The sequence below is a fragment of the Streptomyces sp. NPDC002446 genome (genome assembly GCF_053595675.1).
Genome location: NZ_JBSFYC010000046.1, coordinates 1 through 56,738, shown reverse-complemented (window position 1 = coordinate 56,738; position 56,738 = coordinate 1). Strand labels below are relative to the sequence as shown.

Here is a 56,738-nt window from a genome sequence, read left to right as displayed (position 1 = left end):
AGCAGATGGCGACGGAGGGCTGGACGGCGGTCCGCGGCAGAATGGCGGCGTTCCTCGCCCGGCGCCGGGGCACCGCGGGCGAGGAGGCGGTCGAGGGCGAGCTGGAGGGCTCCCGCGCCGATCTAGCGGCGGCCCGGGAGCTGGGCGACCAGGCCGGAATGGACGGGGTGACCGCGGTGTGGCGGCTGCGGCTGCACCGGCTGCTGAGCGAGGACCCGGCCGCGGCGGCCGAACTGCGCGCCCTGCTTGATGAGGTGGCGCCCCAGGGAGACCACGCGACGGTGCGTGTGCACAACACCATCAACGGCGGTGTCCACCACGGCCCGGTGATCCAGGCCGGCCTCATCTCCGGCAACCACACCTTCCCCGCACCGCCGGGCCGGCCGGGCTCCGGCTGACGCGCCGCGCCGTGCACCGAACGGCCGGGCAGAATGGCGGTGTGCGGCTCGAAGCGATCACCTGGGAACGGCTCACGGACGCGCTCGCCGAGCGCATCGCGGCGACGACGGCGAAGGACGGGAGCCCCTGGCTGAGAGTGGCCGTCGACGGGGCTCCGGCGGCCGCGCCCGGCGACCTCGCGGCCCGGCTCGCAGAGGCGCTGCGGATCCGGGGGCGGGCGGTGCACAAGGCCGGCACCTTCGGCTTTCTGCGGCCCGCCTCCCTGCGGCTCGAATACGGCCGGGAGGATCCCGACGCCTACCACGACGAGTGGTTCGACCGGCAGGCGCTGTGGCGCGAGGTGTTCCAGCCACTGGATCCGGGCGGCACCGGGAGAGTGCTCCCGGACCTGTGGGATCCGCTGACGGACCGGGCGACGCGCAGCGCGTACGTGACACTGCCGCCCGGCGGCGTCCTGTTGCTGCACGGTCCTCTGCTGCTGGGCCACTGGTTCCCCTTCGATCTCTCCGTCCATCTGATGCTGTCGCCGGCCGCGCTCGCCCGTCGCACCCCGCCGGGCGAGCGCTGGACGCTGCCCGCCTTCGCGCGCTACGAGGCCGAGACACGGCCCGAGGAGGCGGCGGATGTCGTCGTACGGGCCGACGATCCCCGTCGGCCGGCCTGGAGCGGGCTCGCCTGAGCGGCCGGACTCCAGGCCTCAGACGATCTGCCGGATCTCGCCCCGGACGCGGTAGAAGCCGCCCGAGGCCGCCGACACACCATCGACGACATACCGCGCGCCCACCTGGCGTATATGGCGCGGGAACTGGACGTTCCAGGACGGCTCATAGCCGTCGGAGACCACATGGACCCGCAGCCGGCCGGCTTCCTGCACGCACTCCACCACGATCCCCGAGGCGGCGGCGGACGCCACCGTCTGCACCGAGGCCGAGGGGGTGTACGTGGGCAGCGCGGCGGCCGACTTCACATCCCGGGCCACCGGCACCGTGCCCGACCGGGCGGCGGCGATGGCCGCGTCGCTCGCGTCGACGCACACCAGGGAGCCGTCGGTGGTGACCATGTACAGCTTCTCGTCCAGATACTGCATGGACAGCGCCGATCCGCCGCCCGTGCCCAGCTTCCACAGACGGGTGCCGTCGGCCGCGAAGCAGTACACCGAGGAGGCCGAGTCGCCGGCGAAGACATAGCGGCCGCCGGGGGCCGTGGCGCAGGAGTAGACGACCGTGTCGCACTGGTAGGTGGCTTCCAGCGCCCCGCTGTCCTTCGTCAGCCGCTGGACGACCCGGCGGTCCGTGCCGGCGTACACCGCTCGGTCCTCCTGCCAGCCGAACAGGACCGCGCCCTTGGTCGGGGTGTGCCACAACTCGCCGCTGCCGTCGGCGGCGTAGGCGGTCACGCCGCGGTGATGGCCGTGGTAGACGGCGTGTTCGTCCCGCCGCACCATCCAGGCGTGCTCGCCCGGGCTGCGCCGCGACCACTGGTGTTCGTCCTCGTGGTCGATGACGGTCAGACCGCCCTTGCGGTCGGCGACATGGAGGATGCCCTCGCGGATGTCCAGCCAGAAGATGTCGACATCGGGGGCGATGTCGTAGGCCGCGAAGGGGAGTTTGGAGGAGAGGTCGTAGACCGTGCCGTTGTCGCAGCCGGCGTAGATCCAGAAGTCGTCCGCCACCAGGCACTTGACGCCGTCGGGGAGCTGGTAACGCGCCAGCACCTCGCCGTCGTGGCCGAGCGTGTAGACATCGCCGTTCTGATTGCCGACCCAGCAGCGGTCCTCGGCGATGTGGATGCCGAACGCCGAAGCTCCCGTACGGAACCGCCACAGCACCGGTGCGACCGCGCGGGCCGTCGACGGCGCGGAAGAGACCTGACGCCGCGTCACCGAGCGTGCGGCGCGCTGTCCCCGCACTGCCGGGGCATAGCCCTTGCGGACCTTCTCCCCGATCTTCTTGGCGGCCGCGGCCTGCGCCTTCTCCCGCGTCGGGAACGTCGAGGTCTGCTGCTGGCCGGCCGCGCCGATCCGCCCGTAGCGCACCGAGACGACCGTGTTCTGCACCGTCACCTCGTAGAACTTGTGGGCACCGCCGCCCTCTTGCGACAGCTCCAGATACGTCGTGGTCTCGGACATGGCTCTCCCCTCCCGGGCGGCCCCGACGGCCGTCCCCCGCTGCTGAAAAAACCGTACGGCCGACCACTGACAATCGACCGTCGAGCGCCGGCCGTGGACCGCTGACGTGCCGGTTCTCGCGGGCGGTTAGCGTGAGGGCGTGACCACTTCATCCCACGCAACCGACCCCTCCGATGCGGCCGCAGCGCTGCCCGGCAGGCAGGGTCCCACCGCGACCGTGGAGGCCCGTACGCGCTCCGTCGGCGCCGTGCAGATGTCCTACGCGCCGGACCCGGACGGCGATCCGGACCCCGGCGAGATCGTCTGGACCTGGGTGCCCTACGAGGAGAACGACGGGCGGGGCAAGGACCGGCCGGTGCTGGTCGTCGCCCGGGAGCCCCGCGGGACGCTGCTGGCGGTCCAGCTCTCCAGCAAGCGGCACAACAACGACCGGGAGTGGGTCCCCATCGGGGCGGGCCCCTGGGACCGCGCGGGGCGCGACTCCTGGGTGGCCGTGGACCGCGTGCTGCGGGTGCACCCGGCGGGGATGCGGCGCGAGGCCTGCGCCCTGGACCGCGGCCGCTTCAACCTCGTCGTCAACCGGCTGCGCGAGCGCTACGGCTGGCGCTGACGGCCCCAGGGGCCGCGGCGGGCACAGGGAGGCGTCAGGCGTCCGCCAGGGCCAGCAGCTTGGTGACGGTGTTCCAGTTGCGGGCCGTCGCCGTCACCCCGAGGGGCGCGCGGCTCACTGCCGCGGCGAGCTTGGAGCGGCCGATGCCGCCCGGGCACCACAGGTACAGTTCGCGCCCGGTCAGCCGGAACCGGTCGGGCGCGAACGCGGTCTGGTCGAGCGCGTCCAGGCGTGAGGTGTCGGCCGGCGCCGCCGACAGGAACGTCACATGCAGGCTCTTGGGCTCCGGCACGGCCTGCGGGAACGGATTCGCGGCGACGGCGGCGGCCAGCTCGTCGCGGGTCCGGACGACGACCGGGACCGTCAGGCCGAGCTCGGCGGCGATCCGGTCGTGGATCATCCGGGCGGTCTCCTCCGGCGGCGTACCGGGGTCGGCGAAGACGATATTGCCGGTCTGCAGCAGAACGGAGACGTCCTGGAACCCCAGCGACCGGGCCAGCTCCAGCTGCCCGGCCTTGGGGAAGGAGTTGTGGCCTCCGACGTTGATGCCGCGGAGCAGGGCGATCTGACGGGACATGGCGCTGCCATTCGTAGGAGTCCGGCCTCGGCGAGGACGGACGACGGCCGGGGGTCAGAAGAGCGGAGCGGGCAGCACACCTTCGAGGGCCAGCAGCAGCCGCTTGGTCTCCAGGCCGCCGCCGAAACCGCCGATCCCGCCGTCGCTCGCCACGACGCGGTGGCAGGGGACGACGACCGGCAGCGGATTGGAGCCCATCGCGGACCCGACCGCGCGGGCCGCGCCCGGCTCCCCGACGCGGTCGGCGAGGTCCTGATAGCCGACCACCGTGCCATAGGGCACATCGGCGGCCAGGGCGTGCAGCACCCGGGCGTTGAAGCCGGAGGACAGCGACCAGTCCAAGGGGACGGTGAAGGCGCGCAGTCGCCCGGAGAAGTAGGCGGTGAGCTCGTCGGCGGCCGTCGCCAGATGAGGTATCTCCGGCAGCGGCGGCCCGCCGAAGAGCTGCTCCAGACGGGTCAGCGCGCGGCGGGCCGTCCGCTCGTCGGCATGGAAGGCGACCTGGACCAGGCCCTGCCGGGTCGCGGCGAGCAGCAGCGGACCGATCGGGGTCTCCAGAAGCGTCCAGGCCCACTCGCGCCGGGCCCCGGGGCCCGCCTGCGGCCCAGGAACCTGCTCGGAAACCTGCTCGGAATGCGTCACCTGATCAGGGTAGGACGCACCACTGACAACGCGACGGCGAACGGCCCGGCGGTGGTCGCCGGGCCGCCCGCCGTGGCACCGTGCTCAGCCGTCGCGGTCCTTCCGGCCCTCCAGCGCGTCCCGCACCACGTCGGGCTTGTTAGTGATGATGCCGTCGACGCCCATGTCGGCGACCTTGACCGCTACGGCCGGGTCGTCGACGGTCCAGGTGTACAGGTCCAGCTGCCTGCGGTGCGGACCCTTCAGGCCGTGCACGGCGGCGACGTACTCCGGGGTGACCGCGGTGTGGACGGGATTGATCTGGTCGCAGTACTTCGCGTACTTCGGGAGGTCGGCGACGGACGGGTTGCCGAGGAAGCCCGTCTTGATGTCCGACCGGAGCGTGTGCACCGTCTTGATCGTGTCGGCGTTGAAGCTCTGGATGATCAGACGGTGCTTGACGTGGTCCCTGTCCAGCCAGCCCGCGTTGCGCAGCTCCCGGAGGGTCTGCCGCTCGATGCCCGGGTAGAGCTCCGGGGACTTGAGCTCCATCAGCAGGCTCTGGTCGTTGTGCTCGACCTGGTCCATGTAGTCCTCGAGGGTCGGCACGCGCTCGCCCTCGAACTTCTGCCCGAACCAGCTGCCCGCGTCCAGCTTCTCGATCTCCTTGAGGGTGAAGTCCGAGACGCTCCAGGGGGAGCGGTCGGGGAAGACCTCCTCGACGTCGGTGGTCCGGGCGAGCGAGTTGTCGTGGAGGATGACCAGCTCACCGTCCTTGGTGCGCTGGACGTCGTTCTCGACCCATTCGATGCCGAGCTCGGCGGCGGCATCGATGGCGGCGAGGGTGTTCTCGGGCGCGTACGACGAGGCGCCGCGGTGGGCGACCGGCAGCGGAGTGAGTCCGTGCGGCGAGGCCTGGGCGGCGGTTGTGGAGAGGACGAGCGCGGACAGACCCATGAGCGCACCGGCGACAACGGTGGCGACGGGGCGGATACGCATACGGACTCCTCGTGACGTCGTGGGCGTGAGCGGACGTGAAGTGACGTGAACGGGTCGGACGGGCAGAGGCTCGCAGCCGGGCCAGAGCAGGAGGCGGTCGTACGGTGGCCGAGGGCTGAACGAGAGGTGGCCGGTCTTCCGTGTGGAGCGTCGCGCAATTGCAGGATGCCCGGATAAGCCGTGCAACAGACGTCCGCTCCGATGTCGTCCAACTTGCCGGAGCCGCGGCATCCGCGCATCTTGGCCGATGATGCGTCACCCGTCGCGCTTCTGACCGGTTTTGGTCATATGCGGTGAAAGAAGGGCCGGCGTGACCTCCCCGCGCGCGGGCGCGTCGCTCTCATGGCCCTGCGTCCGGCCCGGAAGCTCCGGCACCTCCCGGGCCGTGACGATCGCGGCCGACCGCTGCCCCGCCGGCGCCGCCGCACGGCGTCCCGGGCTCGCCCGGCCCCGCCACAGCCTGCCGATTCCGTCGCAGATCCGCAGGTCGGAGCGGTTCCCACGCCGGTTGTCAGTGCTGGGTCGTACGGTGGATCCCATGCGGCCCGTATCAAAGATCGAACGCACGGTGGCGCCTTTCGAGGTCGTCAGCCCCTACCAGCCCAATGGCGACCAGCCGGCGGCCATCGCCGAGCTGGAGCGGCGCATCCGCGGGGGTGAAAAGGACGTCGTCCTGCTGGGCGCAACCGGCACCGGCAAGTCGGCGACCACCGCATGGATGATCGAGAAGCTGCAGCGGCCGACCCTCGTCATGGCGCCCAACAAGACCCTCGCGGCCCAGCTCGCCAACGAATTCCGCGAGCTGCTGCCGAACAACGCCGTCGAGTACTTCGTCTCCTACTACGACTACTACCAGCCCGAGGCGTATGTCCCGCAGTCCGATACGTACATCGAGAAGGACTCCTCCATCAACGAGGAGGTCGAACGGCTGCGCCACTCCGCGACGAATTCGCTGCTCACCCGGCGTGACGTGGTCGTGGTCGCCTCGGTGTCCTGCATCTACGGCCTGGGTACGCCGCAGGAGTACGTCGACCGGATGGTCCCGCTGAAGGTCGGCGACGAGTTCGACCGCGACCAGCTGCTGCGCCGCTTCGTCGACATCCAGTACACCCGCAACGACGTGGCCTTCACCCGGGGCACGTTCCGGGTCCGCGGCGACACCATCGAGATCTTCCCGGTCTACGAGGAGCTGGCCGTGCGGATCGAGATGTTCGGTGACGAGATCGAGGCGCTGTCCACCCTCCATCCGCTCACCGGCGAGGTCATCAGCGACGACCAAGAGCTGTACATCTTCCCGGCCAGCCACTACATCGCCGGTCCGGAGCGCATGGAGCGGGCCATCGCCGGGATCGAGGCCGAGCTGGCGGACCGTCTCGCCGCGCTGGAGAAGCAGGGCAAGCAGCTGGAGGCCCAGCGGCTGCGCATGCGCACCACGTACGACATCGAGATGATGCGGCAGATCGGCTCCTGCTCGGGCATCGAGAACTACTCGATGCACATGGACGGCCGCGAGCCCGGTTCCGCGCCCAACACCCTCATCGACTACTTCCCGGACGACTTCCTCCTGGTCATCGACGAGTCGCACGTCACCGTGCCGCAGATCGGCGCCATGTACGAGGGCGACGCCTCGCGCAAGCGCACCCTCGTCGACCACGGCTTCCGGCTGCCGTCCGCGCTGGACAACCGGCCGCTGAAGTGGGAGGAGTTCCTCGACCGCATCGGCCAGACCGTCTATCTGTCCGCGACCCCCGGCCCGTACGAGCTCGCCCGGAGCGACGGCTTCGTGGAGCAGATCATCCGCCCGACCGGCCTGGTGGACCCGGAGGTGGTGGTCAAGCCCACCGACGGGCAGATCGACGACCTGGTGCACGAGATCCGGGCGCGTACGGAGAAGGACGAGCGCGTCCTGGTCACCACCCTCACCAAGAAGATGGCCGAGGACCTCACCGACTACTTCCTCGAGCTCGGCATTCAGGTGCGCTATCTGCACAGCGACGTGGACACCCTGCGGCGGGTGGAGCTGCTGCGCGAGCTGCGATCGGGTGAGTACGACGTCCTGGTGGGCATCAACCTGCTGCGTGAGGGCCTCGACCTCCCCGAGGTGTCCCTGGTGGCCATCCTGGACGCCGACAAGGAGGGCTTCCTGCGGTCCGGTTCCGCGCTGATCCAGACGATCGGGCGCGCGGCGCGCAATGTCTCCGGACAGGTGCACATGTACGCCGACAAGGTCACCCGGGCGATGGAGAAGGCCATCGACGAAACCAACCGGCGGCGTGAGAAGCAGCTGGCGTACAACAAGGAGCACGGCATCGACCCGCAGCCGCTCCGCAAGAAGATCGGCGACATCGTCGCCACGATCGCCCGCGAGGAGATCGACACCCAGGAGCTGCTGGGCTCGGGCTACCGCAAGTCGGGCGAGGCCAAGGAGGCCAAGGGCAAGGCCCCGGTCCCGGCGCTCGGCGGGCGGGCGGGGAAGGGCAAGGCCAAGGCGGGTGCCGCGCTGACGGACCGTCCCGCCGCCGAACTGGCCGAGCTCATCGAGGAGATGACGGAGCGGATGCGGGCCGCCGCGGCGGAGCTGCAGTTCGAGGTCGCCGCCCGGCTGCGCGACGAGGTGGGCGAACTGAAGAAGGAGCTGCGGCAAATGAGGGAGGCCGGCGTGAAGTGACGGGGGAGGGGCGGGCGGCCCCCGTGGCCGCCCCGGTGTTGCAGAAACGCCACAAACGCGGGCCTGGTGCGCCCCGGGCCCGCCGTCGTGCGTAGGGTCGAAGGGGCCCGCCGGAAAGCTGGGCGGGGACAGTACGGAGAAGGGACGGCGCGTGTCGGTCAATTTGTCCAAGGGGCAGGGCATCAGCCTGCAGAAGTCCGACGGCGGAACGCTGACCGCGGTGCGGATGGGACTGGGGTGGCGTTCGGCGCCGCGCCGCGGCCTGTTCGGGAGGCGCACCAACGAGATCGACCTCGACGCCTCCGCGGTGCTGTTCGCCGACAAGAAGCCGATAGATGTGGTGTTCTTCCAGCATCTGATCAGCGATGACGGCGCGGTCCGGCACACCGGCGACAACCTGGTCGGCGGCGCGGGTCAGGGCGGCGACGACGAGGCGATCCTGGTCGACCTGGCGCGGCTGCCGGTGCACATCGACCAGATCGTGTTCACCGTCAACTCCTTCACCGGCCAGACCTTCACCGAGGTGCAGGACGCCTTCTGCCGTCTGGTGGACGAGTCCACCGGCGAGGAGCTGGCCCGCTACACCCTTACGGGCGGCGGCAACTACACCGCCCAGGTGATGGCCAAGGTGCACCGCGTCGGCAGCGGCTGGCAGATGACCGCCATCGGTGAGCCCTCTGTCGGCCGTACGTTCCAGGACCTGGTGCCCGCGATCGTGCCGCACCTGTAACCACCGCACGCCGCGGCGGCGCGCACCCGGGCCGCGCCGCCGCCGTCCCGGGCCGGTGCCCGGGCCCGGCCCGGGACGTATCACAACCAGGGGGAACAACGATGACGGCCGAGCTGGTCCGGGGGCAGAACCACGCACTGGACCGCACACGGGTGGAGATCCGGATCGCGGCGGGCGGCCCCGTCGTGGCCGGGGTGACGCTCGGCGACGAGCAGGGCAGGCTCTCCGGCGCCGAGGCGGTGGCCCATCCGGGTGCGCCGCGGCGCACCGGCATCGAGGTTCCCCGTCAGGCCGCCGCCGAGCACCGCATCGCGGTCGACCTCGACGCGCTGCCCGACGCCGTCCACCGGGTGAGCGTGCTGCTGGCGCTGCCCACCGGGATCGGCGCGCTGACCACCTTCGGTGCCGCCGCCGCGCCGTCCGTCGTGGTCACCGGCCTCGACGGCACGCCCCTCGCCGGCTACACCATCACCGGTCTGGGCGCCGAGTCCGCCGTCGTCGCCGTGGAGCTGTACCGCAGACAGGGCGCCTGGAAGGTCCGCGCGGTGGGCCAGGGCTATGCCGGCGGCCTCACCGCGATGCTGCGCGACCAGGGGCTGGCGCAGGCGGCGGAGCTCGCCGCGGAGATCGAGCAGGCCGTCAGCCTGGGGCACGCCCGCGCGGTCCCGGCGCCGGTCGCGGCGAGCGGGACCGAGAAGCGCCCGGAGCGCTCCGGGGCGGGCCCGGCCGCCGCGCCCGCTGCGGAGCGGCCCGGCCCCGCGCACACACCGGCTGACGACCCGGCAGCATCCGGGACAGGCACCGCGGCCCGCATGAAGGGGACCGGACCGGCCGCCGGGGCCGTGGCCAAGGCCGGATCCGTCCCGGCATCCGGCGGCCCCGTCGACTACCGCCACCCCAAGCGCCGCAGCGCCCCCGCACCGGCCGGCCCGGCCCCGGCCGCCCCCGCCGCCTCCGGCACACCCGACGGCCCCCCGGCCCCCGTCGCCGGCGACGCGGCCGGATGGAGCATGGAGGAGCGGCTCTACAACCAGGTCTGGGGGATGTTCGAGGACCTGGCCCGCTCGGTCGCGGCGTACCGCAGCGCGTCCGACTTCGCCGAGTCCCGCCTGGAGCAGGAGCTCGACCGGGCCCTCGCCGACCCGCGCAACCGCCTCGGCACCGCCGCCGACGTCGCCCGCGCCACCGCCCGCGACAAGCACGCCACCCTGGTCACCCAGGCCCGCGCCGCGCTCGACCGCGACCTCGGGCAGCTGGCCGCCGAGTCGGAGGTCGTGGAGCCCGCGCTGCCGCCCGCCTTCGCCCGCTGGGACAACCCCGTGTGGCAGGGCTATCAGGTCCCGCAGGAGCGCCCGATGGCGCTGCGCCTGGGCGATCTGCACCTCCCGGAGGTGCTGGACCTGCGCATCCCCATGCTCGTACGGCTCCCCCTGGAGCGCGGTCTGTGGATCGACAGCGGGCCCGACGCCTACGCCCTGGCCGGTCCCGGCCCCGAGCGCGAGTACGGCCGGCGGGAGCTGGGCAGCGCGCTGACGGACGGGCCGCCGGACGAGGCCGCGCTGCGCCGGCTCGCCATGGAGACCGCCGTCGCCATCGCCGCCCGGATGCTCGCCGTCCACCCCGCCGGTGAGTTCGCCATCCAGGTCATCGACCCCGGGGGCACGGCGGCGCCGGCGCTCGCCCCGCTCGTGGAGACCGGTGCGCTGCCCGCCGCCCCGGTGCCCGGCGCCAAGGGCGTGGCCGCGGTGCTGGAGGGGCTGACCCGGCGGGTGGACCTCGTCCAGATGGCCGTGCGCAGTCGTGCCGCGGATGCGCTGCCGCCGGATCTGGACACCGCCGAGCAGTTGCTGATCGTGCATGACTTCCCGCACGGCTTCGACGACCGCGCCCTCACCCAGCTCCGCTATCTGGCCGACGAGGGCCCCGCCGTCGGGGTGCATCTGATGATGGTGGCCGACCGCGCCCAGGCCCGGGAGTACGGCCCGGTCCTGGATCCGCTGTGGCGCTCCCTGCTGCGGATCACGCCGGTGCCCGACGCGCACCTCGCCGACCCCTGGGTGGGCCACGCCTGGACGTATGAGCCGCCGCTGGCCCCGAAGGGCAGCCAGGTGGTGCGCCAGGTGCTGAGCCAGGTCGCCGGAGCCCGCCGGGCGGAAGGCCACTGACCAGCCACCTGACCAGCAGCTTTACCTAATTCTTTACTATTACTTGGCGTTCCTTTACCCTTCTTGGTGCGGAGGGGAGTATTCCCGCTACGACGTACCCGTCATCACGGATTCGAGTGTGACGAGATCCCGGGGCGTCGGCCCCGTTCCCCACAGGCGGAACGGGGCGGAAGAGACCTCCGGCAGCGACGACGCTGTAAGTGCCGTACGACTCTGCCGGAGGAGCAGTGGACGTTTCCCTGACCCTGTGGACGCTGACCATCCTTGGTCTGTGTGCCCTGATAGCCGCCGACTTCTTTATCGGCGGCCGCAAACCGCACGAGGTCTCCATCAAGGAGGCCGGAATCTGGACCGCCGTCTGGATCGCGCTCGCCGCGCTGTTCGGCCTCGGGCTGCTGTTCTTCGGCGGCGCCGCGCCGGCCGGTGAGTTCTTCGCGGGCTTCATCACCGAGAAGTCCCTGAGCGTCGACAACCTCTTCGTCTTCGTACTGATCATGGCGAAGTTCGCGGTCCCGACGATCTACCAGCAGCGGGTCCTGATGGTCGGCGTACTGATCGCGCTGGTGCTGCGGGCCGGCTTCATCGGCGCCGGCGCCGCGATCATCGCCAACTTCTCCTGGATCTTCTACCTCTTCGGTGCCTTCCTCATCTGGACCGCGTGGAAGCTCATCAAGGAGGCCCGCGCCGAGGAGCAGGACGAGGAGTTCGAGGAGAACCGCTTCCTGAAGCTGGTCGAGAAGCGCTTCCCGTCGACCGACAAGTACCACGGCACCAAGCTGTTCATCGTCGAGAACGGCAAGCGGCTGATGACGCCGATGCTGATCGTCATGCTGGCGATCGGCACCACCGACGTCCTGTTCGCGCTGGACTCCATCCCGGCGATCTTCGGCCTCACCCAGGACCCGTACATCGTCTTCACCGCCAACGCCTTCGCCCTGATGGGTCTGCGGCAGCTGTACTTCCTGATCGGCGGGCTGCTGAAGAAGCTGGTCCACCTCTCCTACGGCCTGTCGATCATCCTGGGCTTCATCGGCGTGAAGCTCGTACTGCACGCGCTGCACGAGTCCGGGGTGGCCGTCCCGGAGATCAGCATCCCGGTCTCGCTGGGCGTCATCTGCGCCGTGCTCGTCGTCACGACCATCACCAGCCTGCGCGCCTCGAAGAAGCAGGCGGCGGCCGAGGCGGCGACCGCCGGCAAGGAGCGCGTCGACGCCTGAGGTCCGACGCCCCTGGCGCACCGCTGACGGCGCCCGGCCCTCGCTCCCGTACGGAGCGGGGCCGGGCGCCCGGCGTTCTCTACCAGCCGCGCCGGCGCCACTCCGCCAGATGCGGCCGCTCCGCACCGAGCGTGGTGTCGTTGCCGTGGCCCGGATAGACCCAGGTCTCGTCGGGGAGTTCGCCGAAGAGCTTGCTCTCCACACCGTCGATCAGGCTGGCGAAGTGATCCGGATTGCCCCAGGTGTTGCCGACGCCGCCGGGGAAGAGGCAGTCCCCGGTGAACAGATGCGGGGCGCCGTGCGGGTCGTCGTAGACCAGCGCGATGCTGCCGGGAGTGTGGCCGACCAGATGACGCGCCGTCAGCTTGACGCGTCCGACGGTGATCGTGTCGCCGTCGTCGACCAGCACGTCCGTGGGCACCGGGATGCCCTCGGCGTCATGCCGGCCCGCGTAGGTGCGGGCGCCGGTCGCGTCGACCACCTCGCGCAGGGCGCCCCAGTGGTCGCCGTGCCGGTGCGTGGTGACGACGGACGCGATGCCGCTGTCGCCGATCAGCGCGAGGAGGGTGTGCGGATCGGCGGCCGCGTCGATCAGCAGCTGCTCGTCGGTCGCACGGCACCGCAGCACATAGGCGTTGTTGTCCATCCGGCCGACCGCGACCTTCGAGATCATCACGTCGGTCAGTTCGTGCACGTCGGCCGCTCCGCCGACCTTCACTGCTCCGCTATAGCCCATGTGTCCACTCTAAAGCGGGGGTACGACAGGCAGGGCGGAGCCGTGGCTGTCCAGCGCGGAGCCGTCGCCCCGCCCGGTGAGCCAGCCGACCAGGGCCGTCGCGGAGCCCGAGACCACCACGGGCGCGGCCTCGGTGCCCGCTACGGCCGCGGTGCCGCCGGTGCGCCAGCTACGGCCGTCGTCGGCACGCAGCTCCAGGGCGGGCAGGTCCGGGTGGCCGGCGAACTTGATCGTGGCGAGGAAGGCCAGCTCGCTGCCGACGAAGTCGGGCGACAGCTGGTCGAGGGTGTGGCCGACGCCGAGGTCCAGATGGTGCAACTCCACCTCGGCGAGGCGGCGCAGCGGCAGCCGGTCGGCCCGTTCGACGACGCCGTTGCGCATCTCGACCTCGAACGCGCGGCGCGCCTCCGGGAGCGCGTCCGCTGCCGCATCGAACCGTGCGGCGCTCTCCTTGAGGTCCTCCAGGTGCGCCGCCAACGGGCGGGCGGCGTCCCGTTCGATGTCCGCGTCACGGGCGGCGGCGCTCGCGTACATGGGCGTACGGACATCCGTACGCGCCCAGGTGAGGAGGTTGACCAGCGCATCCGCGTTGCGCGCCAGATGGGCGAGGACATGGCCGCGGGTCCAGCGGGGGAGCAGCGACGGCTCGCCCATGGCCGCGTCGTCGAGCTTGCTCACCGAGACCAGCAGCCGTTCGGTGGCCTCGCGGACGGCGGCCACATCGTGCGGGAAGTCAGGCGGGGTGACGGTCATGGTCCGACGCTAGCGCCACGAGGGCGAGTTCGGGAGTCGGCCGACGCCGATCGGGGGCGTACGCGGGCGGGGCGGGCGGCGTGTGCAAGGGCCCGGGGGACGGCCGGACGCCGCCCGCGGTGTCTGCGCGCGGTCAGACCGCCGGGTCGGCCGGCGTCCCGAACCACCGGTGGAGCGCGTCACCCAGTTCGTCCTGCGCGGCGGCCGGGGCGGGGGTGTCCGCCGCCCAGGCGGTGCAGCCGTCCGGCCGTACCAGGAGGCCGGCCAGGCCGGGCCGCCCGGGGCAGGCGGCGGTCAGCACCCGCACCCGGGTGCCGTACCCGGCGGCGCGGGCGCGCAGAGCGGCGTCATCGGTGAGATCGAGCAACAGACCCTGCCCGCCGCGCAGATGGTCCGCGAGCCGGCTGCCGTCGGAGAGCTCCAGGTCCGGGGCGCTGCGACCGGTGAGCGGATGGTCGCCCGGCAGGTCGTAGCGCTGCCAGACGCCGGAGATCTTCTTGGCGAAGAAGGTGGTGGCGTCGACGGTTCCGGTCAGCTCGGCGAGCACCGTGCGCAGCGCCCGGGTGTGCGACTCCGGTCGCATCAGCGCCACTTGGGCCCGGGTCCACTCCAGCACCCAGGCGCCTATCGGGTGCCGCTCCGCGGTGTAGGTGTCGAGCAGCCCCTCCGGTGCCCAGCCGTGCACCGTTGCGGCCAGCTTCCAGCCCAGGTTCATCGCGTCCCCGATACCGAGGTTCAGTCCCTGGCCGCCGAACGGTGAGTGCACATGCGCCGCGTCACCGGCCAGCAGCACCCGCCCCGCCCGGTAGTCGGGCACCTGACGGGCGTTGTCCGTGAACCGGGTCGCCGAGAGCACCTTGTGCACCTTGACGCCCTCGACGCCGGAGACGTTGCGCAGGGACGTCTCCAACTCCTCGGCGGTAACGGGCGCTTCGCGGTCCGCGGGCGGCCCGTCGAACTCCACGGTGAGGATCCGGCCGGGTACCGGGCCGTGCGAGTACGTCCCGGTCGCGGTCCAGTTCCAGCCGGCTCCCAGCTTCTCGGCGCCGGTCATCTCCACGATGGCCTGATGGCCGGTGATCTCGGGGTCCGTCCCCGGGAACGGGAAGCCGGCGAGCCGGCGGACCGTACTGCGCCCGCCGTCGCACCCCACCAGCCAGCCGGTCCGCAGCGACCCGTCGGACGTGCCGACGCGGACCCCGTCGTCGTCGGCGTCGAAGCCGGTCAGCGTCACCCCGCGGCGCAGGTCGACGCCCAGCTCGGCGGCGCGGGCGGCGAGCAGCCGTTCCAGCGCCTCCTGGGGTACGAGGCCGACCTCGGCGGCCGGGCCGGGGCCCTCGAAGTCCGGGTCGGACTCGTCCAGCAGATCACCGCGCAGCATGATCCCGGCGAAGTGCCCGGCGAACTTCGGCGGCCGCTGCACCCCGGACGCGCCCGCGGTCTGCCGCTGCCGCAGGAACGAGCTGAACCTCTCCAGCGTGGCGCGCTGCGCCTCGGCCAGGCCGGGCAGCATCCCGCGCCGGTAGAAGGCCTCCGCGCTGGGGGAGTTGATCGCCCCCGCCTTGATCGTCGTGTCCACCTCGGTCAGCCGCTCCAGGACGACGACCCGGACGTCCGCCAGTGCCAGTTCGCAGGCGAGCAACAGCCCCACCGGGCCGCCCCCTGCCACTACTACGTCTGCGTCATGCCTCATGCGGCGAGAGTGTAGTCACTAAAAAGTTTTTGTGACTACAAAATTTGTGAAGGGGCGGCCTAGGATTCCGGGCATGGTGGATGAGCGTGAGGAGCGGCGGCACGGCGCCGCGGGGGCGTCCGGTGGCGAGCGGATCGCCGGCCGGGAGGCGGAGACCGGCTTCGGCGAGGAAGACGGGCGGCTGACGCTGCGCGAGCGCAAGAAGCTGCGCACCCGGCAGCGGATCTCCGGCGAGGCGACCCTGCTGTTCATCCGGCGCGGCTTCGACAACGTCACCGTCGCCGAGGTGGCCCGTGCCGCCGAGGTGTCCACGATGACCGTCTTCAATTACTTCCCGCGCAAGGAGGACCTCTTCCTCGACCGGATCCCCGAGGCGCGGGAGCTGCTCACCCGTGCCGTCCGGGACCGCGGCGCGGACGAGACGCCGCTGGCCGCGCTGCGCCGCCTCGCCTTCGAGCTGCTGGAGCAGCGGCATCCGCTCGGCGGGGTGGGGGAGGGGTACGAGCACTTCTGGCGCACGGTGCTGGACTCGCCCGCGCTGCGGGCGCGGGGCCGTGAGGCGGTCGAGGAGATGGAGGACACGCTCGCCGGGCTGCTGGCCGAGGCCGCGGGAGGCGAGGCCGGGCGGCCGGACTCCGACTCCCGGCTGGCCGCGGCGCTGATCATCGCCGGGATCCGGGCGGCGTACGCCGGGGCCGCGGGCCGGCAGCTCGGCGGTGACCCGGCGGACGAGGTGGCCGTGGGGCAGGCGGAGGTGCTGCGGCGGACGTTCGATGCGCTGGAGCGGGCCCTGCCGGGAAACGGCTGAGTTGCCGGGGGCGGCGGATTTCCGCAGCGTACGGGCGTGTGGCCGGGCGGGAAGGTTGTGGGGCCGCCACACGTTTGGGTGAAGAGGGCTTGCGGGCCCCGTAAATCGAATGCGCGTGCTATAGGCTCGTGTATGGCATCCCAAAGACAGTGCCGCGGCGGGCCCCATACCCTGGGGCGGGGGCTCCGCTCCGCTCCGCCGCCTCTGCTCACTCACCGAGCGGCGGACGCAGAGCCGCGGCTCCCGCCCCTCTCCAAGAAAGGTGCCGACCGGCGTGGCCGACCGTCTCATCGTCCGTGGCGCTCGCGAGCACAACCTCAAGAACGTCTCGCTCGACCTCCCCCGCGACTCCCTCATCGTCTTCACGGGGCTCTCCGGTTCGGGCAAGTCCTCGCTCGCCTTCGACACGATCTTCGCCGAGGGGCAGCGGCGCTATGTCGAGTCGCTCTCCTCCTACGCCCGGCAGTTCCTCGGGCAGATGGACAAGCCCGATGTGGACTTCATCGAGGGCCTGTCCCCCGCGGTGTCGATCGACCAGAAGTCGACCTCGCGCAACCCGCGCTCGACGGTCGGCACGATCACCGAGGTCTACGACTACCTCCGCCTGCTCTTCGCCCGTATCGGCAAGCCGCACTGCCCCGAGTGCGGGCGCCCGATCGCCCGGCAGTCGCCGCAGGCCATCGTCGACAAGGTGCTGGAGCTGCCCGAGGGCAGCCGCTTCCAGGTGCTCTCCCCCCTGGTGCGCGAGCGCAAGGGCGAGTTCGTCGATCTCTTCTCCGACCTCCAGACCAAGGGCTACAGCCGGGCGCGGGTCGACGGGGAGACGATCCAGCTCTCCGAGCCGCCGAAGCTGAAGAAGCAGGAGAAGCACACCATCGAGGTGGTCGTCGACCGCCTCACGGTCAAGGAGAGCGCCAAGCGGCGGCTGACCGACTCCGTCGAGACCGCCCTCGGGCTCTCCGGCGGCATGGTCATCCTCGACTTCGTCGATCTGGAGCCGGACGACCCGCAGCGCGAGCGGATGTATTCGGAGCATCTGTACTGCGCCTATGACGATCTGTCCTTCGAGGAGCTGGAGCCCCGCTCCTTCTCCTTCAACTCGCCCTTCGGCGCCTGCCCGGACTGCACCGGTATCGGTACGCGCATGGAGGTCGACCCGGAGCTGATCGTCCCCGACGAGGACCGCTCCCTCGACGAGGGCGCCATCCACCCCTGGTCCGGCGGGCACACCAAGGAGTACTTCGGCCGCCTGGTCGGTGCGCTGGCCGATGCCCTGGGATTCCGTACGGACATCCCCTGGGCCGGGCTTCCCGCCCGCGCCAAGAAGGCCCTGCTGCACGGCCACAAGACCCAGATCGAGGTGCGCTACCGCAATCGGTACGGCCGCCAGCGGGCCTACACGACCCCCTTCGAGGGCGCCGTGCCGTTCGTCAAGCGGCGGCACTCCGAGGCGGAGAGCGACACCAGCCGCGAGCGCTTCGAGGGCTATATGCGCGAGGTGCCCTGCCCGACCTGTGAGGGGACGCGGCTCAAGCCGATCGTGCTCGCCGTCACGGTCCAGGAGAAGTCGATCGCCGAGGTCGCGGCCATGTCGATCAGCGACTGCGCCGACTTCCTGCGGGACATGAAGCTCGACGCCCGCCAGAAGAAGATCGCCGAGCGGGTCCTCAAGGAGGTCAACGAACGGCTGAAGTTCCTGGTGGACGTCGGCCTGGACTACCTCTCGCTGAACCGCGCGGCCGGCACCCTCTCCGGCGGTGAGGCCCAGCGCATCCGCCTCGCCACCCAGATCGGCTCCGGTCTGGTGGGCGTGCTCTACGTCCTGGACGAGCCGTCGATCGGTCTGCACCAGCGGGACAACCACCGGCTGATCGAAACCCTGGTGCGGCTGCGCGACATGGGCAACACCCTGATCGTCGTCGAGCACGACGAGGACACCATCAAGGTCGCCGACTGGGTCGTGGACATCGGCCCGGGCGCCGGTGAGCACGGCGGCAAGGTCGTGCACAGCGGCCCGATGAAGCAGCTGCTGGCCAACAAGGAGTCGATCACCGGTCAGTATCTGTCCGGCAAGAAGGCCATCGCGACACCGGACGTCCGCCGTCCCGCCGACCCCTCGCGGCAGCTGACGGTCCACGGCGCGAAGGAGAACAACCTCCGCGACATCGACGTCTCGTTCCCGCTCGGGGTGTTCTCCGCCGTCACCGGTGTGTCCGGCTCCGGCAAGTCGACGCTGGTCAACGACATCCTCTACACCCACCTCGCGCGCGAGCTGAACGGCGCGCGGTCGGTCCCGGGACGGCACACCCGGGTCGCCGGCGACGACCTGGTGGACAAGGTCGTCCATGTCGACCAGTCGCCGATCGGCCGCACCCCGCGCTCGAACCCGGCCACCTACACCGGTGTCTTCGATCATGTCCGCAAGCTCTTCGCGGAGACGATGGAGGCCAAGGTCCGCGGCTATCTGCCGGGACGCTTCTCCTTCAACGTCAAGGGCGGCCGCTGCGAGAACTGCTCCGGCGACGGCACGATCAAGATCGAGATGAACTTCCTGCCGGATGTGTATGTGCCGTGCGAGGTCTGCCACGGCGCCCGCTACAACCGCGAGACGCTGGAGGTCCACTACAAGGGCAAGTCCATCGCCGAGGTGCTGGACATGCCCATCGAGGAGGCGCTGAGCTTCTTCGAGGCGGTGCCGACCATCGCCCGGCATCTCAAGACGCTCAACGAGGTCGGCCTCGGCTACGTACGGCTCGGTCAGTCCGCGCCGACGCTCTCCGGTGGAGAGGCCCAGCGCGTCAAGCTGGCCAGCGAGCTCCAGAAGCGCTCGACGGGCAGCACGGTCTACGTCCTCGACGAGCCGACCACCGGTCTGCACTTCGATGACATCAGCAAGCTGATCAATGTGCTGGCCGGGCTGGTCGACAAGGGCAACACGGTGATCGTCATCGAGCACAACCTCGATGTGATCAAGACGGCGGACTGGGTCATCGACATGGGCCCCGAGGGCGGCAACGGCGGCGGACTGGTCGTCGCCGAAGGCACCCCGGAGGAGATCGCGTCGATCCCGGCCAGCCACACCGGCAAGTTCCTCCGGGAGATCCTCGGCGACCGTGTGAGCGATGCCGCGACGACGGTGGCGGGCTCGGCGAAGAACCCCGGCCCGGCGAAGAACTCCGCGTCGGCGAAGAAGCCGGCCGCCAAGAAGGCCGCGGCGAAGAAGACCGCGGCCAAGAAGACGACGACGCGGGCCCGGCGGGCGACTTCCTGACCCCGTCAGGGCGTAGGGGAGGGGCGCAGCCCGGCTGTGCCCCTCCTCGTCCGCTCCGGGCCCCGCGGCGTCCTACGCCACCAGCTCCGCCGCGAACGGGGGTTCCGCCCCCGCCCGGGAGCAGGTGATCGCGGCCGCCCTGGCGGCGAAGCGGAGAATGTCCCGCCAGGCGTCGTCGCTCAGGGCGGCGACTGCGGCGTACGACAGGGCGCCATGGACGTCGAGGCGGTGCAGCAGGGCGGCGTTGACCGTATCGCCGGCGCCGATGGTGTCGACGACGGCGACCCGCTCGCCGGGGACGGTGACTTCCTCGCCGCCCCGGACCAGCGCCGTCAGCCCGTCCCCGCCCCGGGTGAGCACGATCGCGGCGGGTCCTGCGGCCAGCCATTCACGGGCCGCCGCCGTGACCGCCGCCCAGCTCCCGTCCGTACCGCCGCCCAGGCCGTCCGTGGTGCCGGGGCCGCCCGCCGCCCCGTGCCCCGCCAGCCACAGCGCGTCCTCCACCGACAGCTTCAGCAGCGCGAGATCCGGGAGCCAGGAGCGGAAGCGGGCCCGGTAGGCGTCCGGGTCGGGGATCAGCCCGGGCCGGATGTTGGGGTCGAGCGCGGTGAAGACCCCCCGCCGCGCCTCCCGGCGCAGCAGCGACTCATATGCGCTCGCGCCCGGTTCCAGGACCAGCGAGCAGGTGCCCAGCGAGAGCGCGCGGACCGCGCCGGGCAGCGCCGGCGGCAGGGTGAAGAGCCGGTCGGCGGTGCCGTCGGCGTAGAACCCGTAGCCCGCCGAGCCGTCCGGGCTGATGTCCGCCACGGCGAGGGTGGTCGGCTCCGTGCCGCGCTGCACCAGCGAGGTGTCCGCCCCGGCGCTGCGCAGCCCGTGCAGCAGCGCCTCGCCGAAGGTGTCGGTGGAGACCCGGGAGCAGAACGCGGTGGGCGAGCCCAGCCGCCCCAGCGCGACCGCGGTGTTGTACGGCCCGCCGCCGCGCCGCGGCAGCAGCGTCGGCAACTGGCCGTCCAGGGAGGGCTCCTGCTGGCTGGGGACGAGGTCGATCAGGGCCTCTCCGGCGACGACGATCACGGGGTGTGGTTCCTTTCCTGGGCGACCGGGGGTGCGGCCGGGGGAGCGGCCGTGGCGGGTTCGGCGCAGCCGCACGAGGTGCGGTGCACAAAGGCGCAGGGGAGGCGGAGCGTGCGCGGCGGGCGGTCCGGCTGCTCCAGGCGCTCCAGCAGCAGCCGGACCGCCGCGGCCCCGATCTCCTTGCTGGGCTGGGCGATCGCGGTCAGCCGGGGCGTGAAGAGGTCCGCCCAGGAGAAGTCGTCGAAGCAGGCCAGCGCGATGTCCCGGGGGACCTCCAGGCCCAGCTCGCCGAGCGCCCGCAGCGCGCCGATGGTCATCGCGTTGTTGGCGGTGACGATCGCGGTGGGCGGTTGCGGAGCGGCGAGCAGCCGGCGGGTGGCGTCGTGGGCGCCCTCCGCCTCGGAACTGCCGCCGGCGAGCAGCTCGGGCGCGAAGGGCAGGCCGCGGGCGCGCAGCCCCTCGCGGTAGCCCTGGACCCGCTCGGTCGTCGTACTCAGCCCGGGCAGCCCGGCCACCAGACCGATACGGGTGTGCCCCAAGTCAGCCAGGTGCTCGACCAGTTGGCGCACCGGACCGGTGCTCTCCGCGCACACCTGGTCGTGCTCGTCGCCGACCAGCCGGTCCAGGAAGACGGTGGGTACCTCGCGACGCGCCAGATAGCCGACCATCTCCGCGGGCTCGGCGGACGGCGCGACGATCATGCCGTCCACCCGCCGCTCGTGCAGCAGCTGGACGACCTTGCGCTCATGGAGCGGATCGTCGTGCGGATCGGCGATCAGCAGGCTGTAGCCGGCCTCCAGCGCGCCGGCCTCCACGCCCTGGAGGATCTCGGTGAAGTACGGGTTGCTGATCGCGGAGACCGCGAGGCCGATCGAGCGGGTGCGGGAGGTCACCAGCGAGCGGGCCAGGGTGTTGTGGGTGTAGCCGAGCTCCTCGATGGCGCCGAGCACCGCGGCCCGGGTATCCGGGCGCACCGGCCGGGTCTCGTTCAGCACATGCGAGACCGTGGCGACGGAGACCCCCGCCCGCCGCGCCACATCCACCATCGTCGTCATCCGGCTCTTCCTCCCCGCGCGGGCACCACGGTGGCGCCCCAGGGCCGCGCCCGGCACGGCCCGACCCCGCGAAGCCACATTACGAGCTTCGACCCGCAAGCGTAAACGCTTACGCAAGCGTTTACCCGCAGCCTGCCTCCCGGGCGCCGCGGACGCGGCCGGCCGGTCGCCCGCTCGCCGTCCCGGCCCGCCGCTCCGGGCGGGCGCCGGCCGCGGGTCCACCTCGCCCCGCACCGGTGGACCGCCGCCCCGGCGGGCGCACCGCCCCGGTATCGTCGGGGCCGAACGCCCACTGACCAGGAGCTGCGAGATGAGTGCCACCCCCGACCGCCGGACCGTGCTGCGTGGGGCCGCGCTCGCGGGTGCCGCGTGCTTCGGCGCCGCCGCCTGCTCCTCCGGAGGGCAGGAGCGCAGCACCCGGCCGGCTTCGGACGCGCCCGTCGAGCTGGGCCCGGCCTCGGAGATCCCGGTCGGCGGCGCCAAGCTCTACGAGAAGCAGCGACTGCTGGTCGCGCAGCCCACCAAGGGCGAGTTCACGTGCTTCAGCACGGTGTGCACACACATGGGCGCGGTCCTGAACAAGATCGAGAAGGGGCAGGGCGTCTGCCCGCTGCACGGCAGCCGCTTCATGGCGGCCACCGGCCAGGTGGCCCAGGGGCCGGCGACCCGCCCCCTGGAGGAGGTCCCGGTCAAGGTGAAGGGCGGCAAGCTGATCGCGGGCTGACCCGCGCACGCAGCCCGCCGCCCCGCCCCCCGGGTCCGCCCGATGCCGCCCTTATCCCCAATCCCAGCCGATGCCCAGTATTCCGGGCCGTACCCCCTGCTCCACGAGGTGTACGGCGTGGTGCCGGCCGCTGAGCGTCAGCTCCTGCTGGGCGCTGCGCGGGGCGCTCGCCGTGGCCTGGCTGAAGCGGCGGCAGCGCACCGGCAGCGCCGCCTCGTCGAAGCGCACCTGAAGGACGTACTGCCCGCCGGCGAAGCTGAAGCCGCGCACGTACTCGGCGCTCGGGCCGCCGCTGCCGTCCTCGAAGGCGTAGGCGAAGACATGGGTGTCGCCGGCCCGCAGCCGGGTGTCGAAGAGCAGCTCGGCGACGACCACCCCGGCCTCGGCGTCCCCCCGCACCCGGCCCAGCCGGCAGTTCTCCCCGGCTTGCACCCGCACCCGGGACGGGTCGCAGCCCGACTCGCCCCGATGAATGGCGATATAGCGGTCCACACCGTCCCGGTGCGCGCGGACCACCTGCAGCGACTCCCGCTCGATGAGCTGGCGTTCGGGCCCGATGCGGACCCGTTCGTGGTGGCCGACGGTGTGCAGCCCGCCGTCCGCGGGGGTCTCCAGCTCGGCGAACAGCCGCTGCAGTGCGTCGGCGGGCACCACCAGGGAGCGGTACGAGCGGGCGGCCGGCCGCTCGGCCTCCGGGCGGGCGCCGCCGGCGGGGACCAGCAGCCGGTGCAGCGACTGCGCGGGCAGGTCCAGGACCTCCTCCAGGGCGCGCACCGCCCGCAGCGATTCGGGGCGCTGCGGCCGCCGGGCGCCCTGCTGCCAGTAGCTCAGGCTGGTCACCCCGATGGTGATGCCGCGCTGGGCGAGCTTGTGCTGGACGCGGGTCAGGGCGAGACCCCGGGCGGTGAGCGCGGAGCGCAGAGCGAGGTGGAACGGGCCGGTCCGCAGCAGCTGTGCCAGCTCGGCGGACTGGGGGGTGCTCGGAGTCACCTGGGGAGCGTTCTGTGCCATTGCCTCAATCCTCCGGCGCGCGGGTGAACGTTCACAACCGGATCGCACGCCTCGTGCTCTGCATGCCTGTTCACTGCAGTACGCCGGGCACCGGTCGTTCACATCCGGGCCCGTCCGTCCACACCCCCATGTCATCTCGCATTGAAGCGTGTTGACCTGCCTGCGACAACACCTGATGCTCCTTCGCAAGCATCCGGATGCGCTCCTCTCCCCCTCACCCCCCAGTCGGGAGGAACGCCATGACCCGTGCACCTCGTGCACGCCGTGCACACCGCAGATGGCTGTCGGCAGCGGTGGTCACGGCCGCCGTACTGACCGTGCTCCCCGGGACGGCCGCCTCCGCGGCCGCGCCCCCCACGCCCCGGGCGCACGCCGTCACCGCGGCGGACAGCGCCGGCTCGGCGCGGGCCGTCGCGCCACGCGCCGCCAACCGCCTCAACATCTCCATGCAGGCCCAGGAGCAGTCCAACTGGTGCTGGGCCGCATCCGGCAACACCATCGCGGCCTGGTTCGGCAGGAACTACAGTCAGAACCAGTTCTGCAACGCCGCGTTCAACCGCCAGCAGGGCACCAGCTGCCCCAACAACCAGGCGACCCTCGGCCATGTGCAGAACGCGTTTGACTGGATGGGCATCAACTCCGGCTCCTATGTGTCCGGTTGGCTCCGCTACAGCACCGTCCAGAGCGAGATCAACGCCAACCGGCCGATAGAGACCCGCATCCAGTGGTCCTCCGGTGGCGGCCATATGCACGTCGTCTACGGCTACGACACCGACCGCAACTGGGTCTACTGGGGCGACCCCTGGCGCACCAACGACCGCTACAACTGGGGCGACTTCGACTACTACGTGGACGGCAACTCCTTCTCCTGGACGCACTCCCTCTACCGGATAGGAGCCTGAGGCCATGACGAAGCGCACCGTCGTCCGCGCCGTCGCCACCGGCGCCCTCGCCCTCGCCGCGACCGGCCTCGCCCCGCACACCGCGCTTGCCGCGTCCGTGCCCGAACCCCAGGCGCCGGGCCGGGCGAGCGTCGCCGCCGCCCGCCAGGAGGCCACCGCCCCCGCGACCCTTAAGACCCTCGCCCGCTTCTTCGCCGCCGACGGGAAGCGCGGCGGCCGGGCGGCCGCCCCCGGTGGCGCGCAGAGTGCCCCGCACATCGAGGGCGGCACCGTGCCGGTCTACGTCCTGTCACCGGACTTCGTCCGCGGCAAGGCCAAGGCCCCCGTTGCGCGCCTGGAGTTCCTCGCCAGCAAGGCCGTCGCCGGCGACGGCCGCACGGCCTCCGTATGGACCGTGCGCCGGGACGGCGCCTGGAAGGTCGTCAACATCGCCAGCGGCGACGACGAGACCCGCTACACCGCGGCCGGGGCCGCCAGGGACGCCGCCGGCACCGTCTTCCACGAGCCGCAGATCGACGCCTGGTACCTGCAGCGCGGCGACCGCATCGAGCCGCTGGACGCGGACGCCCGCAAGGCCGTCGGCGCGTCCGGCACCACCGTCGCGGCCTACCGGGAGCGGGTGGCGAAGGCGTACGGGGACAAGCTCCCGGGCTCCGCGTACGACAAGCGGGGCGAGGCCGGGGGCTACGGCGAGGCCGCCCCGGCCGCCGGGGAGCCCGCGGCCCGCAGGCCCGTGGCCGAGGAGGCCGCTGCCCAGCGGCCCGCCGAGGCGGCCGCGCTCGCGGACGACGGTCTGCCGGTGACCGCCGCGACGACCGTGGCGGCCGTCGCCGCCGCGCTCGCCCTGGGACTGTCCGCCACGGCGGCGGTGCGCAGGCGGCGCAGCGACTGACCTTCCCCGGAGGCCCGGCGCCGCCTCCCACGTCGGTCTCCGCCCCCTCCCCTCGCCGGGGAGGGGGCGGAGAAGCGATGTGGGAGCGGTCCGGAAACCGTGATTGTCGGTGGCGGTCAGTAGGGTGGTGTGCATGGCAGACCCCAGCAGCTACCGACCCAAGCCGGGACAGATCCCCGACTCGCCGGGGGTCTATAAGTTCCGCGACGAACACGGCCGCGTCATCTACGTGGGCAAGGCCAAGAGCCTGCGCCAGCGCCTGGCCAGCTACTTCCAGGACCTGGCCGGCCTCCATCCGCGTACGCGCACGATGGTCACCACCGCCGCCTCCGTGGAGTGGACCGTCGTCACCACCGAGGTCGAGGCGCTCCAGCTCGAATACAGCTGGATCAAGGAGTTCGACCCCCGCTTCAACGTCAAGTACCGCGACGACAAGAGCTATCCGTATCTCGCGGTGACCCTCAACGAGGAGTTCCCCCGCGTCCAGGTCATGCGCGGCGCCAAGAAGAAGGGCGTGCGCTACTTCGGCCCGTACGGCCATGCCTGGGCCATCCGCGAGACCGTCGACCTGATGCTGCGCGTCTTCCCGGTGCGTACGTGCTCCGCCGGTGTGTTCAAGCGCTCCGCCCAGATCGGCCGCCCCTGCCTGCTCGGCTACATCGGCAAGTGCTCCGCCCCCTGCGTCGGCCGGATCTCCGCCGAGGAGCACCGCGAACTCGCCGACGAGTTCTGCGACTTCATGGCGGGCCGTACGGGCGCCTACATCCGGCGCCTGGAGCGGCGGATGCAGGACGCCGCCGAGGAGATGGAGTACGAGCGCGCGGCCCGGCTGCGGGACGACATAGGCGCCCTCAAGCGGGCCATGGAGAAGAGCGCCGTGGTGCTCGCCGACGCCACCGACGCCGATCTGATCGCCCTCGCGGAGGACGAGCTGGAGGCCGCCGTCCAGATCTTCCACGTCCGCGGCGGACGGGTGCGCGGCCAGCGGGGCTGGGTCACCGACAAGGTCGAGGCCGTCACCACCGGTGACCTCGTCGAGCACGCCCTCCAGCAGCTGTACGGCGACGAGCAGGGCGACGCCGTCCCCAAGGAGGTCCTGGTCCCGGCGCTCCCCGAGCCCGTCGAGCCGGTGGCGCAGTGGCTCTCCCAGCGCCGCGGGTCCCAGGTCTCGCTGCGCATCCCGCAGCGCGGCGACAAGAAGGACCTGATGGCCACGGTCGGCCGCAACGCCCAGCAGGCCCTGGCCCTGCACAAGACCAAGCGCGCCTCCGACCTGACCACCCGCTCCCGGGCGCTGGAGGAGATCGCCGAGGCGCTCGGCCTGGATTCGGTGCCGCTGCGCATCGAGTGCTTCGACATCTCCCACCTCCAGGGCGAGGACGTCGTCGCCTCGATGGTGGTCTTTGAGGACGGTCTCGCCCGGAAGAGCGAGTACCGCCGCTTCCAGATCAAGGGCCGGGTCGGCGACACACAGGTCTGGCACGGCCAGGGCCAGGACGATGTCCGGTCCATGCACGAGGTCATCGGCCGCCGCTTCAGGCGCTACCTCCAGGAGAAGCAGAAGTCGGGGGAGTGGACGGAGGAGCCGGACGGCGACGCCCTGGTGGACGCCGCTTCCCCGGTGGACGCCGACGGCTTTGCGGAGCCGGACCGCGCCGCCGGCGGCCCCGTCGACGACGACGGCCGCCCCAAGCGGTTCGCCTACCCTCCCCAGCTGGTGGTCGTCGACGGCGGCGCCCCGCAGGTCGCGGCCGCCCGCCGGGCGCTGGACGAGCTCGGCATCGACGATGTCGCCGTCTGCGGCCTGGCCAAGCGCCTCGAAGAGGTCTGGCTGCCCGAGGACGAGGACCCGGTCGTGCTGCCGCGCAGCAGCGAGGGCCTCTACCTCCTCCAGCGCGTCCGCGACGAGGCACACCGCTTCGCCATCACCTACCAGCGCAGCAAGCGCACCAAGCGGCTGAAGGCCTCGCCGCTCGACGCCGTCGCAGGCCTGGGCGACACCCGCCGGCAGGCACTCCTCAAGCACTTCGGTTCGCTGAAGAAGCTGCGGGCCGCGACGATCGACGAGATCTGCGAGGTTCCGGGTGTCGGCCGCAAGACAGCGGAGACGGTCGCCGCGGCGCTGGCCGCGGCGGCACCGTCCGCTCCTGCGGTGAACACCGCCACAGGAGAGATCATTGAGGATGACGGGGCCCCACCGGCCGCGTTGTCGGCAGAACGGGGGCAGGAACGATGAGCACTCCGCACGAAGAGCAGGAAACCGAGAGAGACGGTGCACAGGTGAGTACGGGACCGATTGGCGAGTCCGACCAGGGAGAGAGCGCCGCGATCCCCGAGCTGGTGATCATCTCCGGTATGTCCGGGGCCGGCCGCAGCACGGCCGCGAAGTGCCTGGAGGACCTCGGCTGGTTCGTCGTCGACAACATTCCGCCCGAGCTGATCGCGCCGATGGTCGAGCTCGGCGCCCGCTCGCAGGGCAACGTCGCCCGGATCGCGGTCGTCGTCGACGTCCGCGGCCGCCGCTTCTTCGCCAACCTCAAGGAGTCGCTGGCCACCCTCGACGCGCAGAACGTCAAGCGCCGCATCGTCTTCCTGGAGTCCTCCGACGAGGCGCTGGTGCGCCGCTTCGAGTCGGTGCGCCGTCCGCACCCGCTCCAGGGCGACGGCCGCATCGTCGACGGCATCGCCGCCGAGCGCGATCTGCTGCGCGAGCTGCGCGGCGACGCCGACCTGGTCATCGACACCTCCAGCCTCAACGTCCATGAGCTGCGCGCCAAGATGGACGCCCAGTTCGCCGGCGAGGAGGTCCCCGAGCTGCGCGCCACGGTCATGTCCTTCGGCTTCAAGTACGGCCTGCCGGTCGACGCCGACATGGTCATCGACTGCCGCTTCATCCCCAACCCGCACTGGGTCCCCGAGCTGCGCCCCTTCACCGGCCTGAACGACGAGGTCTCCGACTACGTCTTCGGCCAGCCCGGCTCCAAGGAGTTCCTGGACGGCTACGCCGAGCTGCTGCGGATCGTCGCCGAGGGCTACCGCCGCGAAGGCAAGCGCTATGTGACCATCGCCGTGGGCTGTACGGGCGGCAAGCACCGCAGCGTCGCGATGTCCGAGAAGCTGGCCCGCCGCCTGGTCTCCGAAGGGGTGGAAACCGTCGTCGTCCACCGGGACATGGGGCGCGAGTGAGCGGGCGCACACCACGGCTCCGCCGGGTCCGCAGATTCGTCCCCAGCGTCCGTACGACCAAGGGCGCCACCCCCAAGGTGGTGGCGCTCGGCGGCGGCATGGGCCTGTCCGCCTCGCTGGCCGCGCTGCGCCGCATCACCGGGGATCTGACGGCCGTGGTCACGGTCGCCGACGACGGCGGATCCAGCGGGCGGCTCCGCGACGAGCTGGGCGTGCTGCCGCCCGGCGACCTGCGCAAGGCGCTGGCCGCGCTGTGCGGGGACGACGACTGGGGCCAGACCTGGGCCCGGGTCATCCAGCACCGCTTCCAGAGCGAGGGCGAGCTGCACGACCACGCCGTCGGCAATCTGCTGATCGTCGCGCTGTGGGAGCAGCTCGGCGACCATGTCCAGGCGCTCGACCTGGTCGGCAGGCTGCTCGGCGCCCATGGCCGGGTGCTGCCCATGTCGGCGGTGCCCCTGGAGCTCCAGGCCCAGGTCAGGGGGCACGACCCGGCCCGCCCGGGCGAGGTCTCCACGGTCCGCGGCCAGGCCACCGTCGCGCTCACCCGCGGCGAGGTGCAGTCCGTCCATGTGGTCCCCGAGGACCCGCCGGCCGTCCCCGAGGCGGTCGCCGCGGTGCGCGACGCCGACTGGGTGGTGCTCGGCCCCGGCTCGTGGTTCTCCTCGGTGATCCCCCATCTGCTGGTGCCGGAGCTGCGCGCGGCGCTGGAGGAGACCAAGGCCCGGAAGGTCCTCTCACTCAACCTCGCGCCGCAACCGGGCGAAACCGATGGCTTCTCCCCGCAGCGTCATTTGGAGGTTTTGGCCCGACACGCCCCTAAACTCGCCTTCGACGTGGTGCTGGCCGACAGGGCCGCCGTGCCCGACATCGAAGGTCTGACGGTTGCCGCCAAGCAGCTCGTCGGCAGCGAGGTCGAGCTGGCGGCGGTCGCGGCACAAGGAGACGACGCCCGGTCGCACGCCGGGGGAGCCCCCGACCGGCACGACCCGGAGCTGCTGGCAGCCGCGTACGACCGTATTTTTCGGATGCATGGAAGGATCGGCCCATGGCGATGACGGCTGCGGTGAAGGATGAGATCTCCCGGCTCCCCGTCACCCGGACCTGCTGCCGGAAGTCGGAGGTCTCGTCGATCCTGCGCTTCGCGGGGGGACTGCACCTGGTCAGCGGGCGCATTGTGATCGAGGCGGAGCTGGACACGGGCATCGCCGCCCGGCGGCTGCGCAAGGACATCCTGGAGATCTTCGGGCACAGCTCCGACCTGGTGGTGATGGCCCCCGGCGGCCTGCGGCGCGGCAGCCGCTACGTCGTCAGGGTGGTGGCCGGCGGCGATCAGCTGGCCCGCCAGACCGGCCTGGTCGACGGCCGCGGCCGCCCCATCCGCGGGCTGCCTCCGCAGGTGGTCTCCGGCGCGACCTGCGATGCGGAGGCGGCGTGGCGCGGTGCCTTCCTCGCCCATGGCTCGCTCACCGAACCCGGCCGCTCCTCCTCCCTGGAGGTCACCTGCCCCGGCCCCGAGGCGGCGCTCGCGCTGGTCGGCGCCGCCCGCCGGCTCGGGATCGGCGCCAAGGCCCGCGAGGTGCGCGGTGTGGACCGCGTCGTCGTCCGTGACGGTGACGCGATCGGCGCCCTGCTGACGCGGCTCGGCGCGCATGAGTCGGTGCTCGCGTGGGAGGAGCGGCGGATGCGCCGCGAGGTCCGCGCCACCGCCAACCGCCTCGCCAACTTCGACGACGCCAACCTCCGCCGCTCGGCGCGCGCCGCGGTCGCCGCGGGCGCGCGGGTCCAGCGCGCCCTGGAGATCCTCGGCGAGGAGGTCCCCGAGCACTTGGCGGCGGCCGGCCGGCTGCGCATGGAGCACAAGCAGGCCTCGTTGGAGGAGCTGGGCGCCCTCGCCGACCCGCCGTTGACGAAGGACGCCGTCGCCGGCCGGATCCGGCGCCTCCTGGCGATGGCCGACAAGCGCGCCCAGGACCTCGGCATCCCGGGCACCGAGTCCAACCTCACCGAGGAACTCGCCGAGGGCATGGTCGGCTGAAGCGGAGCCGGTCCTTCTCCGTACGCGCCCCTGGCGCCCGCAACGGGTGCCGGGGGCGCCGGTGTGTGCGGACGCGGTGAGGGGTCTCGTACGAACAGGCGTCAGAGGGGCCGAAGGGCGCTCACTTGAGCATCTTTCGTGGCCGATGTCAATGTCACGTACGTCTCGTGCAGGGGGTAGGGTCGGAGGCGGTCGGGGACATCCCATACAGCTCGGCGGTGCATATACCGCCGTACCAACGAGGAGATCGGTTCGTGACGATCCGCGTAGGCATCAACGGATTCGGCCGCATTGGTCGTAACTACTTCCGCGCGCTCCTGGAGCAGGGTGCGGACATCGAGATCGTCGGTGTCAACGACCTGACCGACAACGCCACCCTGGTCCACCTGCTGAAGTACGACACCATTCTGGGTCGCCTCAAGCAGGACGTCAGCCACACCGACGACACCATCACGGTCGGCAACCAGACCTTCAAGACGATGGCCGAGCGCGACCCGGCGAACCTCCCCTGGGCCGAGCTCGGTGCCGACATCGTCATCGAGTCGACCGGCATCTTCACCAAGAAGGCCGACGCCGAGAAGCACCTCGCGGCCGGCGCCAAGAAGGTCCTGATCTCCGCGCCCGCCAAGGACGAGGACATCACGATCGTGATGGGCGTCAACAACGACAAGTACGACGCGGCCAAGCACCACGTCATCTCCAACGCCTCCTGCACCACCAACTGTGTGGCGCCGATGGCGAAGGTGCTCGACGAGAACTTCGGCATCGTCAAGGGCCTGATGACCACGGTCCACGCCTACACCAACGACCAGCGCATCCTGGACTTCCCGCACAGCGACCTGCGCCGCGCCCGCGCCGCCGCGGAGAACATCATCCCGACCTCGACCGGTGCCGCCAAGGCCACCGCCCTGGTCCTGCCGCAGCTCAAGGGCAAGCTCGACGGCATCGCCATGCGCGTGCCCGTCCCCACCGGCTCGGTCACCGACCTCGTCCTGGAGCTCGACCGCGAGGTCACCAAGGACGAGATCAACACCGCCTTCCAGAAGGCGGCCGAGGGCCAGCTCAAGGGCATTCTCGAGTACACCGAGGACCCGATCGTCTCCTCGGACATCGTGAACTTCCCGGCCTCCTGCACCTTCGACTCGAAGCTGACGATGGCTCAGGGCAAGCAGGTCAAGGTCGTCGGCTGGTACGACAACGAGTGGGGCTACTCCAACCGCCTGGTGGACCTGACCACCTTCGTCGGCGGCCAGCTCTGACCTCTGGCTGACACCCGAGGCACCGAGATGTGAGGACGGGGCTCGTACGGCGCGACGAAGCGTCGTACGGGCCCCGTTCCGTGACCGACCGACCCATGTGATGGAGTCACTCCTCATGAAGACGATCGACGACCTCCAGGTAGCCGGCAAGCGGGTCTTCGTCCGCGCCGACCTGAACGTGCCGCTGGACGGCACCACCATCACCGACGACGGCCGGATCCGCGCCGTCGCCCCGACGATCGCCAAGCTCGCCGAGCGCGGCGCCAAGGTGATCGTCGCCTCCCACCTGGGCCGTCCCAAGGGCGCCCCGGACCCGGCCTTCTCGCTGGCCCCCGCGGCCGCGCGGCTGGGCGAAATCCTCGGTCAGGACGTGGCGTTCGCGACCGACACGGTCGGCGAGTCCGCCCGGTCCGTGGCCGAGGGCCTGGCCGACGGCCAGGTGGCCGTGCTGGAGAACCTCCGCTTCAACGCGGGCGAGACCAGCAAGGACGACGCCGAGCGCGGCGCCTTCGCCGACCAGCTCGCCGCCCTGGCGGACCTGTACGTCGGCGACGGCTTCGGCGCCGTGCACCGCAAGCACGCCTCCGTCTACGACCTGCCCAAGCGCCTTCCGCACGCCGCCGGTGACCTGATCGCCACCGAGGTCGGCGTCCTGAAGAGGCTCACCGAGGACGTCAAGCGCCCGTACGTGGTCGCGCTCGGCGGCGCCAAGGTCTCCGACAAGCTTGCGGTCATCGACCAGCTGGTGGAGAAGGCGGACCGCATCCTGGTCGGCGGCGGCATGGCGTACACCTTCCTCAAGGCCAAGGGCCACGAGGTGGGCATCTCGCTGCTCCAGGAGGACCAGGTCCCGGCCTGCCTGGAGTACCTGGCGCGGGCCGAGAAGCGCGGCGTGGAGTTCGTCCTCCCCGTCGACGTACTGGTTTCGGCCGATTTCCCGGACCTGAAGACCAAGGCCCCGGCCAACCCGGACATCGTCGCCTCGGACGCCATTCCGGCCGACAAGGAGGGCCTGGACATCGGCCCGAAGACCCGCGAGCTCTACGCCGCGAAGCTCGCCGACGCGGGCACCGTCTTCTGGAACGGCCCGATGGGCGTCTTCGAGCACCCCGACTACGCCGGCGGCACCAAGGCCGTCGCGCAGGGCCTGCTCGACTCCGAGGCGTTCACCGTCGTCGGCGGCGGTGACAGTGCCGCCGCGGTCCGTCTGCTGGGCTTCGACGAGAATGCTTTCGGCCATATCTCGACCGGCGGCGGCGCCAGCCTCGAATACCTCGAAGGCAAGACGCTCCCCGGCCTCGCCGCTCTGGAGGACTGAACAATCGTGACCGAACGTACCCCGCTGATGGCGGGCAACTGGAAGATGAACCTCAACCACCTCGAGGCCATCGCACACGTCCAGAAGCTCGCCTTCGCCCTCACCGACAAGGACTTCGACGCCGTAGAGGTCGCTGTCCTGCCGCCCTTCACCGACCTGCGCTCGGTGCAGACGCTGGTCGACGGCGACAAGCTCAAGATCAAGTACGGCGCCCAGGACCTCTCGGCGCACGACTCCGGTGCCTACACCGGTGAGATCTCCGGCGCGATGCTCGCCAAGCTCAAGTGCGCGTTCGTGGCCGTCGGCCACAGCGAGCGCCGCCAGTACCACGGCGAGAACGAAGAGATCTGCAACGCCAAGGTCAAGGCCGCCTTCAAGCACGGCCTCACCCCGATCCTGTGCGTGGGCGAGGGCCTGGACGTCCGCAAGGCCGGCAACCAGGTCGCGCACACCCTCGCCCAGGTCGACGGCGGCCTGAAGGACATCCCGGCCGAGCAGGCCGAGACCATCGTGATCGCCTACGAGCCGGTGTGGGCGATCGGCACCGGCGAGGTCGCCACCCCCGAGGACGCGCAGGAGGTCTGCGGTGCGATCCGCGGCCGCCTCGCCGAGCTCTACAGCCAGGAGCTGGCCGACAAGGTCCGCATCCAGTACGGCGGCTCGGTCAAGTCCGGCAACGTCGCGGCGATCATGGCGCAGCCCGACGTCGACGGCGCGCTGATCGGCGGTGCGGCGCTGGACGCGGACGAGTTTGTGAAGATCGTCCGTTTCCGCGACCAGTAGCAGCTATGACGAGGGCGAGCCCTCGTCGTACCCTGTCGGGGCCGGGACCGGTGCAACCGCGCCGTCCCGGCCCCGCAGTACTTGTCCCACGGGTCTTGATCCAGACGTCTTGATCCGTACGTCCGTCCGTCAGTCCTAGAGAGTTGGTCCAGCCGTGGTCATCGGGTTCTCGATCGCCCTCATCGTCTTCAGCCTGCTGATGATGATGCTGGTGCTCATGCACAAGGGGAAGGGCGGCGGTCTGTCCGACATGTTCGGTGGCGGTATGCAGTCCTCGGTCGGTGGCTCCTCTGTCGCCGAGCGCAACCTGGACCGCATCACCATCGTGGTCGGTCTGCTGTGGTTCGCCTGCATTGTCGTTCTGGGTGTCCTGATGAAGCTCGGCAGCTGACATACCGTCGGAGGCGCGGCCTATCATGAGGCGGCGTCCTAGGACGGGTAACTCCGGTCACTGGACGCGCGTTGGGCCTTACGTAGACTGGGGCGTTCCGCAGCGCAGCTGCTGTGAAGGCGTGGCAGCACCATTACGCAGGGAGTTACGACCGTGGCAAGTGGCAACGCGATCCGAGGAAGTCGGGTCGGGGCGGGGCCGATGGGGGAGGCCGAGCGCGGTGAGTCCGCGCCGCGCATCCGCATCTCCTTCTGGTGCTCCAACGGGCACGAGACACAGCCCAGCTTCGCCGGCGATGCGCAGGTTCCGGAGACCTGGGACTGCCCGCGCTGTGGTTTCCCGGCCGGCAAGGACCGGGACAGCCCGCCGGACCCGCCGCGCACCGAGCCCTACAAGACCCACCTCGCCTATGTCCGGGAGCGCCGCAGTGACGCCGACGGCGAGGCGATCCTCGCGGAGGCGCTCGCCAAGCTCCGCGGCGAGATCTGACGGACCCGCACGCATACCGCCCGGCCCGGCCGGAGGGGACACCGCCCTCCGGCCGGGCCGGCGGCGTTCCCGCGCCTGTCACCGTGGTCCTCCGTGGTGCGCGGGGCTCCGGCGGGAAATCTCCGACGGGCTACGGGCGTTGTGGCGCGAGAAGGTGCGGCGCGCCTGCTGCCTGGCGGGGGCGCTGGGCAATATCGGTATCGGCGCGCTGATCGCGACCCTTGTGGTGATCGTCAAGGGCTGGCTGGGCGCCGGGGACGTCGGGTACGTCGTCGTCACGACCGGGTACGGCATCGGCATGGTGCTGGGCGGGCTGTTCGCCCGGCGGACCCTCGCCGTGGCCGGTGGCACGTGCCGCGCCCTGCTCATCGCCGGAGTGGTCCAGGCCCTGGTGCTCACGGCCTTCGGGACGGTGCGGGTGCTGTGGGCCGCGGCAGTGTTCCTGGGCCTGTTCGGCTTCGCCGGGATGGTCTGGAACGTCCTGGAGGCCACGATCGTCCAGCAGCGCAGCCCGCCCGCGATGCTCGGCAGGATCAGCGCCGCGTTCCGTACGGTCTCCATCGGCGGGGTGCCGCTCGGTGCGCTGCTCGGCGGCGCGGTCGCGTCCGCGTACGGTCCCAACTCCCCGGCGCTGTGGGCCGCCGCGCTGCTGGGGCTGGGCGCGGTCGCGTGGATACCTGTTCTTCAGACGCCCGACAGCGCCTCGTCCGGCGGCGGACAGATGCCTCATACGGAGTGCTGATCAATTAGGTTGGGAGTTGGCGGGGCCGGTACGAGATGAAGAAGGCTGATGTCCCAGATGAACGCAGAAGGCCGCAGCAGGCTCGACCAGATGCCTGAGTGGACCGCGCTGAGCAAGCACCGTGAGCAGCTGGGGGAGGTGCATCTGCGCGAGCTGTTCGAGCAGGATCCGGCGCGCGCCGAGCGCTACACCCTCCAGGTCGGCGATCTGCACCTGGACTACTCCAAGCACCTGGTCACCGACGAGACGCTGCGGCTGCTGCGCGACCTCGCCGCGGCCAGGGGCGTGGCCGCGCGGCGGGACGCGATGTTCCGCGGCGACAAGATCAACATCACCGAGCGGCGCTCCGTGCTGCACACCGCGCTGCGCGCGCCCGGCTCGGCGGTCATCAAGAGCGACGGCGAGAACGTCGTGCCCGGCGTGCAGTCCGTCCTGACGAAGATGGGCACCTTCTCCGACCGGGTCCGCTCGGGCGACTGGAAGGGCCACACCGGCAAGCGCATCAAGACCGTCGTCAACATCGGCATCGGCGGCTCGGACCTGGGCCCGGCGATGGCGTACGAGGCGCTGCGCGCCTTCACCCACCGGGACATGCAGTTCCGCTTCGTCTCCAACGTGGACGGCGCCGATCTGCACGAGGCGGTGCGCGATCTGGACCCGGCCGAGACGCTGTTCATCATCGCCTCGAAGACCTTCACCACCATCGAGACGATCACGAACGCCACCTCGGCCCGCGACTGGCTGCTGACCGGTCTGAAGGCCGGCACCGACGCCGTCGCCAAGCACTTCGTGGCGCTGTCGACCAACGCCGAGAAGGTGGCGGAGTTCGGCATCAACACGGACAACATGTTCGAGTTCTGGGACTGGGTCGGCGGTCGCTACTCGTACGACTCCGCGATCGGCCTCTCGCTGATGATCGCCATCGGCAAGGAACACTTCCGCGAGATGCTGGCCGGCTTCCACCTCGTCGACGAGCACTTCCGCTCGGCCCCGCCGGAGGAGAACGCTCCGCTGCTGCTGGGCCTGCTCGGCATCTGGTACGGCAACTTCTTCGACGCCCAGTCGCATGCCGTGCTGCCCTACAGCCACTACCTCTCCAAGTTCACCGCCTATCTGCAGCAGCTGGACATGGAGTCCAACGGCAAGTCCGTCGACCTCGACGGCAACCGGGTCGGCTGGCAGACCGGCCCCGTCGTCTGGGGCACGCCCGGCACGAACGGCCAGCACGCCTACTACCAGCTGCTCCACCAGGGCACGAAGATGATCCCGGCCGACCTCCTCGGCTTCGCGGAGCCGGTCGGTGATCTGCAGCCGGGCCTGGTCGCCCAGCACGACCTCCTGATGGCCAACCTCTTCGCCCAGGGCCAGGCGCTGGCGTTCGGCAAGACGCCGGACGAGGTGCGCGCCGAGGGGGTCGCCGAGGAACTGGTGCCGCACAAGACGTTCCAGGGCAACCGCCCCACCACCACGATCCTGGCCAAGGAGCTCAGCCCGTCCGTGCTGGGCCAGCTGATCGCGCTCTACGAGCACAAGGTGTTCGTGCAGGGCGCGGTGTGGCACATCGACTCCTTCGACCAGTGGGGCGTGGAGCTCGGCAAGGTCCTCGCCAAGCGGGTCGAACCGGCCCTGACCGACGGCGCGCAGGTGCCGGGCCTGGACGCCTCGACGGCCGGCCTGGTCGCCAAGTACCGGGAGCTGCGCGGGCGTTGATCCCGGATCCGGCGCAGTGACGCCGAAGGCCCCGCACCGGAAAGGGTGCGGGGCCTTCGGCGTTGTCCGCCGGGGAACGCTCAGGCCGAGGCCGGCGGGTAGAGCCCGCGCGGCAGCCGGGTCGCCGCCGCCTCGTCCAGGAGCCACAGGGTCCGGCTGCGGCCGCGGGCGCCGGCCGCCGGGGCCTGCACCTCGCCCGCGCCGGAGAGCGCCATGGCCACGGCGTTCGCCTTGTCCTCGCCGGCCGCCAGCAGCCAGACCTCCCGCGCCGTGCGGATCGCGGGCAGGGTGAGCGAGACCCGGGTGGGCGGCGGCTTCGGCGCGCCGTGCACCCCGACCACCGTCCGCTCCGTCTCCCGTACGCCGGGCAGCTCGGGGAAGAGCGAGGCGACATGGGTGTCGGGGCCGACGCCCAGCAGCAGCACATCGAAGACCGGCACCGGGCCGCCGCCCGCGCCGGCCGGCGGTGAGGCGGTCTCATGGGCCGCCGCGGCGGCGAGTTCGGCCGCGTACGCCTCGGCGGCGGCGTCGGCGTCGTTGCCGTACGGGCCGTCGGAAGCGGGCATCGGATGCACCCGGGCCGGGTCCAGCGGGACGCTGTCCAGCAGCACCTCGCGGGCCTGGGTGTGGTTGCGCTCGGGATCGCCGTCCGGCAGCAGCCGCTCGTCCCCCCACCACAGGCTGAGCCGCGACCAGTCCACCGCGTCCCGGGCGGGCGCCTCGGCGAGGGCCGCGAGCAGCCCGTTGCCGTTGCGCCCGCCGGTCAGGACGACGGAGGCGACGCCGCGGGTGGCCTGGGCGTCCACGATCTTCGTGATCAGCCGGGCCGCCGCGGCCTTGGCCATCAGTTCCTTGTCGCGGTGGACGACGACCTGCGGAGCACTCACTTGGCGGCCGCCTTCTTGGCGGGCTTGGCGCTCGCCTTCTTCGCCGCGGGCCGGTCCTGGGCGTCCTCGGCGGCCGGTGCCGGGTCCGTGGCCGCGGGCTGCGCGTCCGCCACGCCGCCGAGCCGCTCCACACCGAACTTCAGCGCGCCGGCGTAGATGTCGTCCGGGTCGAGCCGGCGCAGCTCCTCGGCGAGCAGCTCCGCGGTGTCCCGCCGCTTGAGCGCCACCGCACGGTCCGGCTGGTTGGGCATGGAGAGCGTGGCCAGCGAGCCGTCCGGGCGGCCCAGCACGATCGAGCCGCTGCTGGACTCCAGCCGTACGGCCGTGAGCCCGGGGCCGGCCGACACCTTGCGGGTGACCGGGACGTTCAGCCTGCTGGCCAGCCACATGGCGAGCAGCTCGCAGCTGGGGTTGAACTCCTCGCCCTCCACCTCGGCCGAGGTGACCGTGCACGGGGCCTGGTCGAGCGCCGCCGCCAGCATCGAACGCCAGGGGGTGATCCGGGTCCAGGACAGATCCGTGTCGCCCGGGGTGTACGTCTGCGCGCGGGCGGTCAGCTCGCCGACCGGCTGCTCGGAGGCGTAGGCGTCGGTGACCCGGCGCTGGGCCAGCGCACCGAGCGGGTCCTTGGCGGGGTCCAGCGGGGCGTTGACCGCCCACCAGACCACCACCGGGGCGTCCGGCAGCAGCAGCGGCAGCACCACGGACTGGGCGTGGTCGATCGCCTCGCCGTAGAGCCGCAGCACCACCGTCTCGCCGGTGCCGGCGTCCGTGCCGACCCGCACCTCGGCGTCCAGGCGGGCCTTGGCGCGGTCGCGCGGCGACCGGCTGACCCGCTTGATGACGACGAGGGTGCGCGAGGGGTGCTCCCGGGACGCCTCGTTGGCCGCCTTGAGGGCGTCGTAGGCGTTCTCCTCGTCGGTGACGATGACGAGGGTGAGCACCATGCCGATGGCAGGGGTGCCGACCGCGCGACGGCCCTCGACCAACGCCTTGTTGATCTTGCTGGCCGTGGTTTCCGTCAGATCGATCTTCATGGCCGACGCCAGCTCCGTCCGTCTCGTGCGAGCATTTCGTCCGCCTCGATGGGGCCCCAGGTGCCCGCCGGGTACTGCGCGGGCTTGCCGTGCCTGTCCCAGTACTCCTCGATCGGGTCGAGGATCCGCCAGGACTGCTCGACCTCCTCCAGCCGCGGGAAGAGGTTGGCGTCGCCCAGCAGCACATCGAGGATCAGCCGTTCGTAGGCCTCGGGGCTGGACTCCGTGAAGGACTCGCCGTACGCGAAGTCCATCGAGACGTCGCGCACCTCCATCGAGGTGCCCGGCACCTTGGAGCCGAACCGCACGGTCACGCCCTCGTCCGGCTGCACCCGGATGACCAGGGCGTTCTGCCCCAGCTCCTCGGTGGCGGTGTGGTCGAAGGGGGAGTGCGGGGCGCGCTGGAAGACCACCGCGATCTCGGTGACCCGGCGGCCCAGCCGCTTGCCGGTGCGCAGGTAGAAGGGGACGCCCGCCCAGCGCCGGTTGTCGATCGACAGCTTGATCGCGGCGTAGGTGTCGGTCTTCGACTTGGGGTCGATGCCCTCTTCCTGGAGGTAGCCGACGGCCTTCTCGCCGCCCTGCCAGCCCTCCGCGTACTGCGCCCGCACGGTCTCCTTGCCGAGGTCCTTGGGGAGCCGGACCGCGCCCAGCACCTTGGTCTTCTCGGCGACCAGCGCGTCCGCGTCGAAGGAGGCGGGCTCCTCCATCGCGGTCAGCGCGAGCAGTTGGAGGAGGTGGTTCTGGATGACGTCACGGGCGGCGCCGATGCCGTCGTAGTAGCCGGCCCGGCCGCCGATGCCGATGTCCTCGGCCATCGTGATCTGGACGTGGTCGACATAGCCGCGGTTCCACAGCGGCTCGAACATCGTGTTGGCGAACCGCAGCGCCAGGATGTTCTGGACCGTCTCCTTGCCCAGGTAGTGGTCGATCCGGAAGACCTCGTTGGGCGGGAAGACCTCGTGGACGATCCGGTTGAGCTCCTGAGCGCTCTCCAGGTCGTGCCCGAAGGGCTTCTCGATGACGGCGCGCCGCCAGGAGTCCTCCTTCTGGTCGGCCAGTCCGTGCTTCTTGAGCTGCTGGACGACCTGGGGGAAGAACTTCGGCGGGACGGACAGGTAGAAGGCGAAGTTGCCGCCCGTGCCCTGCGCCTTGTCGAGCTCGTTGATGGTCTCCTTGAGCGTCTCGAAGGCCTCGTCGTCGTCGAAGTCGCCCTGGACGAAGCGCATGCCCTGGTTGAGCTGCTGCCAGACCTCCTCACGGAACGGCGTACGCGCATGCTCCTTGACCGCCGTGTACACCTCTTGCGCGAAGTCCTCGTTCTCCCACTCCCGGCGGGCGAACCCGATGAGCGAGAAACCCGGCGGGAGCAGTCCGCGGTTGGCCAGGTCGTAGACGGCAGGCATCAGCTTCTTACGGGACAAATCGCCCGTGACGCCGAAGATGACCAGGCCCGACGGCCCCGCGATACGCGGGAGCCGTCGGTCCGCGGCGTCACGAAGCGGGTTGGCTCCGTGTGAACCAGACAAAGGAGATCAGCCCTCCGAGGGAGCGAGGCGCTTGAGCTCCGCCTCGGTCGACTTGAGCAGGTCGTTCCAGGCTGCCTCGAACTTCTCCACGCCCTCGTCCTCCAGGAGCTGGACGACGTCGTCGTACGAGATGCCGAGCCCGGCGAGCGCGTCGAGGTCGGCGCGGGCGGCCGCGTACGTGCCGCGCACGGTGTCGCCGGTGATCTCACCGCGGGCGGCGGTGGCCTCCAGCGTGGCCTCCGGCATGGTGTTGACCGTGCCCGGGGCGACCAGCTCGTCGACGTACAGCGTGTCCTTGTAGTCCGGGTCCTTGACGCCGGTCGAGGCCCACAGCGGACGCTGCTTGTTGGCGCCGGCCTTGTCCAGGGCGGCCCAGCGGTCCGAGGCGAAGACCTCCTCGTACGCCTGGTAGGCCAGGCGGGCGTTGGCCAGCGCGGCCTTGCCCTTGAGGGCCTTGGCCTCCTGCGTGCCCTGCTTGTCCAGCCGCTTGTCGATCTCGGTGTCCACACGGGACACGAAGAACGACGCCACCGAGCGGATCAGGGACAGGTCCAGGCCCGCGGCCTTGGCCTTCTCCAGACCGGCGAGGTAGGCGTCCATGACCTCGCGGTAGCGCTCCAGCGAGAAGATCAGCGTGACGTTGACGCTGATGCCCAGGCCGATGACCTCGGTGATCGCCGGCAGGCCCGCCTTGGTGGCCGGGATCTTGATCAGCGTGTTCGGGCGGTCCACCAGCCACGCCAGCTGCTTGGCCTCGGCGATGGTCGCCACGGTGTGGTGCGCCAGGCGCGGGTCGACCTCGATGGAGACCCGGCCGTCCTGGCCGCCGGTGGCGTCGAAGACCGGCCGCAGGATGTCGGCGGCGTCCCGGACGTCCGCCGTCGTGATCATGCGGATCGCCTCGTCGACGGTGACCTTACGGGCCGCGAGGTCCTTGACCTGCTGCTCGTAGCCGTCACCCGAGGAGATCGCCTTCTGGAAGATCGACGGGTTCGTCGTGACGCCGACGACGTGCTGCTGGTCGATCAGCTCCGCGAGGTTGCCGGACGTGATGCGCTTGCGCGACAGGTCGTCCAGCCAGATCGCGACGCCTTCGTCGGAGAGGCGCTTGAGTGCGTCTGTCATGGGTTCTGCATCTCCTACTGGTTGTGTACGGGCGTCAGCGCGCGGCGGCTTCGAGCTCCGAGGCCGCGGCCAGGGAGTCGCGGGCGGCGGCGGCCACCGCGTCGGCGGTGAAGCCGAACTCGCGGAACAGCACCTTGCCGTCGGCCGAGGCGCCGAAGTGCTCCAGCGACACGATGCGTCCGGCGTCACCGACGAAGCGGTGCCAGGTCAGGCCGATGCCGGCTTCGACGGCGACCCGGGCCTTGACGGACGGGGGCAGCACGCTCTCGCGGTAGGCCTTGTCCTGCTGGTCGAACCACTCGACCGACGGCATCGACACCACGCGGGTGGGCACGCCCGCGGCCTGCAGCTGCTCGCGCGCCTCGACAGCGAGCTGGACCTCGGAGCCGGTGCCGATCAGCACGACCTGCGGCGCGGCGGACTGCCCGTCGGCGCCGGCGGCCTCGAACAGGACGTAACCGCCCTTGGCCGCGTCCTCGTTGGCCGGGTACGTCGGCACGCCCTGACGGGTCAGCGCGAGGCCGTGCGGGGCACCGACGCCGAACTCCTTCGTGTAGCGCTTGAGGATCTCGCGCCAGGCGATGGCGGTCTCGTTGGCGTCGGCCGGGCGGACGATGTTCAGACCCGGGATGGCGCGCAGCGAGGCCAGGTGCTCGACGGGCTGGTGGGTCGGGCCGTCCTCACCCAGGCCGACGGAGTCGTGCGTCCACACGTACGTCACCGGCAGGTGCATCAGGGCCGACAGCCGGACGGCGTTGCGCATGTAGTCGGAGAACACCAGGAAGGTGCCGCCGTAGATGCGGGTGTTGCCGTGCAGCGCGATGCCGTTCATCTCCGCGGCCATGGAGTGCTCGCGGATACCGAAGTGGATCGTGCGGCCGTAGGGGTCGGCCTCCGGCAGCGGGTTGCCCGCCGGGAGGAACGACGACGTCTTGTCGATCGTGGTGTTGTTCGAACCGGCCAGGTCGGCCGAGCCGCCCCACAGCTCCGGGATCACCGCGCCGAGCGCGTGCAGCACCTTGCCGGACGCGGCACGGGTGGCGACGGACTTGCCGGTCTCGAACACCGGGAGGTGGTCCTCCCAGCCCTCGGGCAGCTCGCCCGCGGCGATCCGGTCGAACTCCGCGGCGCGCTCCGGGTTGGCCGTGCGCCAGGCGGCGAACGACTTCTCCCACTCCTTCTTGGCGTCGCGGCCGCGGTCGAGGGCGGCGCGGGTGTGCGCGATCACCTCGCCCGCGACCTCGAAGGACTGCTCCGGGTCGAAGCCCAGGACGCGCTTGGTGGCCGCGACCTCCTCGTCGCCCAGCGCCGAGCCGTGCGCGGCCTCGGTGTTCTGGGCGTTGGGGGCCGGCCAGGCGATGATCGAGCGGGCCGCGATGAACGACGGGCGCTCGGTCTCGGCCTTGGCGGCCTCAAGGGCACGGGCCAGACCGGCCGGGTCCAGGTCGCCGTTGGGCAGCTGCTCGACCCGCTGGACGTGCCAGCCGTAGGCCTCGTAGCGCTTGAGGGTGTCCTCGGAGATCGCGGTCTCGGTGTCGCCCTCGATCGAGATGTGGTTGTCGTCCCACAGCATGACGAGGTTGCCGAGCTTCTGGTGGCCCGCCAGGGAGGAGGCCTCGGCGGAGATGCCCTCCTGGAGGCAGCCGTCGCCGGCGATGACGTAGATGGTGTGGTCGAACGGAGAGGTGCCCGGCGCCGCCTCGGGGTCGAACAGACCGCGCTCGTAGCGGGCCGCCATCGCCATGCCGACGGCGTTGGCGACACCCTGGCCCAGCGGGCCGGTGGTGGTCTCCACGCCGGTGGTGTGGCCGTACTCCGGGTGGCCGGGGGTCTTCGAGCCCCACGTACGGAAGGCCTTGAGGTCGTCCAGCTCCAGGCCGTAGCCGGCGAGGTAGAGCTGGATGTAGAGGGTCAGGCTGGAGTGGCCCGCGGAGAGGACGAACCGGTCGCGGCCGGTCCAGTCCGCGTCCGCCGGGTCGTGCCGCATCAGCTTCTGGAACAGCACATAGGCGGCCGGCGCCAGGCTCATGGCCGTACCGGGATGGCCGTTACCGACCTTCTGCACGGAATCCATGGCCAGGACGCGGACGGTGTCCACCGCCCGCTGGTCCAGTTCGGTCCACTCGAAATCTGTGGTGGTCGGCTTGGTGCTCACCCTGAGTCAGGGCTCCTCTCCACATGTCGAATGCCGCGGACGGTATATCCGCCAGGCGGTGTCGAGCCTACCCCCGCTGGTGCGTGCGCCTTTTCGACGCTCAGTCGGTGTTTTCGACGCTCAGTCTGTGCTCAGTCGGCGCTCTTGACGCTCAATCGGTGGGCAGCGCCGAGCAGGGGTTCGCTGCTTCGGGCCACCGCGCCGGGACCCCGGCCTTCCCGGTCCGGTTCCGGCGGCCATACGACCAGAGTGCCGGGGGCCGGCCGCCTTCGCCTCCCGGCCGCGGGGCGAACGCCCGGGGAAAGCAGCCGCGGCCGCCGCCCGCCCCCGCCCAACACGACCCACCCCGGAGAAGATCGCCCTATGGCCAACGTCTAAAGTGGCGTGGTACGCGCAAGCTTTTGCCGGGTTTACACGGCCGGAATGGGCTTGCAGGCCTTATCTCTTCCGCGGCGGGAGCCGCTGATGTTACTTCCAGGGGTGTGCGTGACGGCCGTCGAATCCCGTCCTGCGGGCGTGCTCTCTCCGAGCCCCGGGGGTCCAGGTCACCGCCCGTTCGGTGCCCGTGTCAAGGCGTTCGTGGCGCTCACCAAGCCGCGCGTCATCGAGCTGCTGCTGATGACGACGATTCCGGTGATGTTCCTGGCGGCCGGCGGAGTCCCGGACCTCTGGCTCGTGCTGGCGACCTGCGTCGGCGGATACCTCTCCGCCGGCGGTGCGGCCGCCTTCAACATGTACATCGACCGCGACATCGACGCGCTGATGGACCGCACCTCGCAGCGGCCGCTGTGCACCGGCATGGTCTCGCCGCGCGAGTGCCTGGTCTTCGCGTCCGCCCTCGCGGTCGGCTCCACCGCCTGGTTCTGGTTCCTGGTCAACCCGCTGTCGGCGATGCTGTCGCTCGGGGCGCTGCTCTTCTATGTCGTCGTCTACACGATGATCCTCAAGCGGCGCACCTCGCAGAACATCGTCTGGGGCGGCATCGCGGGCTGTATGCCGGTCTTCATCGGCTGGTCCGCGGTGACGAACTCGGTCTCCTGGGCGGCGCTGGTCCTCTTCCTCGTGATCTTCTTCTGGACGCCGCCGCACTACTGGCCGCTGTCGATGAAGGCCAAGGACGACTACGAGCGGGTCGGCGTGCCGATGCTGCCGGTCATCGCCGGCAACAAGGCCGTGGCCCGCCAGATCGTCGCCTACAGCTGGGTGATGGTCGCCGTCTCGCTGCTGCTCCAGCCGCTGGGCTACACCGGCTGGTTCTACACCGCGGTCGCCCTCGCCTGCGGCGCCTTCTGGCTCAAGGAGGCGCACGCCCTGCAGTCCCGCGCCAAGGCCGGGATCACGGGCCCCAAGCTCAAGGAGATGCGGCTGTTCCACTGGTCGATCACCTATGTCTCGCTGCTGTTCGTCGCGGTCGCCGTGGATCCCTTCCTCAGGTGATTACCCGCGGGTAGCATGCTGTTCATGGCAGACACCCAGCAGGCGGACGAGCAGGTGACGACGGTGGACGGTGCGAACGACGGCGGCAGGGCCGACAAGCGCACGGCCAAGCTCGCCCGGCAGATCCGCGCCTTCGCCGACTCCCACGGCGGCAGCGCCGAGGGCCAGCTCGCGCACATCGGCCGCGGCCGCACCCGGATCGCCCTGGTCGGGGCCAACGGCGAGTGGGGCAACCTCGTCGCGGACAGCTTCGACTCCGCCAAGGAGGCCGTCGCCAAGGCCGGGGTCACCCTTCAGGACGACTTCGACGGCGAGCTCGCCGCCAGGGTCCGCACCGGCCCCTACGAGTGGTCCCGGATGGCGGGTATCCAGGTGGGCGGCCCCGCCAACCCCTGAGCGCCGGGCGCACACCACAACCCGAGCGCCGGGCGCACACCACAAGCGGAGCCCGCTACCTCACCACCACCTCTTCCGTTAAGCCCACCGAGCGCGGCGCTTCGGCCACGCCCGGTGGGCTCTCGGCGAGGAGGAGCGGATGGACGGCCTTCCCTTCCTGGTGGATCAGCCCCCGCTCATCGATCAGTACAGCCACGGCGCGGTGCACGGCGAGCTCGGCCTGGGCTCCTTCGAGACCCACCTGGCGGCCGCGGTCGGCGCACGCGCCCCGGCCCCCGCCGGCACCAGCTACTTCGACAGCCTCACCGGCCTCGCGATACGCCGCTGGTGCCCCCCGCTGCTCGGCCTGGAGCCGCACTGTCCGCCGGCCCGCTATCTGGCCCGCAGACGAGAGGTGGGCGCCTACAAGGCCGGCCGGATGCTGCTGCGCGGCTCCGGCATCGGCACCTTCCTGCTGGAGGCCGGCACCCCCAGCGATCTGACCTCGGCCACCGAACTCGCCACCGCCGCCGAGGCCCGCGCCCACGAGGTCGTACGGCTGGAACCGCTCGCCGAGCAGGTCGCCGACACCTCCGGCAGCGTCGACTCCTTCATCGGCTACACCGCCGAGGCCCTCTACGCCGCGGCCCAGCACGCCACCGCCTTCGCGTCCGGCGCCACCTACTGCGACGGCAACGCCCCGGAAGCCGGTGAGGTGAGGCGCGCCGCGGACCGCTGGCTGCGTGCCCGCCGCCCCGGGGACCGGCTCGCCGAGCCCGCCCTCGTACGGCACCTCCTGTGGAGCGCGGTGGCCACCGGCCTGCCCGTACAGCTGCACTGCCCCGACCCGCGCCCGCTGGCGGCCTTTCTGCGCGCCACCAGCGGCATCGGCTCGGACCTCGTCCTGCTTCCCGCGGCCCCGCACCACCGCCGCGCGGCCCAGCTCGCCGCCGTCCACGCCCATGTCTACGCCGACGCAGGACCCCGGCCCGAGGAGACCCTGCCGCAGGCGCCGTTCGGCAAGCTGCTGTTCTCCTCGGGGGCCCGCGGGCTGCCCGAGCTCTATGTGACCGGAGCCCGGTTCTTCCTGCGCGCCATGGGGCGCCTCTTACGGGAGTGGACCGCCGAAGGGCTGTGCGGCCCCGACGACGGGCGGCGGATCACGGAGATGATCGCGTCCGGGACCGCGCGCCGCGTCTACCGGCTGGGCGCGGAGGCCACCTGAGCGTCGAGCGCCTCGTGCTCCCCGGAGGGAGCGGGCGCGTCGGGGTCCTCCTCCTGGAGCGGACCGTGGTCGCGCAGCGACAGGAAGACCCGCAGCACACAGATCCACACCAGGGCCGAGCCCAGCATGTGGAGCCCGATGACGATCTCGGGCAGGCCCAGGAAGTACTGGACGTAGCCGATGACGCCCTGCGCGCCGAGGCAGGCGAGCAGCTCCAGGACCGTACGGCGCGGGGCGGCCGGGGCCTTGACGGCGCGCAGCGTGAACCACAGCGCGACGGACAGGCCGACGACGATGTAGACGAAGTCGACGTGCAGCTGGGTGATCTCCTGCCAGTCCAGCGGGATGCGGTGGACCTTCTTCGCGTCGCCCGCGTGCGGGCCCGTGCCGGTGACGACCGTGCCGACGACGGTGAGCGCGGCGGTCGCCGCCACCAGCAGCCAGGTCAGCTGCCGCACCGGGCGGGCCACCAGGTCACGCGGCTCCTCGTCGCCCTCGCCCGCCCGCTTCCAGCTGACCACGGCGACCGTGAGCAGCCCCGTGGACGCCAGGAAGTGCGAGCTGACGATGTAGGGGTTCAGGCCGGTCAGGACCGTGATGCCGCCGATGACGGCGTTGAGCATGACGATCCAGAACTGGGCCCAGCCGAGCCTGGTGAGCGAGCGGCGGCGGGGGTGCCGGGCGCGGGCGGCGATGATGAACAGCCCCACGACCGCGCACAGCACGTACGTCAGCATGCGGTTGCCGAACTCGATGAGGCCGTTGATGCCCATCGCGGCGGTCGGCGTCAGGCTCTCCGGGGTGCACTTGGGCCAGGTCGAGCAGCCCAGCCCGGACTGGGAGAGCCGGACGGCGCCGCCCGTGACGACGATGATCACGGCCATCACGACGGTGGCCAGCGCGGCGCGTCGCACAAAGGCCGCGGACGGCTGCCAGCGGCGGGCGATCAGCTCAAGGGGATTCAGCGTGTTCGGCACGGGAGCCATCGTAGGCGGAGGCTTGTGCAAAGTTTCACGAGGGGGGCCGGGGGAGTCGCTTCCCCGGGGGAGACGCAGTACGAGGGGGTCCGGGGGAGTCGCCTCCCCGGGGAAGTCGCAGTACGAGGGGGTCTGGGGGAGTCGCCTCGGGGGCCCCTCCCGCCTCGCCGCCGCCTGTGCGGCTACTCCCAGCGGAAGAACCGCGCCGCCGCGCCCAGCCCGAGCACGGCCCATACGGCGAGGATCCCGAGGTCGGCCCAGGGCAGGCCGGCGCCGTGCTGGAGCACGTCGCGCAGGCCGTCCGACAGCGCGGAGACCGGCAGCAGCCCGAGCACCGACTGGGCGGCGTCCGGGAACTTCTCCAGCGGGACGATCACACCGCCGCCGACGAGCAGCAGCAGGAAGACGAGGTTGGCGGCGGCGAGCGTCGCCTCGGCCTTCAGCGTCCCGGCCATCAGGAGACCGAGCCCGGAGAACGCGGCCGTACCGAGGACGAGCAGCAGGACCACCGAGGCCGGGTTGCCCTGCGGCGACCAGCCCAGGGCGAAGGCGATGACCGTCAGCAGCACGATCTGCAGCGCCTCGGTGACCAGCACCGAGCAGGTCTTGGCGGCCATCAGCGCCCAGCGGGGGAGCGGCGAGGCGCCGAGCCGCTTGAGGACGCCGTAGCGGCGCTCGAAGCCGGTGGCGATGGCCTGTCCGGTGAACGCGGTGGACATCACGGCGAGGGCGAGCACGCCCGGCGCGAGGAAGTCCACCGCCTTCCCGGCGCCGGTGTCCACGATGTCGACGGTGGAGAACAGCACCAGCAGCAGCGTCGGGATGACCACGGTCAGCAGCAGCTGCTCGCCGTTGCGCAGCAGCATCCTGGTCTCCAGGGCGGCCTGCGCCCGGATCATCCGGGACAGCGGCGCCGCACCGGGCCGCGGGGTGAACGTGCCGGTGGCGGCAGAGGCCTCGGTGGCGGTCATGCGCGCAGCTCCTTACCGGTGAGCTCCAGGAAGACGTCCTCCAGGGTGTGCCGCTCGACGGCTATCGCGTCCGGCATCACCCCGTTCTGCGCGCACCACGAGGCGACCGTGGCCAGCAGCTGCGGATTGATCTTGCCGCGTACGCGGTAGGTGCCGGAGGCCGGCTCCGTGGCGGCGCTGTCCGCGGGCAGCGCCTTGAGCAGCGAGGCGAGGTCCAGCCCCGGCCGCCCGGTGAAGCGCAGGCTGTTCTCCGCGCCGCCGCGGCACAGCTCCTCCGGGCTTCCCTGGGCGATCACCCGGCCGCCGTCGATGATCGCGACGTCGTCGGCGAGCTGCTCGGCCTCGTCCATGAAGTGGGTGGTCAGCACGCAGCTCACGCCGTCGGCGCGCAGCTCCCGTACGAGGTCCCAGGTCGCGCGGCGGGCCTGCGGGTCGAGGCCGGCCGTCGGCTCGTCGAGGAAGACCAGTTCGGGGCGGCCGACCACGGCCATCGCCAGCGCGAGGCGCTGCTGCTGGCCGCCGGACAGCCGCCGGTAGGGCGTCCGCCCGCAGCCGCCCAGGCCGAGGCGCTCGATGAGCATGCCGACGTCGAGGGGGTGGGCGTGCAGGGTGGCGGTGTGCCGCAGCATCTCCTCGGCGCGGGCGCCCGCGTAGACGCCGCCGGACTGCAGCATCACGCCGATCCGCGGCCGCAGCCGCGCGGCGTCGGCGACCGGGTCCAGGCCCAGGACGCGGACGTGGCCGGCGTCCGGGCGGCGGTAGCCCTCGCAGGTCTCGACGGTGGTGGTCTTGCCGGCGCCGTTGGGGCCGAGCACGGCGGTGACCGCGCCGCGGGCGACGGTCAGGTCGAGTCCGTCCACGGCGGCCTTGGCCCCGTATCGCTTGACCAGGCCGACGACCTCGACGGCAGGCTCTCGGCCGGAGGTCCGGGGGGCGCCCCCCGGGGAGCTGCTGCGCATGCCGGGCAGTCTACGAAGAGAGAGGGGCAGGGCGGCAACGGGGGTTTGGGGGCAAGGGGGGCTCGAACCCCGACGCGTGCCGGGTCCGGGCGCCCCGGCCTGACGGGCTCCGGGGTAGTCAATCCGGCCGTGTGGGGCCCGGTGATTTTCGGCGGCCGTACGGGGCCGGGCCGGGGCGGCCCCGGCCGGGGCACACCGTCGCAGGTCGGCGCGGCTTCCGGGCCTCCGGAGGGGGCTTGAAATTAGGTAAGCCTAAGTGATAGAGGCCACCAGTCCACGGGCTGGACGAGGCTTGAACCGGTTTGACGAATTACGCAACAATGGCGTTGTGAAATACGCGAGCGAGGATCGGCGAGAGCCCGCGGTCGAGCAGACCGCCGGGCCGGACGCCGCCACGCCCGAGCGGGCCGAGCAGACGAAGAAGCACACCCCGGCGCCGCACGACGAGCAGCAGGGCACCCGCAACAGGGTCGCCCGCTCCATTCTCGACCACGGTCCGTCCACCGCGGCCGAGCTCGCGCTCCGTCTGGAGCTGACCCAGGCCGCGGTCCGCCGCCATCTGGACGCGCTGGTCGCGGAGGGCGTCGTCGAGCCCCGCGAGAAGCGGGTCTACGGCACGCGTGGCCGCGGCCGCCCGGCCAAGGCCTTCGCCCTCACCGACTGCGGGCGGGACGCCTTCGACCAGGCCTACGACCAGCTCGCCTCCGACGCGCTGCGCTGGATCGCGCAGAGTGCCGGCGGCGGCGAGAAGGGCGAGGCCGCGGTCGCCGCGTTCGCCCGCGCGCGCTTCGCCGCGCAGGCCGAGGGCTACCGCCAGGCGGTCGAGAGCGCCGAGCCCCAGGCCCGTACCGAGGCCCTTGCGAAGGCGTTGACCGCGGACGGGTACGCTGCTACGGCGCGCAGCGCGCCCAACCCCCAGCTCGGTGAACAGCTCTGCCAGCACCACTGCCCGGTCGCCCATGTCGCCGAGCAGTACCCGCAGCTGTGCGAGGCGGAGACCGAGGTCTTCTCCCGTCTGCTCGGGACCCACGTACAGCGTCTTGCCACCATCGCCCACGGCGACGGGGTGTGTACGACCTTCGTCCCGAAGGCCGGAGCCGGCAAGGCGGCTCACCGCACTGGTGAGCACCCCAAGAAGACCACCACAGCATCTGCAAGCACGGCCGGGAGGAACCCCGCATGACGCTCCCCACGGAGACTGCTCACCCTGAGCTCGAGGGCCTGGGCAAGTACGAATACGGCTGGGCCGACTCCGACGTGGCCGGTGCCTCCGCCAAGCGCGGCCTGTCCGAGGACGTCGTCCGCGACATCTCGGCGAAGAAGAACGAGCCGGAGTGGATGCTCAAGCTCCGCCTCAAGGGCCTGCGCCTCTTCGACAAGAAGCCCATGCCCAACTGGGGCTCGGACCTGTCCGGCATCGACTTCGACAACATCAAGTACTTCGTCCGCTCCACCGAGCAGCAGGCCGCCTCCTGGGAGGACCTGCCCGAGGACATCAAGAACACCTACGACAAGCTCGGCATCCCCGAGGCGGAGAAGCAGCGCCTGGTCGCCGGTGTCGCAGCGCAGTACGAGTCCGAGGTCGTCTACCACCAGATCCGTGAGGACCTGGAGGCGCAGGGCGTCATCTTCCTGGACACCGACACCGCGCTGAAGGAGCACCCGGAGCTCTTCCAGGAGTACTTCGGCACGGTCATCCCCGTCGGTGACAACAAGTTCGCTTCGCTGAACACCGCGGTGTGGTCCGGCGGCTCGTTCATCTACGTCCCCAAGGGTGTCCACGTCGACATCCCGCTGCAGGCCTACTTCCGGATCAACACCGAGAACATGGGCCAGTTCGAGCGGACGCTGATCATCGTCGACGAGGACGCCTATGTGCACTACGTCGAGGGCTGCACGGCGCCGATCTACAAGTCGGACTCGCTGCACTCCGCGGTCGTCGAGATCATCGTGAAGAAGGGCGGCCGCTGCCGCTACACGACCATCCAGAACTGGTCGAACAACGTCTACAACCTGGTCACCAAGCGCGCCGTCGCCTACGAGGGCGCGACCATGGAGTGGGTCGACGGCAACCTCGGCTCCAAGGTGACGATGAAGTACCCGGCGGTCTACCTGATGGGCGAGCACGCCAAGGGCGAGACCCTGTCCATCGCCTTCGCGGGCGAGGGCCAGCACCAGGACGCCGGCTCCAAGATGGTCCACATGGCGCCGAACACCTCCTCCAACATCGTCTCCAAGTCGGTGGCGCGAGGCGGCGGCCGTACCTCCTACCGCGGTCTGGTCGAGATCGGCGAGGGCGCGGCGGGCTCCAAGTCCAACGTGCTGTGCGACGCCCTGCTGGTGGACACCATCTCCCGCTCGGACACCTACCCCTACGTCGACGTCCGCGAGGACGACGTCTCCATGGGCCACGAGGCGACCGTCTCCAAGGTCAGCGAGGACCAGCTCTTCTACCTGATGGCGCGCGGCCTGTCCGAGGACGAGGCCATGGCGATGATCGTGCGCGGCTTCGTCGAGCCGATCGCCCGTGAGCTGCCGATGGAGTACGCGCTGGAGCTGAACCGGCTGATCGAGCTGCAGATGGAAGGCGCGGTCGGCTGACGCCCGGCCCCCAGCAGCGACTGACTCCCTGAACGCAGAAAGCGAGCACTACGACAGCCATGGCTGAGGCTCAGAACATCCCGGCGGGTTCCACGACCACCGGCTCCATCGCGGTGGCCGCGGAGTCCACCGTCGCCACCCGGATGAGCGCCCCGCCGTCCTACGACGTGGCGGACTTCCCGGTGCCGCACGGCCGCGAGGAGGAGTGGCGCTTCACGCCCCTCGCGCGCCTCAAGGGCCTGCACGACGGCAGCGCGACGGCCGGCGGCCCCGACCTGAAGATCGACATCACCGCGCCCGAGGGCGTCACGCACGAGCTGGTCGACCGCACCGACCCGCGGGTCGGCAAGGGCGGCAAGCCCGTGGACCGGGTCGCCGCCCAGGCCTACAGCTCGTTCGAGAAGGCTTCGGTGGTCACGGTCCCCAAGGAGACCGTGCTGACCGAGCCGATCCGCATCGCCGTCCACGGCGAGGGCGGCACCGCCTTCGGCCATCAGGTCATCGAGCTCGGAGCCTTCGCCGAGGCGGTCGTCGTCATCGACCACACCGGTGACGCGGTGCTCGCCGCCAACGTCGACTACCTCCTGGGCGACGGCGCCAAGCTGACCGTCGTCTCCGTCCAGGACTGGGACGACCACGCCGTCCACACCGGGCAGCACAACGCCCTGGTCGGCCGGGACGCCACCTTCAAGTCCGTCGTCGTCACCTTCGGCGGCGACCTCGTCCGCCTCCACCCCCGGATCACCTACGCGGGCCCCGGCGGCGAGGCCGAGCTCTACGGCCTGTACTTCACCGAGCAGGGCCAGCACCACGAGCACCGCCTCTTCGTCGACCACGAGGTGCCCAACTGCCGCTCCCACGTGACCTACAAGGGCGCGCTGCAGGGCGAGGACGCGCACGCCGTCTGGATCGGCGACGTCCTGATCCAGGCCTCGGCCACCGGCACGGACACCTACGAGCTCAACCGCAACCTCGTCCTGACCGACGGCGCGCGGGTCGACTCGGTGCCCAACCTGGAGATCGAGACCGGCGAGATCGTCGGCGCCGGCCACGCCTCGGCGACCGGCCGCTTCGACGACGAGCAGCTGTTCTACCTGATGGCCCGGGGCATCCCGGCCGATGAGGCCCGCCGGCTGGTCGTGCGCGGCTTCTTCGCCGAGCTGGTCCAGCAGATCGGCCTGCCGGACGTCGAGGAGCGGCTGATGAGCAAGATCGAGGCCGAGCTGGAAGCGTCCGCGGTATGACGTACGTACGCGCAGCGGCGCTCAGCGAGCTGGAGGACGACACCCCCAAGCGGGTGGAGCTCGACGGCGTCCCCGTCTCCCTGGTCCGCACCGAGGGCGAGGTGTTCGCGATCAACGACATCTGCTCGCATGCGAACGTCTCCCTCTCGGAGGGCGAGGTCGAGGACTGCTCGATCGAGTGCTGGCTGCACGGTTCGAGCTTCGACCTGCGCACCGGCAAGCCGAACGGCCTTCCCGCGACGCGCCCCGTCCCCGTATACCCCGTAAAGATCGAAGGGGACGACGTGCTCGTCTCCGTCACCCAGGAGTCCTGAGTTCCCCATGGCAACGCTTGAGATCCACGACCTGCACGTCTCCGTCGAGGCCGAGAACGGCCCGCGCGAGATCCTGAAGGGCGTCGACCTGACCGTGAAGCAGGGCGAGACGCACGCCATCATGGGCCCCAACGGCTCCGGCAAGTCGACCCTCGCCTACTCCCTCGCGGGCCACCCGAAGTACACGATCACCGGCGGCACCGTCACCCTCGACGGTGAGGACGTCCTGGAGATGTCCGTCGACGAGCGCGCCCGGGCCGGCGTCTTCCTCGCGATGCAGTACCCGGTCGAGGTCCCCGGCGTCTCGGTCTCCAACTTCCTGCGCACCTCCGCGACCGCGATCCGCGGCGAGGCCCCCAAGCTGCGGCTGTGGGTCAAGGAGGTCAAGGAGGCCATGGAGCGCCTCCAGATGGACCCGTCGTTCGCCGAGCGCAACGTCAACGAGGGCTTCTCCGGCGGTGAGAAGAAGCGGCACGAGATCCTCCAGCTGGAGCTGCTCAAGCCGGCCATCGCGATCCTCGACGAGACCGACTCCGGCCTGGACGTCGACGCGCTGCGGATCGTCTCCGAGGGCGTCAACCGCATCCGCGAGACCGGCGAGGTGGGCACCCTGCTCATCACGCACTACACGCGGATTCTCCGTTACATCAAGCCCGACCACGTCCATGTCTTCGCCAACGGCCGGATCGCCGAGTCCGGCGGCCCGGAGCTCGCGGACAAGCTGGAGGCCGAGGGCTACGAGGCGTATGTGAAGGGTGGCGCAACCGCGTGACACAGCTGCCGGGCCTCCTCGACACAGAGGCGATCCGTAAGGACTTCCCCCTCCTGGACCGCCAGGTCCACGACGGGAAGAAGATCGTGTACCTGGACAACGCGGCGACCTCCCAGAAGCCGCGCCAGGTCCTCGACGCCCTGAACGCCTACTACGAACGCCACAACGCCAACGTCCACCGCGGCGTGCATGTGCTCGCCGAGGAGGCCACGGCGCTGTACGAAGGCGCCCGCGACAAGGTGGCGGCCTTCATCAACGCCCCGAGCCGCAACGAGGTGATCTTCACCAAGAACGCCTCGGAGTCGCTCAACCTCGTGGCCAACATGCTCGGCTGGGCCGAAGAGCCCTACCGCGTGGACCGCGAGACCGAGATCGTCATCACGGAGATGGAGCACCACTCCAACATCGTCCCGTGGCAGCTGCTGGCGCAGCGCACCGGCGCGAAGCTGAAGTGGTTCGGCATCACCGACGACGGCCGCCTCGACCTGTCCAACATCGACGAGGTCATCACCGAGCAGACGAAGATCGTCTCGTTCACGCTGGTCTCCAACATCATGGGCACCATCAACCCGGTCGAGACGATCATCCGGCGGGCCCAGGAGGTCGGCGCGCTGGTCTGCATCGACGCCTCGCAGGCCGCCCCGCACATGGTGCTGGACGTGCAGGCGCTGCAGGCCGACTTCGTGGCCTTCACCGGCCACAAGATGTGCGGCCCGACCGGCATCGGCGTCCTGTGGGGCCGCCAGGAGCTGCTGGAGGACCTCCCGCCGTTCCTCGGCGGCGGCGAGATGATCGAGACCGTCTCGATGCACTCCTCGACGTACGCCCCGGCACCGCACAAGTTCGAGGCCGGTACGCCCCCGATCGCCCAGGCCGTCGGCCTCGGCGCGGCCGTGGACTACCTCACCTCGGTCGGCATGGACAAGATCGCGGCGCATGAGCACGCGATCACCGAGTACGCCGTCAAGCGGCTGCTGGAGGTCCCCGACCTGCGCATCATCGGCCCGAGCACGGCCGAGGAGCGCGGCGCGACGATCTCCTTCACGCTCGGCGACATCCATCCGCACGACGTCGGCCAGGTGCTGGACGAGCAGGGCATAGCGGTCCGGGTGGGGCACCACTGCGCGCGCCCGGTCTGCCTGCGCTACGGAATTCCTGCGACCACGCGAGCGTCGTTCTATCTGTACTCCACGCCGGCCGAGGTCGACGCCCTGGTCGAGGGCCTGGAGCACGTGCGCAACTTCTTCGGATAGGCAGGCACAGCGGATGAGGACGAGGACTGACTGAGCCGTGAAGCTGGATTCCATGTACCAGGACGTCATCCTGGACCACTACAAGCACCCCCATGGGCGCGGTCTTCGGGACGGCGACGCCGAGGTGCACCACGTCAACCCCACGTGCGGCGACGAGATCACGCTGCGCGTCCGGCTCGACGGCGCGACGATCGAGGACGTGTCCTACGAGGGCCAGGGCTGCTCCATCAGCCAGGCCAGCGCGTCGGTGCTCAACGACCTCCTGGTCGGCAAGGAGCTCGGCGAGGCGCAGAAGATCCAGGAGACCTTCCTGGAGCTGATGCAGTCCAAGGGGCAGGTCGAGCCGGATGACGCGATGGAGGAGGTGCTGGAGGACGCGGTGGCGTTCGCCGGTGTCTCCAAGTACCCCGCACGCGTGAAGTGCGCGCTGCTGAGCTGGATGGCCTGGAAGGACGCCACGGCCAAGGCCCTCTCCGAGGAGGCGAAGACCGCATGACCGAGAGCCCGACCACCACCAAGCCGGCCTCCGAGGAGGAGGTCCGCGAGGCGCTGTACGACGTCGTCGACCCCGAGCTGGGTATCGACGTCGTCAACCTGGGGCTGATCTACGGCATCCACATCGACGACGCCAACATCGCCACCATCGACATGACGCTGACCTCCGCGGCCTGCCCGCTGACCGACGTCATCGAGGACCAGGCGAAGTCCGCCACGGACGGCATCGTCAGCGAACTGAAGATCAACTGGGTCTGGATGCCCCCGTGGGGCCCGGACAAGATCACCGATGACGGCCGTGAGCAGCTCCGCGCGCTGGGCTTCAACGTCTGAGCGATCGTTCCCGACGAAACGGCCGTGCCCGCCAGCCACCACTGGGGGGGCCCCCCCGGTTTTGGTGTGGGCGGCCCCGGGGCGCCCCGGGGGGGAGAAA

At 71.2% G+C, this 56,738-nt stretch carries 52 protein-coding genes (1 of these 52 running past the window's edge); 34 read left to right on the top strand and 18 right to left on the bottom strand.

Annotation, left to right across the window (positions count from 1 at the left end; translation table 11 throughout):
- Together ACWD6P_RS24370 and ACWD6P_RS24365 are read left to right on the top strand one after the other, a co-directional pair.
- Positions 1 to 398 carry the 3' portion of a hypothetical protein gene (locus ACWD6P_RS24370; protein ID WP_451446273.1) on the top strand. The gene continues 52 nt to the left of window position 1, outside the view, so the window shows 398 of its 450 coding nt (coding positions 53-450); its start codon lies off the left edge, out of view; the stop codon is at positions 396 to 398.
- A gap of 41 nt (positions 399 to 439) precedes the next feature.
- A complete protein-coding gene (locus tag ACWD6P_RS24365; RefSeq protein ID WP_451446272.1) occupies positions 440 to 1,078 on the top strand; it encodes a uridine kinase in 639 nt (212 codons plus the stop codon).
- Between the two features lie 18 nt (positions 1,079 to 1,096).
- Here the strand turns inward: ACWD6P_RS24365 and ACWD6P_RS24360 are convergent, their stop codons facing one another.
- Complete coding sequence (locus ACWD6P_RS24360) at positions 1,097 to 2,527, bottom strand: WGR domain-containing protein (protein ID WP_451446271.1); 1,431 nt, start codon at positions 2,525 to 2,527, stop codon at positions 1,097 to 1,099.
- Positions 2,528 to 2,714: 187 nt separating this feature from the next.
- Between ACWD6P_RS24360 and ACWD6P_RS24355 the strand changes: the two genes are divergently transcribed.
- On the top strand, positions 2,715 to 3,137 hold the full coding sequence (locus ACWD6P_RS24355; protein ID WP_451446278.1) for a type II toxin-antitoxin system PemK/MazF family toxin: 423 nt from the start codon (positions 2,715 to 2,717) through the stop codon (positions 3,135 to 3,137).
- A gap of 34 nt (positions 3,138 to 3,171) precedes the next feature.
- On the opposite strand, the gene ACWD6P_RS24350 is transcribed toward ACWD6P_RS24355, so the two are convergent.
- From ACWD6P_RS24350 to ACWD6P_RS24340, 3 genes are all read right to left on the bottom strand, one after another.
- Positions 3,172 to 3,714, bottom strand: a complete 543-nt coding sequence (locus ACWD6P_RS24350) for a DUF1697 domain-containing protein (protein ID WP_451446270.1) — start codon at positions 3,712 to 3,714, stop codon at positions 3,172 to 3,174.
- Positions 3,715 to 3,768: 54 nt separating this feature from the next.
- The gene (locus tag ACWD6P_RS24345; protein ID WP_451446269.1) at positions 3,769 to 4,356 is read right to left on the bottom strand and encodes a methylated-DNA--[protein]-cysteine S-methyltransferase; all 588 of its coding nucleotides are present in this window, start codon (positions 4,354 to 4,356) and stop codon (positions 3,769 to 3,771) included.
- A gap of 84 nt (positions 4,357 to 4,440) precedes the next feature.
- Entirely contained in the window at positions 4,441 to 5,334 is an 894-nt protein-coding gene (locus tag ACWD6P_RS24340; RefSeq protein ID WP_451446268.1) for a glycerophosphodiester phosphodiesterase, read from the bottom strand.
- 538 nt (positions 5,335 to 5,872) lie between these two features.
- Between ACWD6P_RS24340 and uvrB the strand changes: the two genes are divergently transcribed.
- From uvrB to ACWD6P_RS24320, 4 genes are all read left to right on the top strand, one after another.
- Complete coding sequence (uvrB, locus tag ACWD6P_RS24335) at positions 5,873 to 8,002, top strand: excinuclease ABC subunit UvrB (protein ID WP_451446267.1); 2,130 nt, start codon at positions 5,873 to 5,875, stop codon at positions 8,000 to 8,002.
- A gap of 151 nt (positions 8,003 to 8,153) precedes the next feature.
- Positions 8,154 to 8,732: a TerD family protein gene (locus ACWD6P_RS24330; RefSeq protein WP_451446266.1), complete on the top strand. Its 579-nt coding sequence runs from the start codon at positions 8,154 to 8,156 to the stop codon at positions 8,730 to 8,732.
- A gap of 101 nt (positions 8,733 to 8,833) precedes the next feature.
- Positions 8,834 to 10,897, top strand: a complete 2,064-nt coding sequence (locus ACWD6P_RS24325) for a TerD family protein (protein ID WP_451446265.1) — start codon at positions 8,834 to 8,836, stop codon at positions 10,895 to 10,897.
- A gap of 227 nt (positions 10,898 to 11,124) precedes the next feature.
- Complete coding sequence (locus ACWD6P_RS24320) at positions 11,125 to 12,114, top strand: TerC family protein (RefSeq protein ID WP_451446264.1); 990 nt, start codon at positions 11,125 to 11,127, stop codon at positions 12,112 to 12,114.
- Between the two features lie 79 nt (positions 12,115 to 12,193).
- Here the strand turns inward: ACWD6P_RS24320 and ACWD6P_RS24315 are convergent, their stop codons facing one another.
- From ACWD6P_RS24315 to ACWD6P_RS24305, 3 genes are all read right to left on the bottom strand, one after another.
- Positions 12,194 to 12,850: an MBL fold metallo-hydrolase gene (locus tag ACWD6P_RS24315; RefSeq protein ID WP_451446263.1), complete on the bottom strand. Its 657-nt coding sequence runs from the start codon at positions 12,848 to 12,850 to the stop codon at positions 12,194 to 12,196.
- A 9-nt stretch (positions 12,851 to 12,859) separates the two neighbouring features.
- Positions 12,860 to 13,603 (bottom strand): maleylpyruvate isomerase family mycothiol-dependent enzyme, encoded by a 744-nt coding sequence (locus tag ACWD6P_RS24310; RefSeq protein WP_451446262.1) that lies wholly within the window; start codon positions 13,601 to 13,603, stop codon positions 12,860 to 12,862.
- A 133-nt stretch (positions 13,604 to 13,736) separates the two neighbouring features.
- Positions 13,737 to 15,296, bottom strand: coding sequence for an FAD-dependent monooxygenase (locus ACWD6P_RS24305; protein WP_451446261.1), 1,560 nt, complete (start codon positions 15,294 to 15,296; stop codon positions 13,737 to 13,739).
- 73 nt (positions 15,297 to 15,369) lie between these two features.
- On the opposite strand from ACWD6P_RS24305, the gene ACWD6P_RS24300 reads away from it, so the two are divergent.
- Together ACWD6P_RS24300 and uvrA are read left to right on the top strand one after the other, a co-directional pair.
- Complete coding sequence (locus ACWD6P_RS24300) at positions 15,370 to 16,104, top strand: TetR/AcrR family transcriptional regulator (RefSeq protein WP_451446260.1); 735 nt, start codon at positions 15,370 to 15,372, stop codon at positions 16,102 to 16,104.
- Between the two features lie 274 nt (positions 16,105 to 16,378).
- Positions 16,379 to 19,375 carry an excinuclease ABC subunit UvrA gene (uvrA, locus tag ACWD6P_RS24295; protein ID WP_451446259.1) on the top strand — a complete coding sequence of 999 codons (2,997 nt, stop codon included), beginning with the start codon at positions 16,379 to 16,381 and terminating at the stop codon, positions 19,373 to 19,375.
- 72 nt (positions 19,376 to 19,447) lie between these two features.
- Here the strand turns inward: uvrA and ACWD6P_RS24290 are convergent, their stop codons facing one another.
- Entirely contained in the window at positions 19,448 to 20,449 is a 1,002-nt protein-coding gene (locus ACWD6P_RS24290; RefSeq protein WP_451446258.1) for a carbohydrate kinase family protein, read from the bottom strand.
- A complete protein-coding gene (locus ACWD6P_RS24285) occupies positions 20,446 to 21,504 on the bottom strand; it encodes a LacI family DNA-binding transcriptional regulator (protein WP_451446257.1) in 1,059 nt (352 codons plus the stop codon). Before ACWD6P_RS24285 ends, ACWD6P_RS24290 begins: the two co-directional genes overlap by 4 nt.
- 310 nt (positions 21,505 to 21,814) lie before the next feature.
- On the opposite strand from ACWD6P_RS24285, the gene ACWD6P_RS24280 reads away from it, so the two are divergent.
- Positions 21,815 to 22,228 carry a Rieske (2Fe-2S) protein gene (locus ACWD6P_RS24280; protein ID WP_451446256.1) on the top strand — a complete coding sequence of 138 codons (414 nt, stop codon included), beginning with the start codon at positions 21,815 to 21,817 and terminating at the stop codon, positions 22,226 to 22,228.
- 51 nt (positions 22,229 to 22,279) lie between these two features.
- On the opposite strand, the gene ACWD6P_RS24275 is transcribed toward ACWD6P_RS24280, so the two are convergent.
- A complete protein-coding gene (locus tag ACWD6P_RS24275; RefSeq protein WP_451446255.1) occupies positions 22,280 to 23,239 on the bottom strand; it encodes a hypothetical protein in 960 nt (319 codons plus the stop codon).
- Positions 23,240 to 23,478: 239 nt separating this feature from the next.
- On the opposite strand from ACWD6P_RS24275, the gene ACWD6P_RS24270 reads away from it, so the two are divergent.
- The 13 genes from ACWD6P_RS24270 (at position 23,479) to pgi (ending at position 36,949) form a co-directional block, all read left to right on the top strand.
- Positions 23,479 to 24,141 (top strand): papain-like cysteine protease family protein, encoded by a 663-nt coding sequence (locus ACWD6P_RS24270; protein WP_451446254.1) that lies wholly within the window; start codon positions 23,479 to 23,481, stop codon positions 24,139 to 24,141.
- Positions 24,142 to 24,145: 4 nt separating this feature from the next.
- Positions 24,146 to 25,033 carry a hypothetical protein gene (locus ACWD6P_RS24265; protein ID WP_451446253.1) on the top strand — a complete coding sequence of 296 codons (888 nt, stop codon included), beginning with the start codon at positions 24,146 to 24,148 and terminating at the stop codon, positions 25,031 to 25,033.
- 133 nt (positions 25,034 to 25,166) lie between these two features.
- Entirely contained in the window at positions 25,167 to 27,269 is a 2,103-nt protein-coding gene (gene uvrC, locus ACWD6P_RS24260; RefSeq protein ID WP_451446252.1) for an excinuclease ABC subunit UvrC, read from the top strand.
- Complete coding sequence (gene rapZ, locus ACWD6P_RS24255; protein WP_451446251.1) at positions 27,266 to 28,219, top strand: RNase adapter RapZ; 954 nt, start codon at positions 27,266 to 27,268, stop codon at positions 28,217 to 28,219. Before uvrC ends, rapZ begins: the two co-directional genes overlap by 4 nt.
- The gene (locus ACWD6P_RS24250) at positions 28,216 to 29,277 is read left to right on the top strand and encodes a gluconeogenesis factor YvcK family protein (RefSeq protein ID WP_451446250.1); all 1,062 of its coding nucleotides are present in this window, start codon (positions 28,216 to 28,218) and stop codon (positions 29,275 to 29,277) included. Before rapZ ends, ACWD6P_RS24250 begins: the two co-directional genes overlap by 4 nt.
- Positions 29,268 to 30,257, top strand: a complete 990-nt coding sequence (gene whiA, locus ACWD6P_RS24245; protein WP_018091880.1) for a DNA-binding protein WhiA — start codon at positions 29,268 to 29,270, stop codon at positions 30,255 to 30,257. Before ACWD6P_RS24250 ends, whiA begins: the two co-directional genes overlap by 10 nt.
- A gap of 254 nt (positions 30,258 to 30,511) precedes the next feature.
- Positions 30,512 to 31,516, top strand: coding sequence for a type I glyceraldehyde-3-phosphate dehydrogenase (gene gap / locus ACWD6P_RS24240; RefSeq protein ID WP_451446249.1), 1,005 nt, complete (start codon positions 30,512 to 30,514; stop codon positions 31,514 to 31,516).
- Positions 31,517 to 31,631: 115 nt separating this feature from the next.
- Positions 31,632 to 32,834 (top strand): phosphoglycerate kinase, encoded by a 1,203-nt coding sequence (locus ACWD6P_RS24235; protein ID WP_451446248.1) that lies wholly within the window; start codon positions 31,632 to 31,634, stop codon positions 32,832 to 32,834.
- Between the two features lie 6 nt (positions 32,835 to 32,840).
- The gene (gene tpiA / locus ACWD6P_RS24230) at positions 32,841 to 33,617 is read left to right on the top strand and encodes a triose-phosphate isomerase (RefSeq protein ID WP_451446247.1); all 777 of its coding nucleotides are present in this window, start codon (positions 32,841 to 32,843) and stop codon (positions 33,615 to 33,617) included.
- A gap of 154 nt (positions 33,618 to 33,771) precedes the next feature.
- Entirely contained in the window at positions 33,772 to 34,008 is a 237-nt protein-coding gene (gene secG / locus ACWD6P_RS24225; protein WP_384441178.1) for a preprotein translocase subunit SecG, read from the top strand.
- A gap of 153 nt (positions 34,009 to 34,161) precedes the next feature.
- Complete coding sequence (locus ACWD6P_RS24220; RefSeq protein WP_128508571.1) at positions 34,162 to 34,497, top strand: RNA polymerase-binding protein RbpA; 336 nt, start codon at positions 34,162 to 34,164, stop codon at positions 34,495 to 34,497.
- Entirely contained in the window at positions 34,418 to 35,239 is an 822-nt protein-coding gene (locus ACWD6P_RS24215) for an MFS transporter (RefSeq protein WP_451446246.1), read from the top strand. Before ACWD6P_RS24220 ends, ACWD6P_RS24215 begins: the two co-directional genes overlap by 80 nt.
- A gap of 57 nt (positions 35,240 to 35,296) precedes the next feature.
- Positions 35,297 to 36,949 carry a glucose-6-phosphate isomerase gene (gene pgi, locus ACWD6P_RS24210; protein ID WP_451446277.1) on the top strand — a complete coding sequence of 551 codons (1,653 nt, stop codon included), beginning with the start codon at positions 35,297 to 35,299 and terminating at the stop codon, positions 36,947 to 36,949.
- A gap of 80 nt (positions 36,950 to 37,029) precedes the next feature.
- On the opposite strand, the gene pgl is transcribed toward pgi, so the two are convergent.
- The 5 genes from pgl to tkt are packed head-to-tail and all read right to left on the bottom strand — an operon-like array spanning position 37,030 to position 43,682.
- Positions 37,030 to 37,836 carry a 6-phosphogluconolactonase gene (gene pgl / locus ACWD6P_RS24205; protein WP_451446245.1) on the bottom strand — a complete coding sequence of 269 codons (807 nt, stop codon included), beginning with the start codon at positions 37,834 to 37,836 and terminating at the stop codon, positions 37,030 to 37,032.
- The gene (gene opcA, locus ACWD6P_RS24200) at positions 37,833 to 38,873 is read right to left on the bottom strand and encodes a glucose-6-phosphate dehydrogenase assembly protein OpcA (RefSeq protein ID WP_451446244.1); all 1,041 of its coding nucleotides are present in this window, start codon (positions 38,871 to 38,873) and stop codon (positions 37,833 to 37,835) included. The genes pgl and opcA overlap by 4 nt, the downstream gene beginning before the upstream one ends.
- Positions 38,870 to 40,402, bottom strand: a complete 1,533-nt coding sequence (gene zwf, locus ACWD6P_RS24195) for a glucose-6-phosphate dehydrogenase (RefSeq protein WP_451446243.1) — start codon at positions 40,400 to 40,402, stop codon at positions 38,870 to 38,872. The genes opcA and zwf overlap by 4 nt, the downstream gene beginning before the upstream one ends.
- A 6-nt stretch (positions 40,403 to 40,408) precedes the next feature.
- A complete protein-coding gene (tal, locus tag ACWD6P_RS24190; RefSeq protein ID WP_451446242.1) occupies positions 40,409 to 41,527 on the bottom strand; it encodes a transaldolase in 1,119 nt (372 codons plus the stop codon).
- 34 nt (positions 41,528 to 41,561) lie between these two features.
- Complete coding sequence (gene tkt, locus ACWD6P_RS24185) at positions 41,562 to 43,682, bottom strand: transketolase (RefSeq protein WP_451446241.1); 2,121 nt, start codon at positions 43,680 to 43,682, stop codon at positions 41,562 to 41,564.
- A 486-nt stretch (positions 43,683 to 44,168) separates the two neighbouring features.
- On the opposite strand from tkt, the gene ACWD6P_RS24180 reads away from it, so the two are divergent.
- The 3 genes from ACWD6P_RS24180 to ACWD6P_RS24170 all read left to right on the top strand — a co-directional run bounded on the left by ACWD6P_RS24180 (position 44,169) and on the right by ACWD6P_RS24170 (position 46,719).
- Positions 44,169 to 45,119 carry a heme o synthase gene (locus ACWD6P_RS24180; protein WP_451446240.1) on the top strand — a complete coding sequence of 317 codons (951 nt, stop codon included), beginning with the start codon at positions 44,169 to 44,171 and terminating at the stop codon, positions 45,117 to 45,119.
- A gap of 15 nt (positions 45,120 to 45,134) precedes the next feature.
- Complete coding sequence (locus tag ACWD6P_RS24175; protein ID WP_451446239.1) at positions 45,135 to 45,515, top strand: hypothetical protein; 381 nt, start codon at positions 45,135 to 45,137, stop codon at positions 45,513 to 45,515.
- Positions 45,516 to 45,654: 139 nt separating this feature from the next.
- On the top strand, positions 45,655 to 46,719 hold the full coding sequence (locus tag ACWD6P_RS24170) for an amidohydrolase (RefSeq protein WP_451446238.1): 1,065 nt from the start codon (positions 45,655 to 45,657) through the stop codon (positions 46,717 to 46,719).
- On the opposite strand, the gene ACWD6P_RS24165 is transcribed toward ACWD6P_RS24170, so the two are convergent.
- The 3 genes from ACWD6P_RS24165 to ACWD6P_RS24155 form a co-directional block, all read right to left on the bottom strand.
- Entirely contained in the window at positions 46,692 to 47,696 is a 1,005-nt protein-coding gene (locus tag ACWD6P_RS24165) for a COX15/CtaA family protein (protein WP_451446237.1), read from the bottom strand. The genes ACWD6P_RS24170 and ACWD6P_RS24165 overlap by 28 nt on opposite strands.
- A gap of 182 nt (positions 47,697 to 47,878) precedes the next feature.
- Positions 47,879 to 48,667 (bottom strand): ABC transporter permease, encoded by a 789-nt coding sequence (locus tag ACWD6P_RS24160; RefSeq protein WP_451446236.1) that lies wholly within the window; start codon positions 48,665 to 48,667, stop codon positions 47,879 to 47,881.
- Entirely contained in the window at positions 48,664 to 49,626 is a 963-nt protein-coding gene (locus ACWD6P_RS24155) for an ABC transporter ATP-binding protein (RefSeq protein WP_451446235.1), read from the bottom strand. Before ACWD6P_RS24155 ends, ACWD6P_RS24160 begins: the two co-directional genes overlap by 4 nt.
- A gap of 328 nt (positions 49,627 to 49,954) precedes the next feature.
- On the opposite strand from ACWD6P_RS24155, the gene ACWD6P_RS24150 reads away from it, so the two are divergent.
- The 8 genes from ACWD6P_RS24150 to ACWD6P_RS24115 are packed head-to-tail and all read left to right on the top strand — an operon-like array spanning position 49,955 to position 56,638.
- Positions 49,955 to 50,809: a helix-turn-helix transcriptional regulator gene (locus tag ACWD6P_RS24150; protein WP_451446234.1), complete on the top strand. Its 855-nt coding sequence runs from the start codon at positions 49,955 to 49,957 to the stop codon at positions 50,807 to 50,809.
- On the top strand, positions 50,806 to 52,227 hold the full coding sequence (gene sufB / locus ACWD6P_RS24145) for a Fe-S cluster assembly protein SufB (RefSeq protein ID WP_351534402.1): 1,422 nt from the start codon (positions 50,806 to 50,808) through the stop codon (positions 52,225 to 52,227). Before ACWD6P_RS24150 ends, sufB begins: the two co-directional genes overlap by 4 nt.
- Before the next feature lie 59 nt (positions 52,228 to 52,286).
- Positions 52,287 to 53,471: a Fe-S cluster assembly protein SufD gene (gene sufD / locus ACWD6P_RS24140; RefSeq protein ID WP_451446233.1), complete on the top strand. Its 1,185-nt coding sequence runs from the start codon at positions 52,287 to 52,289 to the stop codon at positions 53,469 to 53,471.
- Entirely contained in the window at positions 53,468 to 53,785 is a 318-nt protein-coding gene (locus ACWD6P_RS24135; RefSeq protein WP_393909094.1) for a non-heme iron oxygenase ferredoxin subunit, read from the top strand. Before sufD ends, ACWD6P_RS24135 begins: the two co-directional genes overlap by 4 nt.
- Before the next feature lie 7 nt (positions 53,786 to 53,792).
- Positions 53,793 to 54,557, top strand: a complete 765-nt coding sequence (gene sufC, locus ACWD6P_RS24130) for a Fe-S cluster assembly ATPase SufC (RefSeq protein WP_451446232.1) — start codon at positions 53,793 to 53,795, stop codon at positions 54,555 to 54,557.
- Positions 54,554 to 55,810, top strand: coding sequence for a cysteine desulfurase (locus ACWD6P_RS24125; protein WP_451446231.1), 1,257 nt, complete (start codon positions 54,554 to 54,556; stop codon positions 55,808 to 55,810). The genes sufC and ACWD6P_RS24125 overlap by 4 nt, the downstream gene beginning before the upstream one ends.
- 37 nt (positions 55,811 to 55,847) lie before the next feature.
- Positions 55,848 to 56,306, top strand: coding sequence for a Fe-S cluster assembly sulfur transfer protein SufU (gene sufU / locus ACWD6P_RS24120; RefSeq protein WP_030411905.1), 459 nt, complete (start codon positions 55,848 to 55,850; stop codon positions 56,304 to 56,306).
- On the top strand, positions 56,303 to 56,638 hold the full coding sequence (locus ACWD6P_RS24115) for a metal-sulfur cluster assembly factor (protein ID WP_384442185.1): 336 nt from the start codon (positions 56,303 to 56,305) through the stop codon (positions 56,636 to 56,638). Before sufU ends, ACWD6P_RS24115 begins: the two co-directional genes overlap by 4 nt.
- Positions 56,639 to 56,738 lie beyond the last annotated feature (100 nt).

Bases quoted from the DNA above. Each gene is read 5' to 3' on its own strand.
- ACWD6P_RS24360 (WP_451446271.1), bottom strand. From the start codon at position 2,527: ATGTCCGAGACCACGACGTATCTGGAGCTGTCGCAAGAGGGCGGCGGT.
- ACWD6P_RS24350 (WP_451446270.1), bottom strand. From the start codon at position 3,714: ATGTCCCGTCAGATCGCCCTGCTCCGCGGCATCAACGTCGGAGGCCAC.
- ACWD6P_RS24340 (WP_451446268.1), bottom strand. From the start codon at position 5,334: ATGCGTATCCGCCCCGTCGCCACCGTTGTCGCCGGTGCGCTCATGGGT.
- uvrB (WP_451446267.1), top strand. From the start codon at position 5,873: ATGCGGCCCGTATCAAAGATCGAACGCACGGTGGCGCCTTTCGAGGTC.
- ACWD6P_RS24325 (WP_451446265.1), top strand. From the start codon at position 8,834: ATGACGGCCGAGCTGGTCCGGGGGCAGAACCACGCACTGGACCGCACA.
- ACWD6P_RS24315 (WP_451446263.1), bottom strand. From the start codon at position 12,850: ATGGGCTATAGCGGAGCAGTGAAGGTCGGCGGAGCGGCCGACGTGCAC.
- ACWD6P_RS24310 (WP_451446262.1), bottom strand. From the start codon at position 13,603: ATGACCGTCACCCCGCCTGACTTCCCGCACGATGTGGCCGCCGTCCGC.
- ACWD6P_RS24305 (WP_451446261.1), bottom strand. From the start codon at position 15,296: ATGAGGCATGACGCAGACGTAGTAGTGGCAGGGGGCGGCCCGGTGGGG.
- ACWD6P_RS24300 (WP_451446260.1), top strand. From the start codon at position 15,370: ATGGTGGATGAGCGTGAGGAGCGGCGGCACGGCGCCGCGGGGGCGTCC.
- ACWD6P_RS24285 (WP_451446257.1), bottom strand. From the start codon at position 21,504: ATGACGACGATGGTGGATGTGGCGCGGCGGGCGGGGGTCTCCGTCGCC.
- ACWD6P_RS24280 (WP_451446256.1), top strand. From the start codon at position 21,815: ATGAGTGCCACCCCCGACCGCCGGACCGTGCTGCGTGGGGCCGCGCTC.
- ACWD6P_RS24275 (WP_451446255.1), bottom strand. From the start codon at position 23,239: ATGGCACAGAACGCTCCCCAGGTGACTCCGAGCACCCCCCAGTCCGCC.
- ACWD6P_RS24270 (WP_451446254.1), top strand. From the start codon at position 23,479: ATGACCCGTGCACCTCGTGCACGCCGTGCACACCGCAGATGGCTGTCG.
- ACWD6P_RS24265 (WP_451446253.1), top strand. From the start codon at position 24,146: ATGACGAAGCGCACCGTCGTCCGCGCCGTCGCCACCGGCGCCCTCGCC.
- uvrC (WP_451446252.1), top strand. From the start codon at position 25,167: ATGGCAGACCCCAGCAGCTACCGACCCAAGCCGGGACAGATCCCCGAC.
- rapZ (WP_451446251.1), top strand. From the start codon at position 27,266: ATGAGCACTCCGCACGAAGAGCAGGAAACCGAGAGAGACGGTGCACAG.
- whiA (WP_018091880.1), top strand. From the start codon at position 29,268: ATGGCGATGACGGCTGCGGTGAAGGATGAGATCTCCCGGCTCCCCGTC.
- ACWD6P_RS24235 (WP_451446248.1), top strand. From the start codon at position 31,632: ATGAAGACGATCGACGACCTCCAGGTAGCCGGCAAGCGGGTCTTCGTC.
- ACWD6P_RS24215 (WP_451446246.1), top strand. From the start codon at position 34,418: ATGTCCGGGAGCGCCGCAGTGACGCCGACGGCGAGGCGATCCTCGCGG.
- pgi (WP_451446277.1), top strand. From the start codon at position 35,297: ATGAACGCAGAAGGCCGCAGCAGGCTCGACCAGATGCCTGAGTGGACC.
- opcA (WP_451446244.1), bottom strand. From the start codon at position 38,873: ATGAAGATCGATCTGACGGAAACCACGGCCAGCAAGATCAACAAGGCG.
- tal (WP_451446242.1), bottom strand. From the start codon at position 41,527: ATGACAGACGCACTCAAGCGCCTCTCCGACGAAGGCGTCGCGATCTGG.
- ACWD6P_RS24175 (WP_451446239.1), top strand. From the start codon at position 45,135: ATGCTGTTCATGGCAGACACCCAGCAGGCGGACGAGCAGGTGACGACG.
- ACWD6P_RS24170 (WP_451446238.1), top strand. From the start codon at position 45,655: ATGGACGGCCTTCCCTTCCTGGTGGATCAGCCCCCGCTCATCGATCAG.
- ACWD6P_RS24160 (WP_451446236.1), bottom strand. From the start codon at position 48,667: ATGACCGCCACCGAGGCCTCTGCCGCCACCGGCACGTTCACCCCGCGG.
- ACWD6P_RS24155 (WP_451446235.1), bottom strand. From the start codon at position 49,626: ATGCGCAGCAGCTCCCCGGGGGGCGCCCCCCGGACCTCCGGCCGAGAG.
- sufB (WP_351534402.1), top strand. From the start codon at position 50,806: ATGACGCTCCCCACGGAGACTGCTCACCCTGAGCTCGAGGGCCTGGGC.
- sufD (WP_451446233.1), top strand. From the start codon at position 52,287: ATGGCTGAGGCTCAGAACATCCCGGCGGGTTCCACGACCACCGGCTCC.
- ACWD6P_RS24135 (WP_393909094.1), top strand. From the start codon at position 53,468: ATGACGTACGTACGCGCAGCGGCGCTCAGCGAGCTGGAGGACGACACC.
- sufC (WP_451446232.1), top strand. From the start codon at position 53,793: ATGGCAACGCTTGAGATCCACGACCTGCACGTCTCCGTCGAGGCCGAG.
- ACWD6P_RS24115 (WP_384442185.1), top strand. From the start codon at position 56,303: ATGACCGAGAGCCCGACCACCACCAAGCCGGCCTCCGAGGAGGAGGTC.